Genomic DNA, 56,461 nt, shown 5'->3' with positions numbered 1-56,461 from the left:
GTATTCGAACGGAATGCCGTTCTCTTCCAGCGCCACGGCGAGATCCGCTTCTGCGCGATCCCAGGTCTCATCGCTACCGATACGTTTTTCCGGACGCGTTGAGAGTTTGACAACGATCTTCTCGAAGCCAAAGGTGCTGTACATATCGTAGACCATACGAATACAGGCGTTAACTTCATCACGAACCTGATCTTCAGTACAGAAGATATGCGCATCATCCTGAGTAAAGCCACGAACACGCATCAGACCGTGCAATGCACCTGATGGCTCGTTACGGTGGCAGCTACCGAACTCTGCCATACGCAGCGGCAGATCGCGGTAGGATTTCAGACCCTGGTTGAAGATCTGAACGTGGCCAGGGCAGTTCATTGGCTTAATGCAGTATTCACGGTTCTCAGAAGAGGTGGTGAACATCGCATCTTTGTAGTTGTCCCAGTGGCCGGTTTTTTCCCACAGCACACGGTCCATCATGAACGGGCCTTTCACTTCCTGATACTGGTACTCTTTCAGCTTGGAGCGTACGAACGTTTCCAGTTCACGGAAGATAGTCCAGCCGTCATTGTGCCAGAACACCATACCCGGCGCTTCTTCCTGCATGTGGTACAGGTCAAGCTGCTTACCGATTTTACGGTGGTCACGTTTAGCCGCCTCTTCCAGGCGCTGCAGGTAGGCGTTAAGGGCTTTTTTATCGGCCCACGCGGTACCATAGATACGCTGCAACATCTTGTTGTTGCTATCGCCACGCCAGTAGGCGCCCGCGATTTTCATCAGCTTAAAGTGATGACAGAAGCGCATGTTCGGCACGTGCGGTCCACGGCACATGTCGACGTATTCTTCGTGATGGTACAAGCCAGGCTTGTCATCATGAGAGATGTTTTCATCAAGAATAGAGACTTTATAGCTCTCGCCACGCTTCACGAAGGTTTCACGCGCTTCGTGCCAGCTGACTTTCTTCTTAATGACGTCATAGTTAGTTTCGGCGAGCTCGTGCATACGTTTTTCGAGCGCGTCGATATCTTCCTGAGTCAGGGTATGGTCAAGATCAACGTCATAGTAGAAACCGTTGTCGATAACCGGACCGATCGCCATTTTGGTGTTCGGCCACAGCTGTTTGATCGCATGACCTAACAGGTGCGCGCAGGAGTGACGAATGATCTCCAGACCTTCTTCGTCTTTCGCTGTGATGATAGACAGCTGCGCATCGCTTTCAATCAGGTCAGATGCATCAACCAGCTCACCATTAACACGGCCAGCGATGGTTGCTTTCGCGAGTCCAGGACCAATGTCCAGGGCAACATCCATTGGGCTTACAGCGTGGTCGTAATGGCGTTGGCTGCCATCAGGAAGAGTAATTACAGGCATTTTATATCCTTATTTGCAGTGATGCCCCACACATAAGAGCATATACAAAGAAAATAATCGTGATTTGACAATAGATTACGACACCATCTGACCAACAATCGTCAAATTGGCTCGCGATCATTCACCCGCCGAAAATCAGATAAATGCGGATTTACGGCAAGCCCTGCAATGGTAACACTAACAAAAGAGAGATTGCACCCTTTGCGGGCAGATTGCTGCGCTGGCACTTTCGCATGAATTTGCAGGGCGCATATCTCCGATGCTCGCATTCCAGAGATGCTGGGCTACTCTTGAACAAGTCTTTAAACCCAAAGGTGCATACCATGAACGTATCAAGTAGAACGGTTGTGATATTGAACATCCTTTCAGCCACCGGTTTATTGTTGATTCTTGCAGAACGATTCCACTGGTTCTAACCGAACCGGAAGCAGGCATAACCTGATTCACCACTGGAGAAGGGGCATTTCCCCGCCCTGTTTGGTAGACTGTTCGCATCAACTTACAAGGATCAGGTTATGCCAACAAAACGATTTGCCGTAAAACACTGGAAAATGGTACTGGTGCTGATTGCCATCTGCGGTGCGATGCTGCTTCTGCGTTGGGCGGCAATGATTTGGGGCTGAACGTGAATATAAATAACTGCGCAGGGAATAACATCGTTATCCGTAATACCCTTTTGCGGGTATTCACCGCCAGGACGAAATACGGACGATAGGTTTACGTCAAATAGGTTTACCGCGAAAAAACCGGTACCACAAAATCCGGTTTTTTTGGCGCGTTGAATTAGCGTTTAAACGTCAATAACAACTCGGCAAAATCCATCAGGACCATTCACCTGCAACCAGTTTATGGACGTCAAAAGCATCATTCATAGACTGACCGGTGGACTGAGAGGCTGGCGCGATGTTAGATCCGGCTTCAACGTCAGCGGCTTTCGCAATGCCGATTTGGCTGTGGGTGTCACTGGCTGTCGGGGTGGTTTCATCAGCAGCAAATACGCCAAAAGACAGTGCGGAAAGCACCATCGCTGCTGCGGCAGTTTTGATTTTTTTCATAATGTTTTTTCTCTTTCTACATTTAATGCTAATAATGCTAAATACCTTAAGGCCGAATTCTGCCCGTGCTAAGAGTGTAGATCCAGATCACACTTTTGCCTAGCCTGTTACGTTATCAATTCGTGTCAAATAAGCCGCAAATTAATGAAAATGCATTATGAAGAAATGATGGAGATATCAGCAGACCAGATATTTCAAAACAGTGTTTAATATAAAACAGCACAGTTTCAAAAAATAAAAAACGGGCCGATAGCGTAATCGGCCCGAGAATATTACATTTTATAACCCAGTGAAACCGTGGTTCTGCGGTCGGTATGATCCGGAGCAGAATCAGGAGGAGAAGAGTTCCAGGTGACGTTGTAGGCCACTTTCAGGCCAAAGTGTTCGTTGATGGCCACGTTCAGCGCTGTTTCTGAGTTCAGCGTCGTATCGTCGGCACCAAACACAGACACCCCCTGGGTAAATTTGGTGTTGTCAGTCATCTGCCAGGCATAGGTGCCGGAAGCGTAACCGAGCGGTTGAGTTTTGGTTTCGCCGTCGGTGTACTCGTCGTAGCGCACGCCTGGACCGAATTCAAAACGTAAACTGTGTACCGGACCGTTCAGGAACTGACGACCGTAACCGGCAGTGAACACATCACGCTGGCGATAGCCGTTGTAACGGTCAGTTAACCAGCTGGCCTGACCAAACAGGTAGTCAAAGTCGGTCATGTTGTAACGGCTACGTCCGCCAACCGCATATTTCTCGGAAGAGCGTTCGTCATTCGCGGAGGTGTTACTGGCATTTCCCCACAGAGACCAGGCGGTGGTATTACCGTACCAGGTCAGCGTACTGTCCGCCGTGAGAGAGGAGCTTTTCGTGTTACCGGATTGTGCAAGATAGCCAGCGTTCAGGTTACCTTCAAACGGTTTTTGCGCGGTGGCTGGATCGTCCATGACAGTAAAAACGGAATCATCTGCGGTCGCGTTCATTGCAGCAAACACGCCACCCGCCAGCATCAGTGCAGCGGGTACTGTCTTCAAAAGCTTCATTTTATTAAGGAGTCCGTACAACAAAAAAAGAGACCACACGGTCCCGGAAACTTTCTTGAGGATCAATGACAAGGCGTCCAGAGAAAGGTAACAAATTATAAAAAGCCGCAAATAACATAGCAATGATTTCTTATTTCATTTTTTGAATAAGAACGATCTCAAAAAGCGTTTTATTTTATATAAGCCGCCGCAGACTTTATGTCAGTATTCATATTTAAAATCATACTGTTATTTACATTGCCTTCCTGACAAATGGTGCCAGACTAAAAGGAACCCACGCTAAAAGGAGGTAATGATGGTTTCTATCTACACCCTGACGCTCTCCCCTTCCCTCGATTCCGCCACCCTGACGCCCCAGATTTACCCGGAAGGTAAATTGCGCTGCAGCGCCCCGGTGTTTGAGCCCGGCGGCGGCGGTATCAATGTGGCGCGAGCCATAACGCACCTCGGTGGAAAGGCGACAGCAATTTTCCCTGCAGGCGGCGCGACCGGTGAGCACCTGGTCTCTCTGCTGGCCGATGAACAGGTGGCCTCGCAGACCGTCGAGTCCAAAGACTGGACGCGGCAAAACCTGCATGTGCACGTGGAGTCCAGCGGCGAGCAATACCGTTTCGTCATGCCGGGTGCAAAACTCAGTGAAGATGAGTTTCGTCAGCTTGAAGAGAAGGTGCTGACCATTGAGAGCGGTGCTCTGCTGGTGATAAGCGGCAGCCTGCCGCCCGGTGTCAGCACGGAAAAACTGACGGCGCTGATTCGGGCCGCGCAGCAACGCGGTATCCGCTGCATTGTCGACAGCAGCGGCGAGGCGCTGCAGGCAGCCCTGACGCCGGGCAATCTTGAGCTGGTTAAACCCAATCAGAAAGAGTTAAGCGCGCTGGTGAACCGCGAACTGAACCAGCCGGACGATGTCCTCACCGCCGCGCAGGAATTGGTTCACAGCGGCAAAGCGCGACGGGTCGTGGTCTCCCTTGGCCCGCAGGGTGCCCTGGCCGTGGACGAAACGGGGTCCGTTCAGGTTGTCCCGCCGCCGATGAAAAGCCAGAGTACCGTGGGCGCAGGTGATAGCATGGTTGGAGCGATGACCCTGAAACTGGCTCAGGGTGCTTCGCTACTGGAGATGACACGCTACGGCGTCGCAGCGGGTAGCGCTGCCACCATCAACCAGGGCACACGTCTCTGTTCGCTTAGCGACACGCAAAAAATCGTCGATTACCTGTCCCGAAATTAATCCCCCTTTTCCCCTTCTCTGTGAAGGGGAAATACGCGCCATAGTCGCCAAACGCAGCCTATCGACTATGCTAAGAAAACTTCCAAGATAACAATGAGGTGAATTATGAGCAGTGGTGACATCACCCGCTACGTCGTTACCATCAACATTCATCAAGCGTCGCTGACCGAGCTTAATGAGCTCAACAACGCCTTTACCCGGGCCAATTTCCTGCTCACACTCACGGATGACGAGGGCAATATCCATGATTTAGGCACCCTGACGTTTGGCCTGATCAGCGCCCTGAGTAAAGAAGAGGTTCACGCTCTGGCGGCCAGTCTGGTCGAAAGCGTGACCGACAAAGCGGCAGAAATTGATCTTGATACCTGGGAAAGCTGGCAGAAAAAAGAACAATAAGTGCCCTGCATGAATTTAAACCGCTCAGGTGTGCGTTAGTTCGTATTTTTTTACCGCAATTATGCGCTAACTTTATGATCTGGCAGACAACATGGGAGAGACAACATGTGGCAGGCTATCAGTCATCTTTTAAGTGAGCAACTGGGTGAAGGTGAAATTGAACTGCGGAACGAACTGCCAGGCGGAGAAATCCACGCCGCATGGCACTTACGCTACGCCGGGCGCGATCTCTTTGTTAAATGCGATGAGCGAGAGCTGCTTCCGATTTTCACCGCCGAAGCCGACCAGCTGGAACTGTTGTCGCGCAGTAAAACGGTGACGGTCCCGCAGGTCTGGGCCGTGGGCAGCGACCGCGACTACAGTTTTCTGGTCATGGAATTTCTTCCTGCCCGCCCGTTGGACGCCCATAACGCCTTCATTCTCGGCCAACAGTTAGCGCGACTGCATCAATGGAGCGACCAGCCGCAGTTTGGTCTCGATTTTGACAATGACCTCTCCACCACCCCACAACCCAATGCCTGGCAACGACGCTGGTCGACATTCTTTGCTGAGCAACGCATTGGCTGGCAGCTGGAACTGGCTGCGGAGAAAGGTCTGGAGTTTGGCAATATCGATGCCATCGTCGAACACATTCAGCAGCGTCTGGCATCCCACCAGCCTCAGCCGTCTCTGCTGCACGGTGATTTGTGGTCAGATAACTGCGCGCTGGGTCCTGACGGCCCCTATATCTTCGACCCGGCCTGTTACTGGGGCGACAGGGAGTGTGACCTGGCGATGCTGCCACTGCACCCTGAGCAACCGCCGCAAATTTACGACGGGTACCAGTCCGTGCTGCCTCTGCCGCAGGGTTTTCTTGAGCGCCAGCCGGTGTATCAGCTGTACACACTGATGAACCGCGCCATTCTGTTTGGCGGAGAACATCTGGTCAATGCCCAGAGGGCACTTGAACGTGTGCTTGCCGCGTAATGGCGGGACGGGTGGCTATGTCGCCACCCTTATCGGTTACAGGAATCCCAACAGCGAAAAGAAGAAGTAACCCGCCACGATGATAATGACTGGCAGGATATACAGCGGGAAAATTTGCAGGAAAATGGTGTGACGCGGCACAACAATGCGGGACTCAATCTGCTCGCGGCTCATCCCTTCCGGGCCTTTCGCCTGTTCGAGAATCATCTGGTCTTCCACACCTTCGCGTAAAAAACGCGTCTGACGGCTCATGCGTGCGCCAGAGGCCTGCAACGCCATACCAATAAAGATCAGCGCGTAGATCACCCAAAACCCGAGATTCAACTGCTGATGAAAATTCGGCGTCGGCGAATTGAACCAAAAGATATTCAGAAACGGCGTGTTAAAACGCATCATTTCAATCATGACATGAGCAAAATCAAGCATTACCGCATTAATACCTGGCTGTTTTTCACTGTGATCGTACATAAATTTAAGCACAGAGATCAGCGTCGAAATGACGGCTGGAATAAAAATTACCCAGCCAGCAATACGTTTTAAGACAGCAATGCGTCCAGCTTGTTGATACGTCATCAGTTCCCCTTCATAAAGACGCGTTATTTCTGCCTAAGTCTACCTGCTGACCATCATTTTCGCCCGCTCTTTAAAGGCAATATGCTAAATTGCAGAGTGCACTTAGCATTTATCGTCTGTCGTACACCCTGGATAAGGAGACGTTGTGATGTCGACACCGCGCCAGATTCTTGCCGCAATTTTTGACATGGATGGATTACTGATCGATTCCGAACCGTTGTGGGATCGCGCCGAACTGGACGTTATCGCCAGCCTGGGCGTTGATATCAGCCGCCGTAGTGAACTTCCGGATACGCTTGGTCTGCGCATCGATATGGTGGTGGACCTGTGGTATGCCCAGCAGCCGTGGGTGGGACCCGATCGCGACGAAGTGACCGCGCGCATTATCAGCCGCGCCATCTCACTGGTGGAAGAGAGCAAGCCCCTGCTGCCCGGCGTGCGTGAAGCCGTCGCGCTGTGTAAAGCGCAGGGGTTGAAAGTTGGCCTGGCGTCAGCTTCACCGCTGCATATGCTGGAAAAAGTGCTGACCATGTTTGAGCTGCGCGACAGCTTCGACGCGCTGGCCTCAGCGGAAACGTTGCCATACAGCAAGCCGCACCCGCAGGTCTATCTCGACTGTGCCGCTAAGCTCGGTCTTGATCCCCTCTGCTGTGTCGCGCTGGAAGATTCCGTTAACGGAATGGTGGCCTCGAAGGCCGCGCGCATGCGCTCGATTGTTGTTCCCGCGGAGGAAGGCCGACACGATCCCCGTTTTGCCCTTGCCGACGTGAAGCTGAACTCACTGGTTGAGCTGACGGCGCAGCACCTGCGCGGCGAGTAACCCGCCCTTTTCAGGCAGCGTCAGGCTGCCTGCTTTAAAAACAAAACATCGTTTCATTTTGTTTGCTTTTCTTATCCCCCGCTTCTATCCTTAGCGTCAGAATGACAATAACCTTACTTCTGAGGCGCGTATGATACTGGATAACTTCACTCTGTCAGGAAAAGTGGCCATCGTCACCGGATGCGATACCGGTCTGGGACAAGCCATGGCCATTGCGCTGGCGCAGGCGGGATGCGACATCGTGGGTGTTAACCGCAAAGCGCCGGAGGAAACGGCTGCCTGCATTACCGCACTCGGAAGGCGGTTCAGGGCGATTCGGGCCGACCTCAGTCAGCAGGAGAGTCTTCAGAACGTTGTTGACAGCGCGGTTGCTGAGATGGGGCGAGTCGATATTCTGGTGAACAATGCCGGGACCATACGCCGTGAAGATGCTCTCGCGTTCAGCGAAAAGGACTGGGATGACGTCATCAACCTGAATCTGAAATCGCTTTTTTTCCTCTCCCAGGCCGTGGCTAAACAGTTTATTGCGCAGGGCCAGGGCGGGAAAATCATTAATATCGCCTCGATGCTCTCATTCCAGGGCGGCATCCGCGTGCCCTCTTACACCGCGTCCAAAAGCGGCGTGTTGGGGATCACGCGTCTGCTGGCGAATGAATGGGCGACGCACGGCATCAATGTTAACGCCATCGCGCCAGGCTACATGGCGACCAACAACACTCAGCAACTGCGGGATGATCAGCAGCGCAGCCAGGAGATCCTCGACCGGATACCTGCCGGGCGCTGGGGAGTTCCGGAAGACCTGCAGGGACCGGTGGTCTTTTTAGCCTCCGCCGCCTCGGATTACGTGAACGGTCATACGTTAGCCGTCGACGGGGGCTGGCTGGCGCGCTAGGCGCGTTTGTGACATACAGTTACACCGTCACCTCTTTCGTCTACTGTATAAAAACCCTATACTGTATGAATTGACAGTTTTGTGGGTTTTATCATGACGGCGGAAGGCCATCTGCTTTTTTCCATTGCGTGCGCAGTTTTTGCCAAAAACGCTGAACTTACCCCTGTGCTCGCACAGGGGGACTGGTGGCATATTGTCCCGTCCGCCGTGTTGACCTGTCTGCTGCCCGATATCGACCATCCAAAGTCATTCCTGGGACAGCGGCTAAAGTGGATATCAAAACCCATCGCCCGCGCGTTTGGTCACCGTGGGTTTACCCACAGCCTGCTGGCCGTATTCGGCCTGCTCACCCTGTTCTATTTAAAAGTCCCTGAGAGCTGGATAGTGCCCGCCGATGCTATCCAGGGAATGGTGCTGGGTTATTTAAGCCATATCCTTGCCGATATGCTGACGCCTGCGGGCGTGCCGCTGCTCTGGCCATGCCGCTGGCGTTTCCGTTTGCCCATTCTTGCGCCGCAGAAAGGTAATCAGCTTGAGCGTGTGTTGTGTATGGCGCTCTTTGCCTACGCCGTCTGGATGCCGCAAACCTTGCCCGAAAACAGTGCAGTGCGCTGGTCATCCCAGATGATCAATTCGCTGCAATTTCAGTTCAATCGTTTCATTAATCACCAGATTGAACATTAAGCACACAAATTATTTCCATTTGTCATAACCCATTCCATTTGGATATAAGCGCCACATCACACTTCTGATAACCTTGCGCCAACAGGATCGGTAAAAACCGACCGTATAATAAATCAGGAGAACGGGGATGAATTTTCCACTCATCGCGAACATTGTAGTGTTCGTTGTATTGCTATTGCTTCTCGCGCAAGCGCGCCACAAACAGTGGAGCCTCGCGAAGAAAGTGCTGGTTGGTCTGGCCATGGGTGTCGTGTTTGGTCTGGCGTTGCAGGCTATTTACGGCTCCGATAATCCAGTCCTGAAAGATTCTATTCAGTGGTTCAACATCGTCGGTAACGGCTATGTCCAGCTGCTGCAGATGATCGTTATGCCGCTGGTGTTTGCCTCTATTCTGAGCGCCGTTGCCCGTCTGCATAACGCCACCCAGTTGGGTAAAATCAGCTTCCTGACCATCGGTACGCTGCTATTTACCACGCTGATTGCAGCTCTGGTCGGTGTGCTGGTCACCAACCTGTTCGGGCTGACCGCTGAAGGTCTGGTCCAGGGTACGGCTGAAACGGCGCGTCTTACGGCGATTCAGACCAACTACGTGGGTAAAGTCGCTGACCTGACGGTGCCACAGATGGTGCTTTCTTTCGTGCCGAAGAACCCGTTTGCTGACCTGACCGGTGCCAGCCCAACCTCCATTATCAGCGTGGTGATCTTTGCGGCCTTCCTCGGTGTGGCGGCGCTGAAGCTGCTGAAAGACGACGCGCCGAAAGGCGAGCGCGTGCTGGTGGCTATCGATACCCTGCAAAGCTGGGTAATGAAGCTGGTCCGTCTGGTGATGCAGTTGACCCCTTACGGTGTTCTGGCGCTGATGACCAAAGTGGTTGCCGGCTCTAACCTGCAGGACATCATTAAGCTGGGTAGCTTCGTCGTCGCCTCTTATCTGGGTCTGGGCATTATGTTCGTGGTGCACGGTATCCTGCTGGGCGTCAATGGCGTTAGCCCGCTGAAATACTTCCGTAAAGTGTGGCCGGTACTGACCTTTGCGTTCACCAGCCGTTCCAGCGCCGCGTCTATTCCGCTGAACGTTGAAGCGCAGACCCGTCGTCTGGGCGTACCGGAATCTATTGCCAGCTTCTCTGCCTCCTTTGGTGCCACCATTGGTCAGAACGGTTGCGCAGGTCTCTACCCTGCAATGCTGGCGGTAATGGTTGCTCCGACCGTGGGTATCAACCCACTGGATCCCGTTTGGATTGCCACGCTGGTCGGGATTGTTACCATCAGCTCCGCAGGCGTTGCGGGTGTTGGCGGTGGCGCAACCTTCGCCGCGCTGATTGTCCTGCCGGCCCTGGGTCTGCCGGTGACGCTGGTTGCCCTGCTGATCTCCGTTGAGCCGCTGATCGACATGGGTCGTACTGCGCTGAACGTGAGCGGTTCCATGACCGCCGGTACGTTGACCAGCCAGTGGCTGAAGCAGACCGATAAAACCATTCTGGAAAGTGAAGACGACGCTGAACTGGCGCACCGTTAATCACGGATGRATAAAAAAACCGCCTGATGGCGGTTTTTTTTTGGCTGTTATTCTTCAATCTCTTCATCCTGGCGGACCTGGTTCGCCCATCGCTGGGCCGACTCCGGCCCCGAAAACGCGGGCGAACGGCGGAAGTGTTCTCCCATCAGAACAAACGCTACGTATTTACCGCGCAGTTGCCAGACATCACGAAAACCATCCACCTTCAGGGCGTGTTCGGGCGGCGCGGGTTCGACGCGGGGCACGTAGCTAATGACAGGGCGGTTTTGTTGACGAAAAGGTTTCATAAGCGACGGGTTCACTAAAGCACATTCTGGAAGCAGGAAAATTCTATGATAGCCGATCCTCCCCCCACGCGTCGCGCCCTGCATCGCTCTGATAGCGCATTCCTTAACCAGGTCATCTGAAAACTCTTAGTTCGCCCGCCCTTTCGCCACATTGTTCTATAGTTAACAAGGTTTTTAGCAATGGATAAAGGAGAAGCGTGCAATGTCGAACAAAGATAAAACACATCAATCACCCATTCATGGCACTGAAGAATCTCAACCAGGCATGGACTCTCTGGCCCCAGCGGACGGCTCTCACCGCCCGTCCCCCGGCCCTTCCGCACCTGGCGAACAGCCTACCGCGCCGGGAAGTATGAAATCTCCGGATACCGGAAACGAGAAGCTGAAATCCCTTGAGTCCCACCGTAAAGGCGGCGAAGGTTTTGCACTTACCACCAACCAGGGCGTGCGCATTGCTGACGATCAGAACTCGCTGCGTGCGGGAACGCGCGGACCGACCCTGCTGGAAGACTTTATTCTGCGGGAAAAAATCACCCATTTTGACCATGAACGTATACCTGAGCGCATCGTTCACGCGCGTGGCTCCGCGGCACACGGCTACTTCCAGCCCTACAAAAGCCTCAAAGAGATAACCAAAGCGGATTTCCTTTCCGATTCGGACAAAATCACACCGGTCTTTGTCCGCTTTTCAACCGTACAGGGCGGCGCGGGTTCGGCAGATACCGTGCGTGATATCCGCGGCTTCGCCACCAAATTTTATACCGAAGAGGGTATTTTCGATCTCGTCGGCAATAACACCCCGGTGTTCTTCATTCAGGATGCGCATAAATTTCCTGACTTTGTCCATGCGGTAAAACCGGAGCCCCACTGGGCCATACCGCAGGGACAAAGTGCGCATGACACCTTCTGGGATTATGTCTCACTGCAACCAGAAACGTTACACAACGTGATGTGGGCGATGTCAGACCGGGGCATTCCGCGCAGCTACCGCACGATGGAAGGGTTTGGTATTCATACCTTCAGGATGATCAACGCGGACGGGAAAGCCACATTCGTACGCTTCCACTGGAAGCCTGTGGCGGGCAAAGCCTCGCTGGTGTGGGATGAAGCCCAGAAGCTGACCGGGCGCGATCCGGACTTCCACCGTCGCGAACTGTGGGAGTCGATTGAAGCCGGTGACTTCCCGGAATATGAACTGGGGTTACAGCTGATCCCGGAAGAGGATGAGTTTAACTTCGATTTCGACCTTCTCGACCCGACAAAGCTGATCCCAGAGGAGCTGGTGCCGGTTCAGCTGGTGGGTAAAATGGTGCTCAACCGTAACCCGGACAATTTCTTTGCCGAAAATGAGCAGGTCGCGTTCCACCCGGGGCATATCGTTCCGGGGCTGGATTTCACGAACGATCCCCTCCTGCAGGGGCGATTGTTCTCCTATACCGATACGCAGATCAGTCGCCTTGGCGGGCCAAACTTCCACGAAATTCCGATTAACCGTCCAACCTGCCCGTACCACAATTTCCAGCGCGACGGGATGCATCGCCAGGATATCGATACCAATCCGGCTAACTATGAGCCGAACTCCATCAACGATAACTGGCCGCGCGAAACGCCGCCGGGACCGAAACGCGGTGGTTTTGAGTCGTACCAGGAGCGCATCGATGGCAATAAAATCCGCGAGCGCAGCCCGTCATTCGGCGAGTATTATGCCCAACCTCGCCTGTTCTGGAACAGCCAGACGCCGATCGAGCAACAGCACATTATCGGCGGCTTTAGCTTTGAACTGAGCAAAGTGGTGCGGACTTACATCCGCGAGCGCGTGGTCGATCAGCTCGCCCATATCGATATTCAGCTTGCCCAGAGCGTGGCGGATAACCTTGGCATTACGCTGACGGACGAGCAACGCAATGCGGCCCCACCGAAAGACGTTAACGGACTGAAGAAAGATCCGTCCCTGAGTCTGTATGCGGTGCCGGGTGGCTCGATAAAAGGCCGGGTAGTGGCCATTCTGCTGAATGACAACACCCGTGCCAGCGACGTGCTGGGGATTATGCAGGCGCTGAAAACCAAAGGCGTTCACGCCAAACTGCTCTATTCCCGCATGGGGGAAGTGACCGCCGACGACGGTTCAGTGCTGCCGGTTGCGGCCACCTTTGCCGGAGCACCATCGCTCACCGTTGATGCGGTGATTGTGCCGTGCGGCGACATCGACAGTCTGCTGAACAATGGCGATGCGATTTATTATCTGCTGGAAGCCTATAAACACCTGAAGCCGATCGCCCTTTCCGGCGATGCGCGACAGTTTAAAGCGCACCTGAAGGTGGCTGAGCAAGGCGAAGATGGCATTGTCGAAGGCGATAATGTCGATGATGCGTTTATGACCAAGCTGTTCGATCTGCTCGCAGCGCACCGTGTGTGGTCACGCAGCAGTAAGATTGATCGTATACCGGCATAAGAAAAGCCGGGTCTGGCTTTGCCCGACCCGGTGCTGATTGACATCGTTTACTCAGCCCGGCAGGCACCGCGCCTCCGGGCTATTTTCATACATCCTCAAAGGTGCCCAGACGGTACCCACGCTCGGCAATGGCGTATTTCAGCGATGCCGACGTCAGCACATCCAGTTCCGCCAGTCGCGGCCAGCAGTAGGCACTTTTACGCACAATGTTATCGACAAACGCCGGGTGTGCCATCACTTCCAGCGACCGTTCCCCGCGCGCGGCGGACTCATCCAGCGCCTGCAGAAACAGCGCTTCGCTAATCTCGTCGCCGTAGAACGCGCTACTGAACCCGTCCGTTGTGGGCACAGAAGACAATGACAGCCCGTGCAGCGCCTGCACCTCACGATCCACGCGCATTGCCACGCCTTTGCGCTGTGCAAATTCCGCCACTGACGGGAAAAGTGCCGGGATCATATGCACGTGATGATGGCTGTCAATATGCGTGGGTTCACGGCCAAAGAGATCGACGAAACGGTTGAACTGACAGTCCAGCTCGCGGGTAATCTCCTCGAGCGGCAGCGTGCCCTGCTCTGCCTGTTCCCAAATCCATTTGCCCAGCTGTCCGTCCCGCGTCAGTCCCGGCATCGGTGAAAGCGGCATCCCGAGCGTCAATACAAAGTGCATGCCGACGCCCAGCGCTGGCACCTCGCGGCTGAGCTGAGCTGCGTGTTCAACCGCCTCACCATTAACCAGTGCCGTTGTTGAGGTCACCACACCCCGGCGGCAGGCTTCAATAATGCCGTAGTTTTGACCTTTTGAGAGTCCAAAATCATCAGCATTGACGATCAGCAGGTTTTCCATCACACATCCTCTCAGTGCTGTTTGAATTTCAGCTTCTCAATCGTGGCGGCAAAATTAGGCAACCATTTTTCATGCGCCAGAATCATTTCGCTGGCCAGTTGCTCGGCATCACGATCGGAATGGACCAGCGGGCTGAGATTGAGCGCCAGAAGAACGTCATTGAGTTCACCGCTCAGCGCCGCATTGCTGGCTGCCACTTCAAACCCTTTGATGGTGTGGATCAACCCCATCACTTTGTCGTCAAAGTGGGTAATCCGTGGATGCGGCCTGGCGCCATCACGTCCCAGAATGCAGGTCATCTCAACGGCCCAGTCAGCCGGGATATTGTCGATATGGCCGTGATGCGGCACATTGACGTAGTGCTCGGCCTGCTTGTCGTTGTAAATGGCGTTGATCACTTCACACGCCGCATCGGAATAATACGCTCCGCCGCGCAGCTCAAGCTCTTTAGGTTTCACGTTCAGGTTCGGATCTTTATACAAATCAAACAGCTGCTTTTCAACTTTCTGCACCACCTGAGCGCGTGCGCCACCCTTATAGTACTCACCCATCTCGATGGCCAGCATCTCTTTCTGTTTGAAGTAGTAAAGCAGGTATGAGCAAGGCAGCAGATTAAGCGAGCGGATCAGCCCTTCGCTGAACGGCAGGTCAAAGATGTTTTTCACTGACGCAGCGGTCAGGCGCCCGGAGGCTACGCCGTCAAGCAGTTCGCTAAAGCGAGACTGACCATTCACGATGACATCTTTGATAAACACCATGTGGTTCAGGCCAAAGAGATCGATAGAAAGATCGTCGGTATCGGTCAACTCCAGCACATCGCTGATGAACATCTTCATGCCAATCGGAATATTACAGACGCCGATAAAGCGTTTGAAACCGGTGTGGCGATAGACCGCCTCGGTCACCATCCCGGCCGGGTTGGTGAAGTTAATCACCCACGCGTTGGGGCAGATCGCTTCCACATCGTTGATGATGTCAAAAATGACCGGAATGGTACGCAGCCCTTTGAACAGGCCGCCCGCGCCGTTGGTCTCCTGTCCCAGATAGCCGTGGCTCAGTGGAATACGTTCATCCATTTCACGCGCTTTGAGCTGACCGACGCGCAGCTGAGTCGTCACGAAGTCGGCATCCTGCAGCGCCAGGCGACGGTCGAGGGTTTTATGCACGGTCAATGGCACACCGGCTTTCGCGACCATCCGCTTGCAGAGCTCAAAAATGATATTCAGTTTCTCCTGACCTTCCTCAACGTCCACCAGCCATAATTCGCTGACCGGTAATTCATGATAACGTTTCAGGAAACCTTCGAGTAATTCCGGGGTATAACTGCTGCCGCCGCCAATGGTTACGACTTTTAATTTCTTCTGCATAATATCTCCCTTAGCATATCAGGTTAATCGCCTGCAAGGTGTAGCGTACTCTTCCCGCTCTGTGGGCAAGCAATCAAGGCAATATTTGTGGCGGGTAAATCCGCCGAAATTTAATTAATTACCGTCAGGTTCTTCCGGTAACTGTTCGGTGTGAACGAGGTCAATTTCTTAAAGGTCTTAATAAACAAGCTGGGACTACTGTAGCCTGACTCATAAGCAATATCGGTAACCGAGTAGTTGGTTATTTCCAGCTGTTTTTTAGCAAAATTAATGCGGATTTCATTAATAATTTGCACTGGCGTTTTACGATAATAACGCTGAGTTGCTCGGGTCAGATATTCCTGTGATTTACCGGACAAAGCGACCATATTTTCCAGCGCATTTTCGCTGAACTGCCCTTTATCGTGCATCAGTTCAACCGTACTGCGCAGCCACTGCGGAATATCATCGCTCACCTGCTGCTCTTCACGATGATGGCGCAGACGGTTCATCACATAAAACGTCACCGTTTCAATAAACTCATCAAATTCATTCTCGCGAAAGTTAAGCGAGGCGATAACCGTTTCAATCCAGGTCATGAATTCGTTTTTGATGCGATAGACCTGCGAGGCCACAAAGCAGAACGGCACCAGCGGCAGATAGTGTTTCTCAAAGAAGCGTCTGCTGACACCTACGTTAAGAATGCGGGTTGCACCAAATTCATAAAAGCTCTGGTGATGGGACCCCATCGGCAGGAAGACGAAATCTCCCCGCTCAAGCAGGACGCGCTTGCCGTTGATTTCCTGGTAGTAGCGACCGGTCAGAACAATCGTGAACTCATAGTAGTCATGCTGATGCAGACCGCTCGCGCTCTCCGTCTTGTTGTAAATAATCACGTGAAAATTTTTGCCATTAAACAGTTGCTGTTCAAGTGCGGTTTTTATTTCCATCGCGCTGACCTCCTGCTGCAAATTCTGCCTTACTGCATCTTCTCGTGAAGCTCAATTAACTCGGCCACCAGTTCACGTGCCAGCATCGACGTCATCAGATGATCCTGCGCATGCACCAGCACCAGACTGACCTTCATCTTGCCTTCACCCTGGTCGCTTTCGATAAGCTTTGTCTGCACCAGGTGCGCTTCGTTCAGCGCCGTACGGGACTGTTCCATCATGGTTTTTGCGGCTGCGAAATCACCCTGCTTGGCCTGCTTGAGCGCGGCATACGCCAGGCTACGCGCCTGCCCGGAATTGATGATAAGCCCCATCACCACCTCTTCCAGATCGTTCTCTGCGGTTTCTTCTGCGACAATACTGTCCAAATCTAACATTTTTAAGCTCCTTTTGGCTGGCGCGGGTTGCCCCGCGCCGTGCAATTTTAGAATTTCAGTGCGAGGGCGATATCCTCTTCGCTCTCTTCTTCATCGATAACGGTTGCAGCTTTGTTTGCTATCGCCACGAATGGCATATAGAGCAGTGTTGCAATCCCGAGGTTGAATATCGCCAGCAGGAAGGCAGCCACGCTACCGTTGGTGTTGAAGAACGCCCCCAGACCCGCCGGCATGGTCCACGGCGCAATGTTGGTGACGGGCGGGATAATGCCCAGGTAATAGGCCGTCAGGGTTATGGCCGCCAGCAGTGGCTGAACCAGAATGAACGGAATGAACATCACCGGGTTCATGATGATTGGCAGACCAAACAGAATCGGCTCGTTAATCTGGAAGATGCCTGACGGCAGTGCCAGCTTCGCAACCTGACGATGGTCAGCGCGACGAGAAACAATAAAGACCGCGATGATCAGACCCAGCGTCGCCCCGGTACCCCCCAGGAAGATATAAGAGTCGAGCATCGGCTTCGCCCACACATGGAAGGTTTTACCGGCTGCCAGCGCCGCGTCAACAGAGCCGTACTGCTGGTAAAGTGCAACGTTTTCCAGTGCCCATGGGGTCATGATACCGCTGTCCAGCGCCGCCAGTGCCAGTGAACCATGCACGCCAAAGAACCACAGCAGGGAGGTGAAAATCACATACGCCCAACCGACCACGCTACCCATTGACGCCAGCGGCGTTGAGATAGAGTCCATAATGATCTGGTGGAAGTTAGTGCCCCAATGAGAGAGCGCCCAGGCGATAATCCCCATGATGGAGAGAATAATGAAGCCTGGAATCAACGCGGAAAATGAACGAGAAACGGACGCCGGCACGCTATCCGGTAAACGGATAACCCAGTTGCGACGAATAATAAAGGTGAACATCTCCGCAACCACCAGACCGATAACGATACCGGAGATGATATTAGCGCCCCCCAGCCAGTTGGCCCCTACGGCATAGGCCTCACCGACGCTGTATGGCGTCACGGTCATAAAGGCGGCAATGGATAATAAACCTGCGGCCAGCGGATCCACTTTCCGCTCTTCCGCCAGTGCCATGCCAATAAAGAAAGGTGCCATCAGCGACATAATACCTAACGTACCGTTATATACGTTGCCGCCGATGGCTTTTAAACCATTAAGGGTTTCAATTGTGGAAGCGTCTAATCGAATTCCTAATGAATAAAAAAAGGAACCTTCACCAAAGCTCAGAAAAACGTTGTTAATTAAAACGAACATTGCCCCAGCCAGCGTCAACGGCATTAATCTAATAAAACCGTTTTTGATGGCATTAACGTGAGGCTGCTTTCCTATTTTAACAGCAAAAGGAAGGAGTACCTTTTCAAGTGAAGCGATGACTTTACTCATAGGAAAATACCCTTAAATGCCGCAACGCGGGTTACGGCGTATTGTGTGTGAAATAACTCTTTGACGGGAAAAATAAAAATTAATTAGCAGCTTTTTTAATTGCTGCAACAGCAGCTTTCAATACACCTAAACCATCAATCTTGCCGTACAATCCCGAATCGATCACTTCGACCGGTTTATTGGGTAACAGACGTTGAATTTCGGGCAACATATAGGCAATTTGCGGCCCCAGTAAAACGACATCGGCTGTCTGGCCTTTTTCGCCCGCCAGCGTCTCCGGAAACGCTTCGATCACCACCGGGACTTCATACTTCTCAGCCTGAGCACGCATCTTTGACACCAGAAGCGAGGTTGACATGCCTGCTGAGCAGAACAGATAGATATGTTTCTTTTCCATAGTAACTTCCCTCTCGTATGACTACCTGCCATCGCGCTATCACTCGACTCGCTATCCTGGCAGACAGGTAGTTTGCTTACTGTTGTTTGTCGTTGGAGTGAGTATACGCAATGGTACAGACAGGAGATAATTCTGCACAGGGGCAAATTGTCTCTCATTGACCTGCCGTGTTGACTACCTTCACATTTCAGGCAAATAATTCGCGAGAAGAAATAAGATTTACGTATGTATAAAAAAACCGGCCCAACGGCCGGTTTGTTAACATACTCAGGCAAGAAGGGTTACTGCGCCTTAGGTGCCTGCGGATCGGTATCGTATTCAGTACAGGTCTGGTAACCGGAGTTGATCACATGACCAGTCTCATCCAACGCAACGAAGTAGGTCTCTGCCTTACCATCACGTTGACCCAGGATATAGGTCTGGCAGGTACCGCGTGCATGAATCATTGTCACTTCCGAAGAAGGCTTGCCGGCAATCGCAGCCACCTGCGAACGGGTCATGCCTTTTTTGACATCTTTCACTACGGGCTGTGTAAACTGATCTTTGGTGCGGTCGTAGGCCGTACACCCTGCCAGCATAGTCAGTACCGCCGCTGCGCTAAGAATTCCTGCTACGTTCTTGTTCATATTCCGTCCTCTTGTTTATCAGCGTGTTATCTAAGCATGGAATAAAAAGTACTATTGTTCAACTTTGTGAATTCCGCCAGACGAATTTCGGAAAATTCTAATAAAACAACGATAACCTGCTAAATCGCCGCAATTTAGCGCACTCGAAACTGTGATCCTTGTCGTTTCTCGTTCAAAGGGTTAGTTTTAACAGTTAACACAATCTGTTTATGTTCTGCATATGGAGGGCGTGATGGCTCTGCAACAAGAGATTATTCAGGCGCTGGGCGCGAAGCCCGCGGTAGACGCACAAGAAGAGATCCGCCGCAGCGTGGATTTTTTAAAGTCTTATTTAAAAACTCACTCGTTCCTGAAATCCCTGGTGCTGGGCATCAGCGGCGGTCAGGACTCTACCCTGGCCGGTAAACTCTGCCAGATGGCAATTTCAGAGCTCCGCGAAGAGACGGGTGATGACGCGCTGCAGTTTATTGCCGTGCGTCTTCCCTATGGCGTGCAGGCTGATGAACAGGATTGCCAGGATGCCATCGCCTTCATCCAGCCCGATCGCGTGCTCACCGTCAATATCAAAGGATCGGTGCTGGCCAGCGAGCAGGCGCTTCGCGAAGCAGGCATTGAGTTGAGTGATTTTGTCCGCGGCAATGAAAAAGCCCGTGAACGTATGAAAGCGCAATACAGCATTGCCGGGATGACCAAAGGCGTTGTGGTCGGTACCGATCATGCGGCAGAAGCCATCACGGGTTTCTTCACCAAGTATGGCGACGGCGGTACCGATATTAACCCGCTCTTCCGTCTGAACAAACGTCAGGGTAAGCAGCTGCTTGCCGCGCTGGGTTGCCCGGAGCACCTTTACAAGAAAGCGCCAACGGCAGATCTAGAAGACGATCGCCCCTCCCTGCCGGATGAAGCGGCCCTGGGTGTCACCTATGACAATATTGATGATTATCTGGAAGGCAAAAAACTGGATGAAGGTACCGCGAAGATCATTGAAAGCTGGTATCTGAAAACCGAGCACAAGCGTCGCCCACCGATCACCGTGTTCGATGATTTCTGGAAAAAGTAACACTCTGGCACCCTCTCTCTGGGGAGGGGGTGTTCGCCCGCACCGTCCGTTGCGCCATCCGGCTCTTTTTTAACCAAACCGGCTCTGCTACACTGTATGCCTGAACAGTATATGGAGTAGTATGTGAGCAGGCGTCAATCCGCCCCGCGTCTTGAGTTTGAAGCGGCGGCTATCTACGAATATCCCGAACATCTTCGCCCCTGGCTTGAGGAACTGCCTAAACAGCCGGGCGTGTATATTTTTCACGGTGAGAGTGACACCCTTCCGCTCTACATTGGCAAAAGCGTAAATATTCGCAGCCGGGTTATGTCTCATCTGCGCACGCCAGACGAGGCGGCAATGCTGCGCCAGTCGCGACGCATCACCTGGTTTCGTACCGCCGGAGAGATGGGCGCGCTCTTACTGGAAGCCCGGCTGATCAAAGAGCAACAGCCGCTGTTCAATAAGCGCCTGCGCCGCAACCGGCAGCTCTGCTCCCTGCAGATAAACGCCGGTAAGCCGCAGGTTGTCTACGCACGGGAAGTCGATTTTTCTCACGCCCCCAATCTCTACGGGCTGTTCGCTAACAAACGGGCGGCTCTGCAGGCTCTGCAAACGCTGGCCGATGAGTTACAGCTGTGCTACAGCCTGCTAGGCCTCGAAGCAACCACCCGCGGGCGTGCCTGTTTCCGCTCAGCGTTAAAGCGCTGCGCAGGGGCCTGCTGTGGGAAAGAAAGCATTGAGGAACACCACGCCCGGCTCCTCGCAGGGCTGGCGGCGCTTAGCGTTAACTGCTGGCCGTGGGAGGGTGCCGTTGCGCTAAAAGAAGTCGGTGACGCGATGACCCAGTATCACATCATCAACAACTGGCTCTGGCTGGGCGCTGTTGACGATGTAAACGATGCGGCAACCTTGCTGCGCACACCCGCCGGTTTCGACCACGATGGCTACAAAATTCTCTGCAAGCCCGTGTTAACCGGCAAGTATGAGGTCATAGAGCTTAGTGCCCCGGCAGCCAGTTAATTTCGCTGAATAATAAGGTGCCCTGAGCCTCCAGCAGGCGGAGAGTATGGACGCCCTCCTCCCAGCTGGCGCCCTGATCGGCCGTCAGCAACTTATCGCCAAGCTGCCACGCCCCGCTTAACACGAACGCGACGCCCCCGCGGGAGCCGAACGTGGTAAAGGTGCGGTCAGCGACACGCACTTTCGCCTGACAACGGTCACGCCGGGTCATGATGTTGAAATCCATCGACATCCGTCCTTCGGAAAGCAGCGCTTTCACCGGCTGATCGCCGGAAAAATGGTATGGCTGATGATGTTTCAGGGTATGGCAGAACGCCTGACCGGCATCCAGCGTTACCTCACCCCCTTCAAGCAAGGTAATCACCCGATCGACACCGGGAAAAGAGGAGAATTCGCCATTGCTGGCGATGGTCGCGATACTGGCACGCCAGTAAAAATCGCGCGTTGCGGGCGGAAAACAACAAATTTCCCGCGTCTCGCCTGCGCCATTGCGCCAGAGGCTGACCGGCATCTTACGGATATCAAAGAACTCCATCACCACTCCTGAAAGGCACAACCTGTGCCAGGGCAAGGATATCGCTATCGTTGCTGTCTTGTTTGTTATCGTTGGGTTTTCACAGACACAGTATCGGCAGCAGAGCGGGCAGGCCTTAGCGGAACGTTAATAAAAATTATAACGCCATGACTCTGCAAACATTCTCTGAAGCGACTACAGGAGAATACCGCTCTGGCGGCGGCAGACAAGAGGGCAGGAAAGAAAAACCGCCGGTCCTGTCCACAGCGTTAGCGCTTTTGTGGACAGGATCCCGGCGGTCTTAAGATGTTGAACCGATTATTCGGTTGGTGCTGGCATTTTACCTTCCATTGCTGGACGTTCTGTCAGACGCTTCTCAAAATTGGCATTAAATTGTTTTTTCTGTTCCGGCGTCAGAATGTTGTAGATCTTGTTCTGGGTTTCCATATGCGCCAGCATGCGGGCTTTATGCTGCTCAGCCATTTTGTCGATCTGCGCTTCGGCTTTTGCTTTATCGAAGCTGTCGCTGGCGATGATGTCATGCATCGCGCGGCGTTCGTCCAGTGACGGACGTTTCATCTGGTCGCGCTGGCTTTTCATGATGTCGCGGACCTGCTGTTTCTGTGCATCCGTCAGGTTCAGATCTTTAAACATCATCATCTCGTGGTGCATACCCGGCTTGCCTTTATGATGCATCATCATTTTGCCTTCGACAGGCGCGGCAGTGGTGGTGGTCGCGGTATCTGCAGCGAACGCCATGCTGGTAGCGCCCAGAGCCAGGGTAGAAGCAACAAACAGTGCAGTAAACTTACGCATAATTTATTTCCTTACTTTCAGTTATTCTTCGGCGCTATGCCGTGTTGACGAGATTAACTTTACGGGGTTTATCGTCAATTAATCAGAGCAACAGTAAAACAATGAAAGTGTAAAAAACAAATTATCGCCAAATGTGGAGGAATTAAGGATAAAGGATGGAGAGTTGCAACGAAAATATTCAAAATGATGATTTTCAAAGCAATTTAGAAAAGTATAGCGAAGTGAAAACCAATAATAAAGCAATTCACCAGGAATATTCTGCAATAGTTGTCATTGCGCTTTAATCGCTAAGAAAAATAATTTGACGTTCCCCTCTCAGGCAATGAGAGGGGAAATGTTCAGGACACTTTTTCCAGCATCAGCCCGGCGCGCAGGCCAAACGCTACCGATGGATTAGGGAACAGAACATATTCAGTGGTTTTCTGCACCTCGTAACGCTCGTCGCCATCTTCCGCCAGCAGAACGCCTTTGCGAAAAGGGGTGAAGTTCAGCGTGTGGGCGGCCATATGCAGCCGGAAGGCCTCGCTGCGGCGAGTGATCTGCTGTACGACCCGATAGCGCACGACAGTCTGTTGCGTTGGCTCGGGTGCCAATCCCCCGAGCAGCGCGCGAAGCGCAAGATGCGTTGGCGCGAAGCGCGCGAGATCGTTCTGGCCAAACGGTAGCGCTTTTCCCAGCTCCAGCGTGCAGGCCAGCGCGCCGAAATGCTCACAGGTGAAATGGGTAAATGTCCCCCCCGGCGACTGATGAAACACCAGAGCCTCCAGCCCGGCGTCGCCCAGCCAGCTCAGAAACGCCTCATCCCACGGCTGGTTACGCTGGGGCAGAACACCAAAGCGCACATGATAAGAGGCGCGAATTGCCGTATGCAGGTCGAGATGCCAGCGCACGGGACCGGCCGCGGCGAAAAATGTTGCAACCACGTGCTCAAGCCACTGCGCCCGCGACGTTTCATCGCCTGGCACAAACTGTGACCAGCGGCCGCCAAACATGCGGTTAAGGTCGCTCTCAAGATAACGTTTGTTTTGCGCCAGCGCAGGCGGGTTGCCAAGCACCACCAGCAGACGGCACTGCAGGGTGATATCTCCCCGATACAACGCGCGAAGCAGCAGGTCGACAATTTCAACCGGCGCGGTTTCATTACCATGGATGCCGGTTGAAAGCAGCAGCGATAACTCACTCTTCGCGGCCGGTGTCAGTTCAAGGACGCCGCGACCCAGCCACCGCCAGTGAAATGAGGGGCCCTCCCCCTCACGCTGTTCGGGCGTTTCATCGGCCAGTGTCAACGCCAGTAAATTTTCCATAGCCACTCCTTTAGCGCTGGAACGGATAAACCGATCCCAACTGCAGGATTGTTGTTAACGCGTCCAGTGCCTCACGCCCTTCACGCAGTAGCTGAGGGTCGACCAGATCGGCCTGCGTTAATCTGTCGCGATAGTAACGATCCACCCAGTCATTCAGGGAGTTAAACAGCGTCTCATTCATCATCACGGCTGGATTAACAGCCTGCATTTCGTTCTGCGTCAGCACTACGCGCAGGCGTAAACAGGCCGGACCGCCGCCGTTGGCCATGCTTTCGCGCAGGTCAAAGACGCGCAGTTCATCGATCGGGTTATCGGCTTTCACCAGTTCAGACAGATAACGCCACACTCCTTTATGGTCCTGCGACTCTTGCGGCAGCACCAGCATCATGCTGCCGTCCTCACGGCTCAACAGCTGGCTATTAAAGAGGTAAGTTTCAACCGCGTCCTGCACGCTGACCGCCTGGGTCGGCACCTGAATCGGCATAAACCCCGGCACCCGCTCATGCAGCGTAGCGAGCAGCTTCTCCTGATGGGCAAACGCCTGCTCATGGCAGAACAGCACCTGGCGGTTAGAGACGGCAATGACGTCGTTGTGGAAAACCCCCTGGTCAATCACCTGCGGGTTCTGCTGAGCAAAAATCACCTGTGAGGGATTCACCTGGTTCAGCCGCGCGACGGCCTGGCTTGCCGCCAGCGTCTGGCGGGCGGGATAACGGACAGGCACCGAATGGCCGCCCTCTTCTCGCCCGTAAATGAACAGCTGTACGCCGGGATCGCCATAATCCCCCCCAAGACGGTTATGGTTTGCCGCTCCTTCATCCCCGAACATGGCCACCTGTGGCAACGCCTGATGGACCTCAAAGTGAGCCTCATGACGGAAAATCGCACGCAGAACGCGCTCGGTCGTCTCCGCTTCAGTGGCACGGTGAAATTTGTTATTCAGGTTCGCCACCGTTAAATGCACTTTGCCATCCAGCGTATCGGCCGACGGTGCAACGGTAGCAGCGTTTGCCACCCACATCGACGAGGCAGAGCTCGCCGCTGAAAGCAGGTGCGGCGTCTGCGTACCCGCTTTTTCGATAACCTGCTCATCGCTGCCGCTAAAGCCGAGCTGACGTAACACCGCCACGTTCGGACGCTCCTGCGGCGGGATCACCGCCTGCGGGAAACCGGCATCCGACAGGGCTTTCATTTTCAGCAGCCCCTGCTTCGCCGCCAGTTTCGGGTTAGAGACCTGAAAACGGTGCTTCGTCGAGGCTTCATTACCAAACGAGAGGCCAGCATAGTGGTGCGTCAGCCCCACCAGCCCGTCAAAGTTGACTTCACGCGCTTTCATGACGATCCCCCTGAGTAAAATCCAGCCCCGGACTCAGCGTTTCCGGCAGCGTCAGCGCAGGCGTTTCCAGGCTCGCCATCGGCCACGCGCAGTAATCTGCGGCATACCACGCGCTGGCGCGGTGGTTACCCGAAGCGCCTACCCCGCCAAACGGTGCCGTACTCGCCGCACCGGTAAGCGGTTTATTCCAGTTCACAATCCCGGCGCGTGCTTCGAGCAGCAGCTGATCAAATTTCTCACGATGCGGGGAAATCAGACCGCTCGACAGGCCATAGCGGGTGTGATTGGCCATCTCAATGGCGCTGTCAAAATCGTCATAACGCCAGACGCAGAGCAGCGGGCCAAAGACCTCTTCATCCGGCACGTTGCGTGCGCCACTCATCTCAACAATGCCCGGCGTCAGCAGCGATGTTCCGGGCTTGATTTGCTTTGGTTCAAGCAGGGTTTTCGCCCCGCGCGCCACGTGATCCTGCCAGGCTTTCAGCACGTTCAGCGCGGCCTGCTCGGAAATCAGCCCCCCAATAAACGGCTGTGGGTCGGCATCCCACTGCGCAGGCACCAGACGCGCGCTGATTTCCACCAGCCGCGCGAGGAAGGCATCGCCCTGTGCACCCCGTTTCACCAGCAGACGACGCGCGCAGGTGCAGCGCTGTCCGGCGGTAATAAACGCTGACTGGAGGGTCAAATGCACCGCCGCGTCGATATCATCGGGATCTTCAACGATCAGCGGATTGTTACCGCCCATCTCCAGCGCGAGAATTTTTTCCGGCTGCCCCGCCAGCTGGCGATGCAGTTGATAGCCTGTTCCGGCGCTGCCGGTAAACAGCAGGCCGTCGATATCACTCAACGCACTCAGCGCCTGGCCGGTTTCACGTCCCCCCTGCACCAGGTTGAGCACCCCGTGCGGCAGACCAGCCTGTTCCCAGAGCTTCACCACCACCTCACCGGTCAGTGGCGTTAACTCACTCGGCTTGAAAATCACGCTATTGCCCGCCAGCAGCGCGGGCACGATATGCCCGTTCGGCAGATGCCCCGGGAAGTTATAGGGGCCAAATACCGCCAGCACGCCGTGCGGACGGTGGCGCAGCGTGGCCGCGCCGTCAGGCATATCGGTATGTTGCTCACCGGTCCGGGTATGGTACGCCTTCACCGAAATGGCGATTTTATTGATCATCGCCGTCACTTCCGTGGCCGCCTCCCAGCGCGGCTTGCTGGTTTCCTGAGCGATAACGCGCGTCAATTCGGCTTTATTGGCCTCCAGCAGTGATGCAAATTTCTCGACAATTCCCTGACGTACGGAGAACGGTTGTTTCGCCCATCCCGGGAAGGCGCGACGGGCGGCGTGACAGGCCTGTTCGACCTGTCCGGCGCTGGCGTCATTTCCCTTCCAGAGTACTTCTTGTCCGACCGGATTGGTCTTTATGCGCGGCTCGCCTTCGCCCGTGACCCAGTCACCGTTGATCCATAAAGTCATGCTGTTTTCTCCTCAGGGCAGAGACGCACCAGGCGAACCGTGTCGCCGGCGTTACATTTCAGGGCATCCAGTTGCGCGGCCGTCAGCACCAGACGTTCACTTTTCGGGTTGGTTCGCACCAGCATGGCGCGGAAATTGTTGTACTGCTCGTTAGCCACCAGACATGCCGGCCACTCACCCGGTGCAGGCTGGCCTTCGGAAACCTCAACCAGCCGGCTTTTACGGATCGCACGCACGCGGTCGATATCGCACTCCAGGGTGGGTCCGCCGTCAAAGATGTCCACATAGTTACGGTAGCGGAAACCCTCTTTTTCCAGCACCGCCCTGGCAGGCGCGGTTTGCGGGTGCACTTCGCCAATCACCGCCTGCGCCTGGGGGCTTAAGAAATGGGTATAGATGGGGTGTTTCGGCATCAGTTCGGCGATAAACGCTTTCTGCCCGGTGCCGCACAGATAGTCCGCCCGGCTGAACTCCATCGAGAAGAAGCGCTCGCCGAGGCTCTCCCAGAAAGGTGAATAGCCGGTGTCGTCGATTACGCCGCGCATCTCGGCGACGACCTTTTCGTTAAAACGATCGCGGAACGCGGCCATAAACATGAAACGCGACTTGGAGAGCAGATAACCGTTGCCCTCTTTTCGCCACGCAGGATCGAGGAACAGCGTGCAAAGCTCGCTGGCTCCCGTGTGGTCATTACAGAGAAAAAGCGTGGGCAGCGCGTTATAGACGTTCAGCTCTTTTGAGGCGTGAACCATTGTACCGACACGGTAGTTGTACCACGGGTCGTTAAGCCCGACGGCCACTTCGATTGCGCAAATGCCGGCCACGGTACCGGTGTCGGTATCTTCGAGAACGAACACATAACCCTGTTCGCTTTTTGGCAACGTCCCCTGCCAGGTTTGCAGGGCGCGCTCAATGCGCGCCGACAGCGTTTTTTCATCGGCAGGAAGCGAGGTCAGCCCGCCTCCCGTCTTACCGGCAAGCTGCATGAGCCCGGCGATATCGCCGCGCTCAACGGGACGGATGACCATCATGATGACACCCCGGACTTCACATGTTCACAGGCCAGTGCAAAACGGTCTAAACCGGTTCTCACCTCTTCCTCGCTGACAATCAGCGCAGGGGCAAAACGCACCACGTTGGCACCGGCAATCAGTACCATCACGCCCATTTTTGCCGCTTCCTGTGAAATAAGTTTAGCTTTTCCGGCAAACTCAGGTGTGAGTTCGCAGCCAATTAACAGACCCAGACCGCGGATCTCTTTAAACAGTCCCGTCTTGCTGTTGATGGCGTTCAGGCGCTCAACAAACCAGTCATGACGTTGTTTAACGCCCTTGAGCACTTCCGGCGTGTTAATGATGTCGAGAACCTGTCCGGCCACGGCGGTAGCCAGCGGGTTACCCCCGTATGTTGTACCATGCGTACCCACGGTCATTACGCTGGCGAATTTATCGGTGGTCAGCATGGCGCCAATCGGGAAGCCGCCGCCCAGCGCTTTCGCCGTAGAGAGCACGTCCGGCGTTACGCCGTAGTGCATATAGGCATACAGCTCACCGGTACGCCCCACACCCGTCTGGACTTCATCGAAAATCAGCACCGCGTGATGACGATCGCACAGCTCACGCAGCCCCTGCAGGAACGCTTTTTGCGCCGGAAGGACCCCGCCCTCACCCTGCATAGGTTCGACGATCACCGCACAGGTGGTGTCGTTGATAAGCTCGCTGGCGGACTGCAGATCGTTATACACGCCGTGACGAATATCCGGCGGCAGTGGCGCAAAATCCTGCGAGTATGACGGCTGACCGCCGGCGCTGACGGTAAAGAGCGTACGGCCGTGGAACGCGTTTTTAAACGCCACAATGCCGCTCTTATGAACGCCGAATTTATCGTGTGCATATTTACGCGCCAGCTTCAGGGCAGCTTCGTTTGCTTCCGCACCTGAGTTACAGAAAAAGACTTTTTCGGCAAACGTTGCGTCGATCAGTTTTTTCGCCAGTCGCAGAGCGGGCTCGTTGGTAAAACCGTTACCGGTATGCCAGAACTTCGCCGCCTGGTCGTTTAACGCCTGACGCAGTGCCGGGTGCGCGTGGCCCAACGCGTTTACCGCAATCCCGCCTGCAAAGTCGATATACTCTTTGCCCTGTTGATCCCACAGGCGTGAGCCTTCCCCCCGTACCGGAATAAAAGCCGCCGGAGCGTAAACCGGCATCATCCATTCATCGAAATTTTCACGCGTAATTGACAGAGACATAGCGACCTCATCCGGTAAATAAAAGGTTATTTAGATGTTAAATAATTGAGTGTTTGCACTGTGAATGTAGATTGCAGCCTTCGTGCCAGCCAGCGATAAAAATGCATAAACGGGTTAGGGTTACAGAATATCAATAAGTTACGATATGGAGTTATTCACTTTTATTGCATAAAAAGTGAATATTTTTACGACAAGCGGCGCTTTGCCGCACGAAAATAAGAAAGAGTATGCAGAAGCCAAATATAATTCTGGAATTGTGATCGCTCGCGAAATTTATCGGTTCTTTACGCCCTGTTGGGGGGCAATGAGCGTCAGAATGGTGCAAATATTGCACCGTTGGTATGATCTGTCGCAGTTATTGGTCGAACCCCGTAACAGTTGACGCAAATTCTGCTACCATCCATGCACTATTCACCTTGCATTGGCAGCGACTATGAAATTTGTCTCTTTTAATATCAACGGCCTGCGTGCCCGCCCTCACCAGCTTGAAGCAATTGTTGAGCAACATCAGCCAGATGTGATCGGCCTGCAGGAGACAAAAGTTCACGACGATATGTTCCCCCTCGAAGAGGTGGCGAAGCTCGGTTACAACGTCTTCTATCACGGACAGAAAGGTCACTATGGCGTGGCGCTGCTGACCAAAGAGACGCCAGTTTCCGTACGTCGTGGCTTCCCGGGCGATGATGGCGAAGCGCAACGTCGCATCATCATGGCGGAAATTCCTTCACCACTTGGCAATATCACGGTGATTAACGGGTATTTCCCGCAGGGTGAGAGCCGCGACCATGAGACAAAATTCCCGGCCAAAGCAAAGTTTTACCAGGATCTGCAGGATTACCTGACCACCGAACTGAAAAAAGAGAATCCGGTGCTGATCATGGGCGACATGAATATCAGCCCGACCGATCTCGATATCGGCATTGGAGAAGAGAACCGCAAACGCTGGTTGCGTACCGGTAAATGTTCTTTCCTGCCGGAAGAACGCGAGTGGATGGAACGCCTGCTCGGCTGGGGTCTGGTTGATACTTTCCGCACCGCCAACCCGGAAACGCAGGATCGCTTCTCGTGGTTTGACTACCGCTCAAAAGGCTTTGATGACAACCGCGGTCTGCGTATAGACCTGCTGCTGGCCAGCCCGCCGCTGGCGGAACGCTGCATCGAAACCGGCATCGACTACGATATCCGCAGCATGGAAAAACCGTCTGACCATGCGCCGGTCTGGGCGAAATTCAAACTGTAACCTCGTGTGAACACGCAAAAAATACTCCTGATGTGCGCCCTTCTGGGCGCATTTGTTCTGACCTTCGTCTTTCTTCCGCCGGGGACGCTCTCCCTGGAAACCATCAAAACGCACCAGCAGTCGCTCCTCTCGCACGTGGGACAGGCACCGTGGCAAAGCGCGTTTTTCTTTTTCGCCCTCTACGTGTTGGTCTCCGCCCTGTCGATACCCGGTGCGGCGATACTGACGCTGCTGGCGGGAGCGCTGTTTACGCTGTGGGAAGGCACCCTACTGGTCTCGTTTGCTTCTACCCTCGGCGCCACGCTGGCGATGCTTGCCAGCCGTTATCTGCTGCGCGACTGGGTACAGCGGCGATTCACATCGCAGATGAATACGGTGAATGCCGGTATGGCGCGAGACGGTGCAGGGTATCTTTTTGCCCTGCGTCTGATGCCCCTGTTCCCGTTTTTTCTGGTGAATCTGCTCATGGGGCTGACCCGTATTGCGGTCAGTCGCTACTGGTGGGTGAGCCAGGTCGCCATGCTGCCTGCAACCATTATCTTTCTGAACGCCGGACGCGCGCTGGGGAAAGTGAATTCGCTTCGCGATATTTTATCGCCGGGACTGATATTCGCCTTTACACTACTGGGGTTATTGCCGCTGGCGACGCGCTGGCTGTTTTCCCGTTTTACCCCTTCATCAAAAAAGTGAGGCATTATGCGCCGTGTGCGTTTTTGCACGTTTCTGAGCGGTCTGCTGCTGGCAGCCCCGCTGTTTGCAGCGGACAACTGGCAGGCTATCCAACAACAAGCCAAAGGCCAGACCGTCTGGTTTAACGCCTGGGGCGGCGATCGGGCGGTAAACCGCTACCTCGAGTGGGTAAGCGGTGAGATGAAAACGCATTACGACATAACCCTTAAAATCGTCCCACTGGCGGATGCCGCCGATGCGGTCAAACGTATTCAAACAGAAGCCGCCGCAGGCCGGAAAACGAACGGGTCAGTCGACCTCTTATGGGTCAACGGTGAGAACTTCCGTACCCTGAAAGCCGCTAACCTGCTGCAAACCGGATGGGCGCAGACCTTGCCCAACTGGCGCTATGTCGATACCCGTAAACCGGTTATGGAGGATTTTGCTGTCCCCACCGATGGCGCGGAATCCCCATGGGGTGGAGCGCAGCTCACCTTTATTGCCCGCAACGCAAGCCTGCCTGCGCCCCCAAACGATCCTCAGGCGTTACTGGCGTATGCGCAGCAGCATCCGGGCAAAGTCAGCTACCCACGCCCGCCCGATTTTACCGGTACGGCATTTCTGGAACAGTTGCTCCTGACCCTCACCGCTCACCCGGAGGCGCTGCAAAAAGCCCCTGATAACACCTTTGCCCAGGTGACGGCTCCGCTGTGGCACTACCTGGACAAATTACACCCGCTGCTGTGGCGAAAGGGAGAGGACTTTCCTCCCTCGCCCGCCAGAATGGATACCTTGCTTGCCAGCGGTAGCCTCAATCTCTCCCTGACCTTTAACCCGGCACATGCGCAGCAAAAAGTGGCCAGCGGTGAACTGCCTGCCGACAGCTACAGCGTTGGTTTTGACAACGGAATGATAGGCAACGTCCATTTTGTGGCCATTCCGTCGAATGCCAGCGCAAGCGCAGGCGCGAAGGTGGTCGCCAATTTCCTCCTTTCACCGCAGGCGCAAATCCGCAAGGCCGACCCGGCCATCTGGGGAGACCCGAGCGTACTGGATGCGAAAACACTGCCCGAAAAAGAAGCGAAGCAGCTCGCTGCCCATACGCCGGCAGGGCTGCCAAAAATGCTTCCCGAGCCGCACGCTGCCTGGGTTAACGCGCTGGAGCAGGAATGGCTGCGTCGTTACGGCACCCGCTGAGCTGGCTCGTCTGGCTGGCGATGGCGGTCATCTATCTGCCGTTGCTTCCCGCCGCCGCCATACTGTTTGCCCCGGCATTCTCGCTGAACAACTGGCAGTTGCTGCTTAACGACCCGCAGCTGCCACAGGCAACGGTCGCCACGCTGGTCTCAACGCTTATCGCGACGCTGGGGTCGATGTTTATCGCTCTGGTGATCGTGGCCCTCCTGTGGCCGGGCGAGCGCTGGCGACGGCTCAGCAGCCGGCTGCCGTGGCTGCTCGCCGTTCCTCATGTGGCCTTTGCCACCAGCGCTTTACTGCTTTTTGCCGAAGGGGGCCTGTTGTATCAGGTGTGTAGCGTCTGTACGCCACCACTTGACCGATACGGTGCAGGGCTGGGGCTGACGCTTGCGGTAAAAGAGAGCGCGTTTGTGCTGTGGGCCCTTTACGCCGTCCTGCCGGAAAAACGCCTTGCGCAGCAAAAGGTCGTGCTGCATACCTTCGGCTACGGGCGTTTTCAGGCGCTGAACTGGCTCATCCTTCCGACGATCGCGCCGGCTCTTGGCGCGGTGATGCTGGCGGTGCTGGCCTGGTCCCTGTCGGTTGTGGACGTGGCGATGGTGATCGGGCCCGGCAATCCCCCGACGCTTGCCGTACTGGCGTGGCAGTGGCTCAGTCAGGGCGATGCGCAGCAGCAGACAAAGGGAACGCTGCTGTGCCTGCTTCTCCTTCTGCTGCTGGCCGCGCTTTCTGCACTGGGTTACGGCGCATGGAGACTCTGGCGTCGCACGCTGCCGGATCTGAGCGGACGCCGTCGAATGTCGCTTATCGCGCCACCAGCGCGTCTGCTCAGCGGATTTCTGCCCGCCTGCGGGGTGCTTTGCGCGGTCGTGCTGCTCATGCTGGTGCAGCGGGACGACATCGGTGCGGTTGGCGCCAGCCTCTCCTTTGGCCTGCTCGCCAGCCTGATTTCGCTGGGGGTAATTGTTCTCTGGCTTGAGTGGGGACCGCAGCGAGGCACACAGTGGGTGTGGTTGCCGCTGGCGCTGCCGGCGCTGCCCCTCGTTACCGGACAATATGTTATCGCGTTGCGACTGGGTATCGACGGGCACTATGCCGCCGTGCTGTGGAGCCATCTGCTGTGGGTTTTACCGTGGATGTTGCTGGTCCTCCAGCCGGCCTGGCAGAGGATCGATCCCCGGCTGATCCTTACCGCCAGAACGCTCGGCTGGCGGCGGGGAAAAATCTTCTGCTGGCTGAAATGCCCCTTGCTGGTACGCCCGGCGCTGCTGGCTTTCGCGACCGGGTTTTCCGTCAGCATGGCGCAATACATGCCAACCCTCTGGCTGGGCGCAGGCCGTTTTGCGACGCTGACCACTGAAACCGTGGCGCTCAGCAGTGGAGGCAGCATTCCGCTTCTGGCTAACCGGGCGCTGGGGTTGCTGTTGGTCACGGGGAGCGTGTTTGCCCTCGCCGCCCTGCTATCCCGGCTCGCAAGCCGTTACCGACGAGGATTACGTTAATGCTGCAGGTCAGCAATCTCACCATTGAACCGCTTTTCCGCGAGGTCAATTTTTGTGTGCCACGCGGCGAAATAGTCACGCTGATGGGCCCTTCCGGCAGCGGAAAATCAACCCTTTTTGCCTGGATGGTGGGCGCACTGTCAGACGACTTCGAGGCTCAGGGCGAACTGTGGCTTGATGAACGTCGCTGCGACGGACTGCCCGTGGAGGCCCGCGGGTTGGGGATCCTCTTTCAGGATGCCCTGCTGTTTGACCATTTCAGCGTCGGACAAAATTTGCTGCTGGCATTACCTGAACGGATTGTCGGACGAGCACGGCGGGAAGCGGTCGAGCAGGCGCTCGGTTCTGCCGGGCTTGCCGGGCATTACGCCAGCGATCCGGCGACCCTTTCCGGCGGCGAACGTGCCCGGGTCAGTCTGCTGCGTGCCCTGCTTGCAGAGCCGCAGGCGTTACTGCTGGATGAACCGTTCAGCCGTCTCGATAATGCGTTACGCGCTTCGTTTCGGGCATGGGTATTTGACACTACCCGCACACGCAATATTCCGGTGGTTCTGGTCACGCATGACGACGAAGACGTGCCCCCGGGCGGCGAAGTGATTGAGATTTCTCGCTGGCAATAATGTGCTAACGCAATGTTTTACCTTTCAGGAGAGACGACAATGCCCCCCTCTTTTACTGACGTCAGGTTATTCGATGAAACGTGTTTCTCAACTGACCGCGCTGGCCATGCTGTGCGGCCTCGCTTCATTTTCCTCTCTGGCTGCTGATATGCCGCACGCCATGACGCTGTCTCAACTTCAGGCACAACACGGCGCGGTGATCGACACCCGCGCCAGCGCGTTTTACAACGGCTGGCCGCAAACGCTGAGCGCGCCCTCCGGGCATGAGCCCGCCGCACTTAACCTTTCCGCCTCCTGGCTTGGCGCGATGAGCGATGACCAGATTGCCGTCTGGGCCAGACAGCACCAGCTTACGCCGGCCATGACGATCGCGCTCTACGGTCGCGACGCCGATAATCAGGCGGTCAAAGCGCGGCTGGAAAAAGCTGGCTACCACCAGATTTCCGTGCTCAACGATGCCCTGCAGGTACCTGAGCGTCTGCAGCGTTTGCCGCACTTTGAACAACTCGTCTACCCGGAGTGGATCCACCAGCTTCAGCAGGGTAAACCCGTCACTGCCGCGCCGACGGGCGACTGGAAAGTCATTGAAGCCGCATGGGGCGCGCCGAAGTTTTATCTGCTGAACCATATTCCCGGTGCCGGCTACATTGATACCAACGAAGTGGAAAGCGAACCGCTGTGGAATAAAGTTTCTGACGACACGCTAAAAGCGATGCTGGCGAAGCACGGGATCCGTCACGATACGACCGTCATTCTGTATGGCCGTGACGTATATGCCGCCGCCCGCGTGGCGCAGATCATGCTGTATACGGGCGTGAAGGACGTCCGCATTCTTGATGGCGGCTGGAAAGCCTGGTCTGACGCGGGTCTGCCGGTTGAACGGGGAATGCCCAAAGACGTGAAGCCCGCCCCCGATTTTGGTGCACCGATCCCTGGCCAGCCGCAGTTGATGGTGGATATGGCGCAAGCACGCGGGATGCTGCATCGCCAGGACGCGTCGCTGGTCAGCATTCGTTCCTGGCCGGAGTTCATCGGCGAAACCAGCGGCTACAGCTACATCAAGCCAAAAGGTGAAATTGCCGGTGCCCGCTGGGGTCATGCCGGTAGCGACGCCACCCATATGGAAGATTTCCATAATCCGGATGGCACCATGCGCAGCGCTGACGACATCGCCGCCATGTGGAAAACCTGGAACATCCTGCCGGAACAGCACGTCGCGTTTTACTGCGGCACCGGCTGGCGTGCGTCCGAGACGTTTATGTACGCACGGGCGATGGGCTGGAAAAATGTCGCCGTCTATGACGGCGGCTGGTACGAGTGGAGCAGTCATCCACAGAATCCCGTCTCCAGCGGAAAACGCGGGCCAGAAAGTTCACGCTAACGGGTAAGTGACTTCAGCGTCACATACCCGCTCCAGATGCGCGTTGTGGTGGTCAGCCAGCACAACGCGCCAAATATCCACGCCAGCACGCTGAAGTGCGCCGGAAAGAGGCAGCACAGCACAAACAGCGCGATCGTCTCCGTCCCCTCCGTTAACCCACCAATATAGTAAAACGACTTATGCGCGTAGCCGGGGTTGTCGATGTTGTGTTTCGCTGCCAGCGCGGCAAATGCCAGAAAACTGCTCCCGGTACCGATAAAGGCAAACAACAGCCAGCCAGCGGCAAGCGCATTCTCTGCGGGGGCCGCCAGCGCGAATCCGAAGGGAACCAGCGCGTAAAACAGAAAATCGAGGGCGATATCAAGAAAGCCTCCCGCATCCGTCAGCCCGCGCCGGCGCGCCAGCGCACCGTCCAGACCATCCAGCAGGCGATTCAGCACGATGGCGACGAGCGCCGCCGAATACCAGCCGAGGGCCAGAAACGGTAAGGCCAGCACGCCTATGGCAAACCCGGTCAGGGTTAATCCGTCAGGCGTGATCCCCGGCTTATCCAGTACTGACACCTGTCGGTTGAGCATGGGTTTAATCCGCGGGTGCAGATGACGATCAAGCATGGGGATCCTCTTTAAACGTGGCACATAACCCCTGCGCCGGGATGTCCAGCGCGGCATTAAAGCGTGCAGAGAGATTCTGAAACGCAATCAGCGCCGTCATTTCGGCGATCGCGTCCTCGCTGAAATGGCGTGTGATCTCACTTTTGATTTCGTCATCCACACGGGGCGGCGTCGCGGTGACAGCCTCGGCATAGGCCAGCGCCGCACGCTCCTCTTCGCTAAAAAGAGCGGAATCACGCCACGCGTTGACGGCCTGAACCTTATCCAATGCGCCCGAGCGCTCCGCCAGGCGCAAACTGTTGGCATCGATACAAAAAGCGCAGTGACAAAGCTGCGATACCCGGGTCATTAACAGCGAACGAAGCACCGGCGACAGGCGCGCGTGACGACGTTCGAGAAAACCGACGAACAATGCCACCAGCCAGAAAAGACGTGGCATCCTTCCCCACCAGCGCGTGGGGTTAAGCACGGCACCAAAGTGTTTTTTCTGCATGGCGGCAATCGGTTTTATGCTGACCGGAAGGGTGGCGATGGGATCTACCCAGGTGGACGTCTCTTTCACCTGATTCTCCTGATGGCTGGACTCTTAGAAAGGGCACGATAATATGGTGTTTTTCGCTAACAAGTATTGACGACCATGCTAAAAACAGTCGATGTCGTTGCGGCAATCATCGAAAAAGACAACAAAATTTTACTGGCCCTGCGCCCGGCTCATGCCGACCAGCCGGGCATGTGGGAATTCGCAGGCGGAAAAGTAGAAGCCGGTGAGACGCAGCCCGAGGCGCTTGTCCGCGAGTTGCACGAAGAGCTCGGCATCCACGCGCAGCCAGGTGAGTATGTGGCAAGCCATCAGCGTGAGGTGTCACAGCGGTTAATCAACCTTCACGCCTGGCACGTTCCGGCGTTCAGCGGCGCGCTGACGGCGCATTACCACAGTGCGCTGGTGTGGTGTACGCCCGAAGACGCATTTGGTTTCAACTTAGCGCCTGCGGACATCCCGCTGCTGGAGGCGTTTATTGTTTTACGCGGCGCCAGACCAGCGGATTCGTGCTAATGGTGCGTTCATCACGCTGGCACTGCAACAGAATGCCGTCCGCTTTTACCACCGCCCCTTCCGAATAGTTCTGATCCTGATAGATGCAGCACTGGTTACACGGCTGCGCTCGCTGGCCGCTGGAGCTGAACACCTCCGGCGGCACATTCACGTCCACATCCGGGCGAATGCGGTCTGCCTGCGCGCCTGCGGTAAACATCAAACATAACGCGGCTATCACGTAACGGTTCATAGACTTATCTTCCTGTTGTGCCCTGATAAAGACTATAACGGTAAACCGGCGCAGAACCTTTAATTTATCTCGCCATCGCTTTTGGTTATGACGCAGCCCCGCTGATTAATTTCCCTTTCGGCATGCATTTCTGCTTGCTTCACAAAGCGGTACGGATGGTATAGTCAAAAAAACAACACAATTCGTATAAGCAATATACATAAAATAATATAAGGGGTTCTTATATCTATGGATCAGACACGCTCTCTGGAAGCTTTCCTCTCTTATGTTCAACAGCGCGACCCGCATCAAAGTGAGTTTGCGCAGGCCGTACGTGAAGTCATGACCACGTTGTGGCCGTTCCTTGAAGAAAACCCGCGTTATCGCCAGATGTCACTGCTTGAGCGCCTCGTGGAGCCGGAGCGCGTGATCCAGTTTCGCGTGACCTGGGTAGATGACCGTAATCAGGTCCAGGTTAACCGCGCGTGGCGCGTGCAGTTTAATTCCGCCATCGGCCCGTTTAAGGGCGGGATGCGTTTCCACCCTTCCGTGAATCTGTCGATTTTAAAATTCCTCGGCTTTGAGCAGACGTTTAAAAACGCCCTTACGACCCTGCCAATGGGCGGCGGGAAAGGCGGCAGTGATTTCGATCCGAAAGGCAAAAGCGAAGGCGAAGTGATGCGTTTCTGTCAGGCGCTGATGACCGAACTCTATCGTCATCTTGGTCCCGATACTGACGTTCCGGCGGGCGATATCGGCGTCGGTGCGCGTGAAGTGGGCTTTATGGCCGGCATGATGAAAAAGCTTTCGAATAACAGCGCCTGTGTCTTTACGGGCAAAGGGCTCTCCTTTGGCGGCAGCCTGATCCGTCCGGAAGCCACCGGCTACGGGCTGGTCTATTTTACCGAGGCGATGCTGAAGCGCCACGGCTTAGGGTTTGAAGGTATGCGCGTGGCGGTGTCCGGCTCCGGTAACGTGGCTCAGTACGCTATTGAGAAGGCGATGCAGTTTGGTGCCCGCGTGGTTACCGCGTCAGATTCACGCGGTACCGTGGTGGATGAAGCCGGTTTTACGGCCGAGAAGCTGGCACGCCTGTGCGACATTAAAGCCAGCCGCGACGGCCGTCTGGCGGATTATGCCCGTGAATTTGGTCTGACCTGGCTCGAAGGTAAACAGCCGTGGGGCGTGCCGGTCGATATCGCCCTGCCATGTGCGACCCAGAACGAACTGGATACCGAGGCCGCACGCACCCTGATTACCAACGGCGTGAAGGCCGTGGCCGAAGGGGCGAATATGCCAACCACCATCGAAGCGACCGATCTGTTCCTTGAGGCCGGCGTGCTGTTTGCGCCGGGCAAAGCCGCGAACGCCGGCGGCGTGGCGACCTCTGGCCTGGAGATGGCGCAAAACGCCGCGCGCCTCGGCTGGAAGGCAGAGAAAGTGGATGCGCGTCTGCACCACATTATGCTGGATATTCACCACGCCTGCGTCGAGTACGGCGGTGAGGCATCGCAAACCAACTACGTGCGTGGCGCAAATATCGCCGGGTTCGTGAAGGTCGCGGATGCGATGATGGGGCAAGGGGTTATCTAAGCACGCTGTCGCCCTTTCCCGTTGGGAGAGGGCGACAACCGAAAGCACATCAGGCTGCGCTTTTTTTCTTTTTGAACGGTTTCTTCGGCGCACCACCCGGTGCAACCATCCCCCGGAACTGCTTCACCGGCGTATTACGCGCCTGGTTAATCAGCTCGTATAAGGTCCCCACCAGCGGCTGCATAAAGTCCTGATAGCGACACTGCTTTTCACTGATTTGCGTCAGCACAGATTCCCAGTGTGCCGTCATGTCCGGCCTTGCGGCCAGCTCAGGCAGCGAGTGGATCAATGCGCGCCCCGGTTCAGTCGAGTGGATATAGCGCCCTTTTTTCTCCAAAAAACCGCGCTTAAACAGCAGCTCGATAATGCCCGCACGGGTCGCTTCTGTGCCCAGTCCGTCGGTGGCACGCAAGATCTTCTTCAGATCCTTATCCTGAACAAAACGGGCGATCCCGGTCATTGCCGAGAGCAGTGTCGCATCGGTGAAGTGGCGCGGCGGTTGGGTCTGGCGTTCAACCACTTCGCCTTTCTCACACAGCAGCTCGTCATCTTTGGCGACCACCGGCAGCGGCGTGCCGTCATTCTCTTCGTCACGTTCTTTGTTGCCAAGCAGCGTGCGCCAGCCAGCCTCCGCCAGGAAACGCGCCTTGGCGATAAATTTCCCTTTGGCAATTTCCAGCTCAATCACGCATTTGCGGAACACGGCGTCCGGGCAGAACTGCATCAGATACTGACGAGCCACCAGGTTATACACCTTCGCTTCGTTTTCCGTGAGGTTAACGTTGCTGGCGCGCGCCGTCGGGATAATCGCATGGTGGGCATCCACCTTTTTATCATCCCAGCAGCGGTTATGAATGTCCGGATTCACAACCGGTTGTGGCAGCAGATCCGGCGCGTGAACGGCAATGGCGTTCATCACCGAGTGACGGCCGGCAAAGTGCTCTTCCGGCAGATACCGGCTGTCAGAACGCGGATAGGTAATGAGTTTGTGGGTTTCGTAGAGCTTCTGGCAGATATCAAGGACGTTCTGCGCGCTCAGACCGAAGCGTTTCGCCGCTTCAATCTGCAGCGCGGAAAGCGAGAACGGCAGCGGCGCGGGTTCTGATTCCCGTTTATCGTTATAGCTGGTGACAATAGCAGGCTGACCGGTAATCCGGTTGACCACGTGCTCCGCCAGCGGACGGTGCAGCAACCGCCCCTCTTCATCCTGATACGATTCGCAGGCATCACTTGGCTGCCAGACGGCGGTAAAGCGCTCGTCTTTTGGCGTGACGATATGCGCTTTAACCTCAAAGAAATCTTTGGCGACGAAATTCTCAATCTCTTCGTCACGACGCACCACCAGCCCCAGCACCGGCGTTTGCACACGCCCGACGGAGAGGACGCCCTGATAACCGGCATTACGCCCCAGAATGGTGTAGGCGCGGGTCATGTTGATCCCGTAAAGCCAGTCCGCTCGAGCGCGGGCCAGCGCGGAAACGCACAGCGGAATAAACTCGCTGTTCGCGCGCAGACGTGAAATGGCCCGCTCCACGGCCTGCGGATTGAGGTCGTTAATCAGGCAGCGCTGGACCTGCTGGCGTTTTTCCGGCGCCAGCTCCAGATAGTCCAGCACCTCATCCACCAGCAGTTGCCCTTCCCTGTCCGGGTCACCCGCGTGGATGACTTCCGTCGCGTCATGCAAAAAACGTTTAATCACGTTGAGCTGTTTGGTGACGGAAGGCCGTGGCTGCAGGCGCCATTTTTCAGGGACGATGGGCAGGTCATTGAGGTTCCAGCGGGCATAGCGGCTGTCGTAGACATCCGGCTGCGCCTGCTCAAGCAGGTGACCGATACACCAGGTGACCACCTGCCCGTTACCGCATTCGATAAAGCCGTCGCCCTTGCGATGCGGCTTCGGCAGCACATCGGCAATGGCACGGGCCAGGCTCGGCTTTTCGGCAATAAACAACCGCATTGAATTAACGGATCTCAATCATCGGTCGGCCACCGCGCGCGGTCACCAGTTCACCGATCGCCGTCAGGGTAATACCAAACTCTGCGGCCGTCGCCTGGACGTCGGCTTCAGCGTCTGGCGTGACCGCCAGCAGCAAACCACCGGACGTTTGTGGATCGCACAGCAGATTGCGCCACGCTTCAGGCATTTCGCCCATCAGATGACCATAGCTGGCAAAGTTACGCTGGGTACCGCCCGGAACGGCGCCCGCTGCAATGTACTCCTCCACACCCGGCAGCTTCGGCACGTCCTGATACCAGACCTGCGCCTGTACGCCCGCGCCCTGACACACTTCGGAGAGGTGTCCGAGAAGGCCAAAACCGGTCACGTCGGTCATGGCTTTCACGCCATCGATATTCGCAAAGGCCGCACCCGCGAGGTTCATCTGGCACATGACCTCGGTTGCCAGCCCCTGGTGTTCCGGCTTCAGCAGCGATTTTTTCTCCGCAGTAGTGAGGACACCAATGCCCAGCGGTTTGGTGAGGAACAGCTTGCAGCCCGCCTGCGCGGTGCTGTTGCGTTTCACGCGCTCGGTGGGCACCACGCCCGTGACCGCGAGACCGAAGATCGGCTCCGGCGCATCGATAGAATGCCCCCCGGCCAGCGCGATCCCCGCCTGCTGGCAGGCAAAACGTCCCCCTTCAATCACCTCACGGGCAATTTCAGGAGCAAGGGTGTTAATCGGCCAGCCCAGAATGGCAATCGCCATAATCGGTTTGCCCCCCATGGCGAAAATATCGCTGATGGCGTTGGTGGCCGCAATACGCCCGAAATCGAACGGGTTGTCGACAATCGGCATAAAGAAGTCGGTGGTACTGATAATGCTGGTGCCGTTACCCAGGTCATAAACTGCCGCATCGTCACGCGTTTCGTTACCGACAAGCAGGTTCGGGTCGACAAACTTCGCCTGTTCACTGTGGAGAATGGTCTCCAGCACTTTTGGGGAAATTTTACAACCGCAACCGGCTCCGTGGCTGTATTGCGTTAAACGAATGGTTTGCTCGCTCATGGACGTCTCCTGTCATCTCAATCGCGCTATGGTAGCGCTCATTCCATAAAGAGGTAAGTATGACTGTCTGAATTCTGCAGCAGATGCTCAGAATCCAGACAGTTTAGCGCGCGTTATCAGAAACGGCTGACGAAAGGCGTGGTGTCCGGCACATTAATGGTGGCGGAGGCTTTAAGCTGAGGCGTGCCGAGATAGAGGAAGCCGACTATTTTATCATGTTCGCCACAGGCGAATCCGTCGCGAACCGGCTGGCTGTTGGTCAGGGGCCCTGTGCGCCAGATACCGTTAAACCCTTGCGCCACGGCGGCCATTTGCATTGCCATGACGGCACAGCCGGCAGACATTTCCTGCTCCCAGACCGGTACTTTGTGGTCGGCCTGACATTTCGCCACGACAGCGATGATCATCGGCGCACGGAATGGTGCACTGCGGGCTTTCTCAATACCCTTCTCATCCTGACCTGCGGCAACCGCCCCCTGCGCCAGTATCTGACTGAAACGATCGCGGCCTTCACCTTCAATCACAAAGAAGTGCCATGGCTGCAGCGTACCATGATCCGGTGCACGCAGGCCGGCACACAGAATATTCTCCAGTTGCTCCCCTGCCGGCGCCGGCTCGGTGAGACGTGAAGCGCTACGGCGGTTAACAAGCAGTTCAAGTGCGTCCATTGGTTAACTCCTTTCTTGAAATTTACTCACAAAATTAACACGGCGGCAGATTTTGTTACAGCGTAGCAGGCGATTCCTGCTGACAAGTGACGGTTGGGTCATTACGATAACCGCACATTGCCGTCCCGTGGCGACGGAAACAGTCATTTTCTGGTTAGGGAGAATACATGCGAACCCTTTGGCGAATCATTGCCGGTTTCTTTAAATGGACGTGGCGACTGCTCAACTTCGTCCGCAACCTGGTGATGAATATCTTCTTCATCCTCCTGGTTCTGGTTTGCGCAGGCGTCTGGATGCATATCAGCAACGCAAATCAGGCGCAGCATTCGACTCGCGGGGCGCTGTTACTTGATATCACGGGCGTCATCGTCGATAAGCCGTCCACCAGCAATCGTCTGGGCGTTATTGGCCGTCAGCTGTTTGGCGCGACATCAGACCGTCTTCAGGAAAACTCCCTGTTCGATATCGTCGATACCATTCGTCAGGCAAAAGACGACCGCAACATTACCGGCATCGTGCTGGATCTGAAAGATTTTGCCGGCGGCGACCAGCCTTCGATGCAATACATTGGTAAAGCGCTGCGCGAATTCCGTGACAGCGGCAAGCCGGTGATTGCGGTCGGGGACAGCTACAGCCAGGGGCAGTATTATCTGGCCAGCTTCGCCAACAAAATCTGGCTCTCCCCGCAGGGTACGGTCGATCTGCATGGCTTTGCTACTAACGGTCTGTATTACAAATCGCTGCTCGACAAACTGAAAGTCACCACCCACGTCTTCCGCGTCGGAACCTATAAATCCGCCGTGGAGCCGTTTATTCGTGATGATATGTCCCCTGCGGCCCGTGAAGCGGACAGCCGCTGGATTGGTGAGCTATGGCAGAACTATCTGAGCACCGTGGCCGCTAACCGCCAGATAACCGCTGAACAGGTGTTCCCTGGTGCGCAGGGCGTGCTGGAAGGCCTGCGCAAGGTTGATGGTGATACCGCAAAATATGCGCTGGATAACAAACTGGTCGATGCGCTGGGCACCAGCGCGGATATCGAAAAATCACTGAGCAAACAGTTTGGCTGGAGCAAAGAGGATAAAAACTTCAGCGCTATCAGCATGTACGATTATGCGACCAAAAAGCCGGATGACAGCGGTGACAGCGTCGCGGTGGTCTTTGCTAATGGTGCCATCATGGACGGCGAGGAAACGCCGGGTAACGTGGGTGGTGATACCACCGCATCGCAAATCCGTGATGCTCGCCTTGATCCGAAAGTGAAGGCGATTGTACTGCGCGTAAACAGCCCTGGCGGCAGCGTCAGCGCTTCTGAAGTGATCCGCGCTGAACTTGCCGCGGCACGTGCAGCCGGCAAGCCGGTAGTGGTATCGATGGGTGGAATGGCGGCATCGGGCGGTTACTGGATTTCAACCCCGGCTAACTACATCGTCGCCAACCCGAGCACGCTGACCGGCTCGATTGGCATCTTTGGGGTGATTAACACCGTGGAAAACAGCCTGGATTATCTGGGCGTCCATACCGATGGCGTTGCCACTTCACCGCTGGCGGATGTGTCGGTCACCAAATCGCTGCCGCCTGAAGTCTCTGAGATGATGCAGCTCAGTATCGAGAACGGCTACAAGCGCTTTATTACGCTGGTGGCAGAGTCCCGTAAAAAGACACCGCAACAGATCGACGACATTGCGCAGGGCCACGTCTGGACCGGCCAGGATGCGAAGAATAATGGTCTGGTAGACAGCCTGGGCGACTTTGATGACGCGGTGAAGAAAGCCGCCGAGCTGGCGAAGCTCAAGCAGTGGCATGTTGAGTATTACCAGGACGAGCCGTCGTTCTTTGACCTGGTGATGAACAGCATGTCCGGCTCCGTGCGCGCCATGCTGCCTGAGGCGCTGCAGGCGTATCTGCCTGCGCCAGTCGCGACGGCGGCTAAAGCGATGAAAGCGGAAAGCGACAAACTCGCGGCCTTTAACGATCCACAAAGCCGTTACGCGTTTTGTCTGACCTGTGCAAACGTCCGTTAAACACCGTCCCCTCTTCCCGTGAAGAGGGGATTTTTTTCTTTTGAAGAACAAGAACTCACTACCATGCAGAAGAAATCGATTTATGTAGCCTACACTGGCGGTACCATCGGTATGCAGCGCTCTGAAAATGGCTATATCCCGGTCTCCGGCCACCTTCAGCGCCAGCTCGCGCTGATGCCTGAATTCCACCGTCCGGAAATGCCTGACTTCACCATCCACGAATACGAGCCGCTGATGGACTCCTCCGATATGACGCCGGAAGACTGGCAGCATATCGCGGACGACATTAAAGCCCATTACGACCAGTACGACGGCTTTGTGATCCTGCATGGTACCGACACAATGGCGTTTACCGCCTCGGCACTCTCCTTCATGCTGGAGAATCTGGGCAAACCCGTCATCGTCACCGGCTCGCAAATTCCGCTGGCGGAGCTGCGTTCTGACGGGCAGATCAACCTGCTCAACTCCCTGTATGTGGCAGCGAATTACCCGATTAACGAAGTGTCGCTGTTCTTCAACAACCGACTGTATCGCGGCAACCGGACCACGAAGGCGCACGCCGATGGCTTTGACGCTTTCGCCTCACCGAACCTGCAGCCGCTGCTGGAGGCGGGCATCCATATTCGTCGTCTGGGCACCCCGCCTGCGCCGAGCACGGCGGGCGAACTGATTGTTCATCCGATCACGCCGCAACCGATTGGCGTGGTAACGATTTACCCGGGTATCTCTGCAGATGTGGTGCGTAACTTCCTGCGCCAGCCGGTGAAAGCGCTGATCCTGCGCTCATACGGCGTGGGCAATGCCCCGCAGAACGGCGAGTTCCTGAAAGAACTGCAGGAAGCGAGCGAGCGCGGGATCGTGGTGGTTAACCTGACGCAATGCATGTCCGGTAAAGTCAACATGGGCGGTTACGCTACCGGTAACGCCCTCGCGCATGCAGGCGTTATCAGCGGATTCGATATGACCGTTGAAGCCACGCTGACTAAACTTCACTATTTACTGAGTCAGGATCTGGACATTCAGTCCATCCGCAGCGCGATGATGCAAAACCTGCGCGGCGAACTGACGCCGGACGAATAAGGAGGCACCATGACGCAACGCGCCCTGTTACTGGTCGATTTGCAAAATGATTTCTGTGCGGGCGGCGCACTGGCCGTCGCTGAAGGTGACAGCACCGTAGACGTGGCGAATACGCTGATTGAGTGGTGCAAAACGCGGGGTGAGGCAGTTGTCGCAAGCCAGGACTGGCACCCGGCTGATCACGGCAGTTTTGCCAGCCAGCACGGCGTTGAGCCCTTCACTCAGGGTGAACTTGACGGCCTGGCACAAACCTTCTGGCCGGATCACTGCGTGCAACAGACGGAAGGTGCGCAGCTGCATCCGCTGCTGAATCAGAAGGCCATCGACGCGGTGTTTCATAAAGGGGAAAACCCGTCTATTGACAGCTACAGCGCCTTCTTTGATAACGGGCATCGCCAGAAAACGGCGCTGGACGGGTGGTTACGCCATCACGAAATCACCGAACTGATTGTGCTGGGTCTGGCGACGGATTACTGCGTGAAGTTCACCGTGCTGGACGCCCTCCAGCTAGGCTATACCGTCAGCGTCATCACCGATGGCTGTCGCGGGGTGAACATTCAACCGCAGGACAGCGCACAGGCATTTATGGATATGGCCGCGGAAGGCGCCACCCTGTATACCCTGGAAGACTGGCTGGAAACGCACGCCTGACCTTCTCGCCGGGCAAGCCACAGTGCTGCCCGGCACGCCCCGTCTCATTCCCCATAAAGTGAACTCCCTCGCATCACCAGCGAAGCGGCAATGCTATTCTCTTCAGGCTGTTTTTTCGCCACGCCTTTTCCGTGGCGTGGTTATTTTTGTTAAGTCAAAGAGGAACTTGTATGAAACGTTTGCCTTTGCTGGCAGCATTACCCCTGCTTTGCGCGTCAGTTGCTTCCGCCACTCCCCTGATGTCTGTGGGATATTTTAATGGCGGTGGCGATGTCACCGCCGGTCCCGGTGGTGATATCAATACGCTCGACGTTCGTCAGATTACCCACCTGAACTACTCATTTGGTCTGGTCTATAACGATGAGAAAGACGAAACCCATGCTGCGCTGAAAGATCCGGCGAAACTTCATCAGATCTGGCTGTCGCCAAAAGTCGCCGCCGATCTGGCGCTAATCCCGACGCTGCGTAAGCAAAATCCAAACCTGAAAGTGCTGCTCTCCGTGGGCGGATGGGGTGCGCGTGGCTTCTCCGGCGCAGCCGCGACCCAAGAGAGCCGTGCGGTGTTTATCCGCTCGGCTCAGGAGATTGTCGAAAAATATGCACTCGACGGCATCGATCTTGACTGGGAATACCCGGTAAATGGTGCATGGGGACTGGTGGCCAGCACGCCAGCCGATCGAGATAACTTCACCGCACTGCTGAAAGAATTGCGCGCCGCCTTCGGGCATAAAAAGCTGATCACCATCGCGGTGGGGGCAAATGCAGAAAGTCCGAAAAGCTGGGTGGATGTGAAGGCCATTGCCCCGCTGCTCGACTACATCAACCTGATGACCTACGACATGGCGTATGGCACACAGTATTTCAACGCCAATCTGTATGACTCCAGCGACTGGCCAACGGTGGCCGCAGCAGATAAATACAGCGTGGATTTTGTGGTGAACAATTATCTGGCGGCCGGGCTGAAGCCGCAGCAGATGAACCTCGGGATTGGTTTTTACGGCCGCGTGCCGAAACGCGCCGTGGAGCCCGGTATTGACTGGACAAAACCCGATGCGCAAAACCATCCGGTGACCCAGCCCTACTTTGGGCCTCAGGAAACCGGCTTATTCGCGTCACTGGGTTACGACCTGACCAAAGATACGTATGTGAAGTACAACGATATTGTGAAAAAGCTCTTAAACGATCCGCAGAAGCGTTTTACCGAACACTGGGACGAACGGGCGCAAGTGCCGTGGCTTTCAGTGAATGCGGCGGACGGCAAGGCGCTGTTTGCCCTTTCCTATGAGAACCCGCGTTCCGTCGCCATCAAAGCGGATTACATCAAGGAGAAAGGTCTCGCCGGGGCGATGTTCTGGGAGTACGGCGCGGATGACAATAACCAGTTAGCGAAACAGCTGGCCGAGTCGCTGGGAATTAAACCCAAAGAGTAAGGTAAGCACGCCCTCTCTCCAGAGAGAGGGCGCTGGCAGGACAGCCGCCCCACCGTTACTGCATTTTTATCGTCGCGATCGGCTTTGGCGTGATACCAAAGTCCTCTTTCAGCTCGCGCTTGCTCTTCATCACCATCTGGCCTTGAGTGTCGATAGTCATGTGTTGCGCGTCGGTATTGTTACGCGCCTGCCAGAGCATCACCAGTTGCAGACTGTTCTCTTTTTGCTCCGGCGTGAGCGCGACACCATCCGGCCATTTTCCCAGTTCAACAGCAGTCACCAGGCGCTGATACACCTCCGGCGTCATACCGCTAATCATGTCATCAATATTCACGATCTCTCCCTTTCAAAGGAATAATTTGCTGAATCGTTTTTTCAACCTTTGATCTGGTCACCGTTTTCATCATCGGTGAAGCTCATCGACGCTGAATTCACACAGAAACGCTCACCCGTCGGCTGAGGACCATCCGGGAAGACGTGTCCAAGGTGGGCGTCACAGGTTCCGCAACGAATTTCAGTACGCACCATGCCGTGCGACGTGTCACTCAGGTAGCGGATCGCATCGTCGCTGACCGGCTCATAAAAGCTTGGCCAGCCACAGCCAGAATCGAACTTCGTTTGGGAATTGAACAACGGGGCATCACATACCAGACAGTGGTAGACACCGTCGCGCTTGTTGTGCAGTAAACGGCCGGTAAAAGGCGGTTCGGTTCCGTGATTTTGCGTCACGTAAAACTGCATTTTGGTGAGGTTTTTTTTCAAATCGTCAGGGTTACGTTGGTTCGACATATGCTTACATCTCGCTGTAGAAACAGACACCTTTTAACCCGGATTCTAACAAAACATTAACACCCTTGCGTGCACTTTTGTTCTAAACTTATGTGTCGCGAAAAGGCGGTCAGGCAATTGTGATCATGTTCACATTTTTATCCTGCGAGGACTTTAAAATGCCGCGCGCAGCCCCCATGTGGTTGCTAGCTCAAAGGGAAAGTGAGGCGAGTCAGTCGCACAAACGTTAGTCACAGGATTGATTTGTCGCAATGATTGACACGATTCCGCTTGACGCTGCGTAAGGTTTTTGTAATTTTACAGGCAACCTTTTATTCACTAACAAATAGCTGGTGGAATATATGACTATCAAAGTAGGTATCAACGGTTTTGGCCGTATCGGCCGTATTGTTTTCCGTGCTGCTCAGAAACGTTCTGACATCGAAATCGTTGGTATCAACGATCTCCTGGACGCTGAATACATGGCGTACATGCTGAAGTACGACTCAACTCACGGTCGTTTCGACGGCACCGTTGAAGTGAAAGACGGCCACTTGGTTGTTAATGGCAAAACCATCCGCGTTACTGCTGAGAAAGACCCAGCTAACCTGAAATGGAACGAAATCGGTGTTGATGTTGTAGCTGAAGCTACCGGTATCTTCCTGACCGACGAAACTGCGCGTAAACACATCACCGCGGGTGCGAAAAAAGTTGTTCTGACCGGTCCTTCAAAAGACAACACCCCAATGTTCGTTCGTGGTGCAAACTTCGAAACTTACGCTGGCCAGGACATCGTTTCTAACGCATCCTGCACCACCAACTGCCTGGCACCGCTGGCGAAAGTAATCAACGACAACTTCGGCATCGTCGAAGGTCTGATGACTACCGTTCACGCGACCACCGCGACTCAGAAAACTGTTGACGGCCCGTCTCACAAAGACTGGCGTGGCGGCCGTGGCGCGGCTCAGAACATCATCCCATCCTCTACCGGTGCAGCTAAAGCTGTAGGTAAAGTACTGCCAGAACTGAATGGCAAACTGACTGGTATGGCGTTCCGCGTTCCAACTCCTAACGTATCCGTTGTTGACCTGACCGTTCGTCTGGAAAAAGCTGCTTCTTATGAAGAAATTAAGAAAGCAATCAAAGCTGCTTCCGAAGGCGCAATGAAAGGCGTTCTGGGCTACACCGAAGACGACGTTGTATCTACCGATTTCAACGGCGAAGTGTGCACTTCCGTGTTCGATGCTAAAGCGGGTATCGCACTGAACGACAACTTCGTGAAACTGGTTTCCTGGTACGACAACGAAACCGGCTACTCTAACAAAGTACTGGACCTGATCGCTCACATCTCCAAATAAGTTGAGATGAGTTCTTGATCCAAAAAGGCGACTTCGGTCGCCTTTTTTATTGTTTTTAGACAGAGGATTGCTTAATGATTAATAAAATTTTTGCACTTCCGGTAGTCGAACAACTTACCCCTGTGCTCTCCCGCCGCCAGATTGATGGTGCGGATATCATCGTCGTTGACCACCCGCGCGTAAAAGCCTCCGTGGCGCTGAACGGCGCACACCTGCTCTCCTGGAAACCTGAAGGCGAAACGGAAGCACTGTGGCTGAGCGACGCGACCTCCTTTAAAAAAGGGGATGCGATTCGCGGCGGCGTGCCTATTTGCTGGCCATGGTTTGGTCCTTCCGCTGAGAAAGGCCTGCCTTCTCACGGTTTTGCCCGTAACCAGCAGTGGACGCTGAAAGCGCACAATGAAGACGATAACGGTGCGGTACTGACCTTTGAGCTGCAGGCGAATGAGGAAACCCGTGCCCTGTGGCCGCACGATTTCACCCTGTACGCACGCTTCAAGCTGGGCAAAACCTGCGAAATCGAACTGGAAGCACACGGCGAATTTGAAACCACCTCCGCCCTGCACACCTATTTCAACGTTGGTGACATCAGCGCCGTGAAGGTGAGCGGCCTTGGCGATACCTTTATCGACAAAGTGGATAACGCGAAAGAAGGAAAACTGAGCGACGGCATTCAGACGTTCCCGGACCGTACTGACCGCGTTTACCTGCATCCGGAAGCGTGCAACGTGATCCACGACAGCGCCCTGAACCGTGGTATCGAAGTGGTACACCACCATCACAGCAACGTGGTGGGCTGGAACCCAGGCCCGGCACTTTCTGTCAGTATGGCCGACGTGCCTGATGACGGTTACAAAACCTTCGTCTGTGTGGAAACGGCGTGCGTCACTGCGCCACAAAAAACCAGCGAAGAAAAACCGTCTCGCTTAGGGCAGACAATCAGTATTGTGAAGCGCTAATACGCTACCGCCCCTCTTCCTGTAAAGGAGAGGGGCATGCGTCAGGATTAAACGACATCCAGCGGGCGTTTATGGGTGGGTGGCGGGAAAGCATTATCCAGTTTGTGACGTTCTTCCGCGGTGAGGGTTATCTCCAGCGCTCCAGCGTTGGCGTTAACATTCTCAATCGAGGCCGCTTTCGGTATGGCAATAACACCCTGATGGCGGATAACCCACGCCAGCAGAATTTGGGCGGCAGTGGCGCGGTGGTTATGCGCGATGGCATTCACGACCGGATGGTTCATCAGCCCCGAACGCAGGCGCCCGGCCTGAGCCAGCGGGCAGTAAGCCATCACCGGCATCGCCTGTTGCTGACACCAGGGAAGCAGATCAAATTCAATTCCCCGTGACGCCAGATGATAAAGCACCTGATTAGTGGCACAGGCGGAACCGCCCTCTTCACGCCACAGCGCCTGCATATCTTCATAATCCAGGTTTGAGACGCCCCAGCGGCCAATTTTTCCCTGCTGCTGGAGTCTTTCCATCAGCGTAATGGTTTCATCCAGGCCATAGTTACCGCGCCAGTGCAGAAGGTAGAGATCAATATGGTCTGTCCCAAGACGTCGCAGACTGGCATCACACGCCGCCTGGCCTTTCTGACCGCCAGCGTTCCACGGGTAGACTTTTGATACCAGAAAAACGTTGTCGCGCTGGCCCTTAATGGCCTCCCCGACCACCTCTTCCGCTCCGCCTTCGGCATACATTTCAGCGGTATCAATTAACGTTAACCCCAGATCAATGCCCGCCCGCAGTGCATTCACTTCGGATTTACGCTGGCTGGCTTTTTCTCCCATATACCAGGTACCCTGTCCAATAGCCGGAAGTGGACGCCCTGCGGAAAAGGTCACGGTTTTTACGCTCATATCATCCCCTCTTTTTCGTTGCACCACACCAATGCAAACGGGGCGCAAGCGCCCCGTTTTGATGCAATGATTGCACTCTTTTAATGCACAATCAGAACTTGTAGGACACACCGACTGAGAATATGCCCGCCCAGGACTTATCAACCATCGGGCTGTCTTTCACTTCATCGCTCAGACGCTCATAGCGCCCGGTACCGTAGACGTTCCAGTCACCGAGGAAGTTATAGCTCGCCGTCAGCTCAAGGTACGGATCCCAGCCGTCGTCCGCACTGTAGCTCTTCAGACCGCTACGACGGGATTCGTTCTTAGAAACACCATAGTAGTAGTCGTTGTAGTTCTCACTGTTATATTGCACACCGATACCCGGGGTTAGCGTTAACGCACCGTTGGTGTAGCGATAGAGCCAGGCCAGATCCCAGATAAAACCGTTGCTGTTATCCAGCGTATCCCCCGCAAGCGCGGTACGCAGGAAGCCATATTCGGTGTTATGCACATAAGAGAGTCCCGCCATCATGGTGCTCTTACGCTTGTCGAGCTGGCGAAGCGCATGGCTGTCGCTGTCACCCGGCTTGAAGTGCGTCGGATCGTAGTAAGCCATGATGGAGAGCTTGTCGGCCGTATCATTCCAGAGATAGTAGCCACCGCCCAGACCGCGGAACCAGAAGTTATCGCCTTCATAGGTGACAACCGGAACTGGATAAACATCACGATCATACTGTTTGTATGGGCTGTTAATCACACCAACGCCCGCGCCAACAGTCCACTGACTTTCCGCCGCCTGTGCGGTGCTAACAGCGGTTGCGGCAAGTACGCCCAATGCCAGAAGTTTGAGTTTGGTCACAATCCATTCTTTCCTGTAGTCAAATAATCAGCGAGAGAAGTTTAACCGCCATTGTCGTACATCCCAAAATTTTTTGCCTGCTAATCAGTCTGATTAACCCGTTATTTTCAACTTTTCAGGTGACAGCCTGCTTTCATTTATATGACTACTGAATGAAAAACGTGCTTTTACCCTAAAACAGCAGGGGAAATTTTTGGATGAGTTATTGATATGTCATTGAAATTAGATTTTATCGGCATGCAAGTTTTGCAAATGCCATCTACGCTTTAAATTAAGAAGAGTTTTTTCTGAACACCCTGCGGTTCTTAGCGTCTGACCTGGCACACAGGTTGCTGCTCTGGCAGTGAGGTGCGAGAGATTCTCTTCCGGGAGCCTCCACTACTCATACGAACGGCTCTTATCCTGTGCTAAAAAACGAAAGGACGGCATGCCATGAATATATTCGATCACTATCGCCAGCGTTATGAAGCTGCCAAGGACGAAGAGTTCACACTGCAGGAGTTTCTTACCATTTGTCGGCAAGATCGCAGTGCCTATGCCAATGCGGCAGAACGGCTATTAATGGCTATTGGTGAGCCAAACATGGTTGATACTGCCCTGGAACCTCGGCTTTCCCGTCTCTTTTCGAATCGGGTGGTCGCCCGATACCCGGCGTTTGAAGAGTTCTATGGTATGGAAGATGCCATCGAACAGATTGTCTCCTACCTGAAGCATGCCGCCCAGGGTCTGGAAGAGAAGAAACAGATCCTTTATTTACTCGGCCCTGTGGGTGGGGGTAAATCATCACTGGCTGAACGTCTGAAATCACTGATGCAGCGCGTCCCTATTTATGTGCTGAGCGCTAACGGTGAGCGCAGCCCGGTGAATGACCATCCGCTGTGCCTGTTTAATCCGCAGGAAGATGCGCAAATTCTGGATAAAGAGTTTGGTATTCCGCGGCGCTATCTTGGCACCATCATGTCGCCTTGGGCGGCAAAACGCCTGCACGAGTTTGGTGGGGATATCACCAAATTCCGCGTCGTCAAGGTGTGGCCATCCATTCTGGAACAGATTGCTATCGCCAAAACTGAACCGGGGGATGAGAACAACCAGGATATCTCCGCCCTAGTGGGTAAAGTCGATATTCGGAAGCTGGAAAACTACGCGCAAAACGACCCGGATGCCTACGGTTACTCGGGTGCGCTGTGCCGCGCCAACCAGGGGATTATGGAGTTCGTCGAGATGTTTAAAGCACCGATTAAAGTGCTGCATCCGCTGCTGACGGCCACCCAGGAAGGCAACTACAACGGTACGGAAGGTATTTCCGCCCTGCCGTTTAACGGCATTATCCTCGCGCACTCAAACGAATCTGAGTGGGTCTCCTTCCGTAATAACAAAAACAATGAGGCGTTCCTTGACCGTGTCTACATCGTCAAAGTGCCTTATTGCCTGCGGATCTCCGAAGAGATCAAAATTTACGAGAAACTGCTTAACCACAGTGAGCTGGTACACGCACCTTGCGCACCAGGCACCCTGGAAACGCTGTCGCGCTTCTCCATTCTCTCGCGCCTGAAAGAGCCGGAAAACTCCAGCATCTACTCGAAAATGCGTGTGTATGACGGGGAAAGCCTGAAAGATACCGACCCGAAAGCGAAGTCTTATCAGGAGTACCGCGACTACGCCGGTGTGGACGAAGGGATGAACGGTCTGTCCACGCGTTTCGCCTTTAAGATCCTCTCCCGCGTGTTTAACTTCGACCATGCGGAAGTGGCGGCGAACCCGGTTCATCTGTTCTACGTGCTGGAGCAGCAAATTGAACGCGAGCAGTTCCCGCAGGAACAGGCTGAACGCTACCTTGAGTTTCTGAAAGGCTACCTGATCCCGAAATATGCGGAGTTCATCGGCAAAGAGATCCAGACCGCCTACCTGGAGTCTTATTCAGAGTACGGGCAGAACATTTTTGACCGTTATGTCACCTATGCTGACTTCTGGATCCAGGATCAGGAGTACCGCGACCCGGATACCGGCCAGCTGTTCGATCGGGAATCCCTGAACGCAGAGCTGGAAAAAATCGAGAAGCCGGCCGGGATCAGTAACCCGAAAGACTTCCGTAACGAGATTGTGAACTTCGTCCTGCGCGCCAGAGCGCATAACAACGGACGTAATCCGAACTGGACCAGCTACGAGAAACTGCGCACGGTAATCGAGAAGAAAATGTTCTCCAATACCGAAGAGCTGTTGCCGGTGATTTCGTTTAACACCAAAACGTCAACCGATGAGCAGAAAAAGCACGACGATTTTGTCGACCGTATGATGGAGAAAGGCTACACCCGCAAACAGGTTCGCCTGCTCTGCGAATGGTATCTGCGCGTACGTAAATCGTCTTAATACAAGTACAAGTGCCCGGTAGCGCATACGCCTGCCGGGCTACAAAAATGTCCGGCACGTCCGGACACTGCAAGTTGGCAAATGCAGTACGGGGGATATATGACCTGGTTTATTGACCGTCGTCTTAACGGCAAAAACAAGAGCACGGTAAATCGCCAGCGCTTCTTGCGCCGTTATAAAGCGCAAATTAAACAGTCGATCTCCGAGGCCATCAACAAACGCTCGGTGACCGACGTCGACAGCGGCGAATCTGTCTCCATCCCCACCGATGACATCAGCGAACCGATGTTTCATCAGGGACGTGGCGGCCTGCGCCATCGCGTACACCCAGGTAATGACCACTTCGTGCAGAACGACAGAATCGAGCGCCCGCAAGGCGGCGGGGGCGGTTCAGGAAGCGGTCAGGGACAGGCCAGCCAGGACGGTGAAGGACAGGATGAGTTTGTCTTCCAGATTTCAAAAGATGAGTATCTCGACCTGCTGTTTGAGGATCTGGCGCTGCCGAATCTGAAAAAGAACCAGCATCGTCAGCTTAACGAGTACAAAACCCATCGCGCGGGATATACCGCAAACGGCGTGCCCGCCAACATCAGCGTGGTCCGTTCGCTGCAGAACTCTCTGGCGCGACGCACGGCCATGACGGCAGGTAAACGGCGCGAACTCCGCGAGTTGGAAAGCAGCCTGAAGGTGGTGGAAAATACTGAACCAGCGCAACTGCTGGAAGAGGAACGCCTGCGCAAAGAGATAGCCGAACTCCGGGCTAAAATAGACCGGGTACCGTTTATCGACACCTTCGACCTGCGCTACAAGAATTACGAAAAACGCCCCGAACCGTCGAGCCAGGCGGTCATGTTCTGTCTGATGGATGTCTCCGGTTCGATGGACCAGGCCACCAAGGATATGGCGAAGCGTTTTTATATCCTGCTCTATCTGTTCCTGAGCAGAACCTATAAGAACGTGGAAGTGGTCTATATTCGCCACCACACTCAGGCGAAAGAGGTGGATGAACATGAGTTCTTCTACTCGCAGGAGACCGGTGGCACCATCGTGTCGAGCGCTCTGAAACTGATGGATGAAGTGGTGAAAGAGCGTTACGACCCGGCGCAGTGGAACATCTATGCCGCGCAGGCATCAGATGGCGATAACTGGGCAGATGACTCCCCGCTGTGTCACGATATTCTGGCGAAGAAAATTCTGCCGGTGGTGCGTTACTACAGCTATATCGAAATTACCCGCCGTGCTCACCAGACGCTGTGGCGTGAGTATGAACATCTGCAATCGATGTTCGATAACTTTGCCATGCAGCATATCCGCGATCAGGATGATATCTATCCGGTGTTCAGGGAACTGTTCCATAAACAA

General features: G+C 54.9%; 57 protein-coding genes (1 of these 57 running past the window's edge). 28 read left to right on the top strand and 29 right to left on the bottom strand.

Features of this window, described 5'->3' with window-relative positions; genetic code table 11:
• A protein-coding gene (gene thrS, locus JTA15_RS04740) for a threonine--tRNA ligase (protein WP_014169692.1) crosses the window boundary here: on the bottom strand, positions 1-1,362 show its 5' portion. It extends 567 nt beyond the left edge of the window; only the first 1,362 of its 1,929 coding nucleotides appear in the window; its start codon is at positions 1,360-1,362; the stop codon falls past the left edge of the window.
• A 143-nt stretch (positions 1,363-1,505) separates the two neighbouring features.
• Between thrS and yncL the strand changes: the two genes are divergently transcribed.
• Positions 1,506-1,778, top strand: a complete 273-nt coding sequence (gene yncL, locus JTA15_RS21895; RefSeq protein ID WP_071605471.1) for a stress response membrane protein YncL — start codon at positions 1,506-1,508, stop codon at positions 1,776-1,778.
• Positions 1,779-1,877: 99 nt separating this feature from the next.
• Positions 1,878-1,985 (top strand): small membrane protein YniD, encoded by a 108-nt coding sequence (yniD, locus tag JTA15_RS04730; RefSeq protein WP_008500658.1) that lies wholly within the window; start codon positions 1,878-1,880, stop codon positions 1,983-1,985.
• A gap of 198 nt (positions 1,986-2,183) precedes the next feature.
• Here the strand turns inward: yniD and JTA15_RS04725 are convergent, their stop codons facing one another.
• Entirely contained in the window at positions 2,184-2,417 is a 234-nt protein-coding gene (locus JTA15_RS04725; protein ID WP_020884407.1) for a hypothetical protein, read from the bottom strand.
• Positions 2,418-2,689: 272 nt separating this feature from the next.
• Positions 2,690-3,448: a YdiY family protein gene (locus JTA15_RS04720; RefSeq protein ID WP_025204400.1), complete on the bottom strand. Its 759-nt coding sequence runs from the start codon at positions 3,446-3,448 to the stop codon at positions 2,690-2,692.
• A 295-nt stretch (positions 3,449-3,743) separates the two neighbouring features.
• Between JTA15_RS04720 and pfkB the strand changes: the two genes are divergently transcribed.
• The 3 genes from pfkB to JTA15_RS04705 all read left to right on the top strand — a co-directional run bounded on the left by pfkB (position 3,744) and on the right by JTA15_RS04705 (position 6,038).
• Positions 3,744-4,676, top strand: a complete 933-nt coding sequence (gene pfkB, locus JTA15_RS04715) for a 6-phosphofructokinase II (RefSeq protein WP_219373229.1) — start codon at positions 3,744-3,746, stop codon at positions 4,674-4,676.
• Positions 4,677-4,781: 105 nt separating this feature from the next.
• Entirely contained in the window at positions 4,782-5,072 is a 291-nt protein-coding gene (gene ghoS, locus JTA15_RS04710) for a type V toxin-antitoxin system endoribonuclease antitoxin GhoS (RefSeq protein ID WP_014169688.1), read from the top strand.
• Between the two features lie 105 nt (positions 5,073-5,177).
• Entirely contained in the window at positions 5,178-6,038 is an 861-nt protein-coding gene (locus JTA15_RS04705) for a fructosamine kinase family protein (protein ID WP_014169687.1), read from the top strand.
• Between the two features lie 36 nt (positions 6,039-6,074).
• Here JTA15_RS04705 and JTA15_RS04700 read toward each other — a convergent pair whose 3' ends face one another.
• On the bottom strand, positions 6,075-6,611 hold the full coding sequence (locus tag JTA15_RS04700) for a YniB family protein (RefSeq protein ID WP_138613791.1): 537 nt from the start codon (positions 6,609-6,611) through the stop codon (positions 6,075-6,077).
• A 148-nt stretch (positions 6,612-6,759) separates the two neighbouring features.
• Here JTA15_RS04700 and hxpB point away from each other — a divergent pair, with 148 nt between their 5' ends.
• The 4 genes from hxpB to JTA15_RS04680 all read left to right on the top strand — a co-directional run bounded on the left by hxpB (position 6,760) and on the right by JTA15_RS04680 (position 10,526).
• Entirely contained in the window at positions 6,760-7,431 is a 672-nt protein-coding gene (gene hxpB / locus JTA15_RS04695) for a hexitol phosphatase HxpB (protein WP_040017250.1), read from the top strand.
• Positions 7,432-7,561: 130 nt separating this feature from the next.
• Positions 7,562-8,323 (top strand): 2-dehydro-3-deoxy-D-gluconate 5-dehydrogenase KduD, encoded by a 762-nt coding sequence (gene kduD, locus JTA15_RS04690; protein WP_219372915.1) that lies wholly within the window; start codon positions 7,562-7,564, stop codon positions 8,321-8,323.
• 93 nt (positions 8,324-8,416) lie between these two features.
• Entirely contained in the window at positions 8,417-9,007 is a 591-nt protein-coding gene (locus JTA15_RS04685; protein WP_020884412.1) for a metal-dependent hydrolase, read from the top strand.
• A 127-nt stretch (positions 9,008-9,134) separates the two neighbouring features.
• Complete coding sequence (locus JTA15_RS04680; RefSeq protein ID WP_014169681.1) at positions 9,135-10,526, top strand: L-cystine transporter; 1,392 nt, start codon at positions 9,135-9,137, stop codon at positions 10,524-10,526.
• Positions 10,527-10,573: 47 nt separating this feature from the next.
• On the opposite strand, the gene cedA is transcribed toward JTA15_RS04680, so the two are convergent.
• Entirely contained in the window at positions 10,574-10,828 is a 255-nt protein-coding gene (cedA, locus tag JTA15_RS04675; protein ID WP_071605472.1) for a cell division activator CedA, read from the bottom strand.
• Between the two features lie 187 nt (positions 10,829-11,015).
• On the opposite strand from cedA, the gene katE reads away from it, so the two are divergent.
• Entirely contained in the window at positions 11,016-13,265 is a 2,250-nt protein-coding gene (katE, locus tag JTA15_RS04670) for a catalase HPII (protein ID WP_183516436.1), read from the top strand.
• An 85-nt stretch (positions 13,266-13,350) separates the two neighbouring features.
• Here katE and chbG read toward each other — a convergent pair whose 3' ends face one another.
• The 7 genes from chbG to osmE all read right to left on the bottom strand — a co-directional run bounded on the left by chbG (position 13,351) and on the right by osmE (position 19,211).
• On the bottom strand, positions 13,351-14,109 hold the full coding sequence (gene chbG, locus JTA15_RS04665) for a chitin disaccharide deacetylase (protein ID WP_219372914.1): 759 nt from the start codon (positions 14,107-14,109) through the stop codon (positions 13,351-13,353).
• Positions 14,110-14,120: 11 nt separating this feature from the next.
• Positions 14,121-15,476 (bottom strand): 6-phospho-beta-glucosidase, encoded by a 1,356-nt coding sequence (locus JTA15_RS04660; protein ID WP_025204406.1) that lies wholly within the window; start codon positions 15,474-15,476, stop codon positions 14,121-14,123.
• 110 nt (positions 15,477-15,586) lie between these two features.
• Positions 15,587-16,426 carry a transcriptional regulator ChbR gene (chbR, locus tag JTA15_RS04655; RefSeq protein WP_014169676.1) on the bottom strand — a complete coding sequence of 280 codons (840 nt, stop codon included), beginning with the start codon at positions 16,424-16,426 and terminating at the stop codon, positions 15,587-15,589.
• Between the two features lie 8 nt (positions 16,427-16,434).
• Positions 16,435-16,782 carry a PTS N,N'-diacetylchitobiose transporter subunit IIA gene (gene chbA / locus JTA15_RS04650; protein ID WP_020884417.1) on the bottom strand — a complete coding sequence of 116 codons (348 nt, stop codon included), beginning with the start codon at positions 16,780-16,782 and terminating at the stop codon, positions 16,435-16,437.
• Between the two features lie 47 nt (positions 16,783-16,829).
• A complete protein-coding gene (gene chbC / locus JTA15_RS04645) occupies positions 16,830-18,188 on the bottom strand; it encodes a PTS N,N'-diacetylchitobiose transporter subunit IIC (protein ID WP_014169674.1) in 1,359 nt (452 codons plus the stop codon).
• Between the two features lie 79 nt (positions 18,189-18,267).
• Positions 18,268-18,585: a PTS N,N'-diacetylchitobiose transporter subunit IIB gene (gene chbB / locus JTA15_RS04640; protein WP_008500676.1), complete on the bottom strand. Its 318-nt coding sequence runs from the start codon at positions 18,583-18,585 to the stop codon at positions 18,268-18,270.
• A 281-nt stretch (positions 18,586-18,866) separates the two neighbouring features.
• Positions 18,867-19,211 (bottom strand): osmotically-inducible lipoprotein OsmE, encoded by a 345-nt coding sequence (gene osmE / locus JTA15_RS04635; protein ID WP_014169673.1) that lies wholly within the window; start codon positions 19,209-19,211, stop codon positions 18,867-18,869.
• A gap of 232 nt (positions 19,212-19,443) precedes the next feature.
• On the opposite strand from osmE, the gene nadE reads away from it, so the two are divergent.
• Positions 19,444-20,271: an ammonia-dependent NAD(+) synthetase gene (nadE, locus tag JTA15_RS04630; RefSeq protein WP_020884418.1), complete on the top strand. Its 828-nt coding sequence runs from the start codon at positions 19,444-19,446 to the stop codon at positions 20,269-20,271.
• Positions 20,272-20,394: 123 nt separating this feature from the next.
• Positions 20,395-21,273 carry an excinuclease Cho gene (cho, locus tag JTA15_RS04625; RefSeq protein ID WP_014169671.1) on the top strand — a complete coding sequence of 293 codons (879 nt, stop codon included), beginning with the start codon at positions 20,395-20,397 and terminating at the stop codon, positions 21,271-21,273.
• Here the strand turns inward: cho and ves are convergent.
• The 7 genes from ves to JTA15_RS04590 form a co-directional block, all read right to left on the bottom strand.
• Complete coding sequence (gene ves, locus JTA15_RS04620) at positions 21,251-21,808, bottom strand: environmental stress-induced protein Ves (RefSeq protein WP_020884419.1); 558 nt, start codon at positions 21,806-21,808, stop codon at positions 21,251-21,253. The genes cho and ves overlap by 23 nt on opposite strands.
• A 297-nt stretch (positions 21,809-22,105) precedes the next feature.
• Positions 22,106-22,603 (bottom strand): ATP-independent periplasmic protein-refolding chaperone Spy, encoded by a 498-nt coding sequence (gene spy, locus JTA15_RS04615; protein WP_020884420.1) that lies wholly within the window; start codon positions 22,601-22,603, stop codon positions 22,106-22,108.
• A gap of 338 nt (positions 22,604-22,941) precedes the next feature.
• On the bottom strand, positions 22,942-23,907 hold the full coding sequence (gene astE / locus JTA15_RS04610; RefSeq protein WP_047955473.1) for a succinylglutamate desuccinylase: 966 nt from the start codon (positions 23,905-23,907) through the stop codon (positions 22,942-22,944).
• Between the two features lie 10 nt (positions 23,908-23,917).
• Positions 23,918-25,243 carry an N-succinylarginine dihydrolase gene (gene astB / locus JTA15_RS04605; RefSeq protein ID WP_219372913.1) on the bottom strand — a complete coding sequence of 442 codons (1,326 nt, stop codon included), beginning with the start codon at positions 25,241-25,243 and terminating at the stop codon, positions 23,918-23,920.
• On the bottom strand, positions 25,230-26,717 hold the full coding sequence (gene astD, locus JTA15_RS04600; RefSeq protein ID WP_020884423.1) for a succinylglutamate-semialdehyde dehydrogenase: 1,488 nt from the start codon (positions 26,715-26,717) through the stop codon (positions 25,230-25,232). Before astD ends, astB begins: the two co-directional genes overlap by 14 nt.
• Positions 26,714-27,748, bottom strand: coding sequence for an arginine N-succinyltransferase (gene astA / locus JTA15_RS04595; protein WP_014169664.1), 1,035 nt, complete (start codon positions 27,746-27,748; stop codon positions 26,714-26,716). Before astA ends, astD begins: the two co-directional genes overlap by 4 nt.
• Positions 27,745-28,965: an aspartate aminotransferase family protein gene (locus JTA15_RS04590; RefSeq protein ID WP_014169663.1), complete on the bottom strand. Its 1,221-nt coding sequence runs from the start codon at positions 28,963-28,965 to the stop codon at positions 27,745-27,747. Before JTA15_RS04590 ends, astA begins: the two co-directional genes overlap by 4 nt.
• 433 nt (positions 28,966-29,398) lie before the next feature.
• Here JTA15_RS04590 and xthA point away from each other — a divergent pair, with 433 nt between their 5' ends.
• From xthA to JTA15_RS04560, 6 genes are all read left to right on the top strand, one after another.
• Positions 29,399-30,205, top strand: coding sequence for an exodeoxyribonuclease III (xthA, locus tag JTA15_RS04585; protein ID WP_020884424.1), 807 nt, complete (start codon positions 29,399-29,401; stop codon positions 30,203-30,205).
• A 6-nt stretch (positions 30,206-30,211) separates the two neighbouring features.
• Positions 30,212-30,895 (top strand): TVP38/TMEM64 family protein, encoded by a 684-nt coding sequence (locus JTA15_RS04580; RefSeq protein WP_219372912.1) that lies wholly within the window; start codon positions 30,212-30,214, stop codon positions 30,893-30,895.
• A 15-nt stretch (positions 30,896-30,910) separates the two neighbouring features.
• Positions 30,911-32,071: an ABC transporter substrate-binding protein gene (locus tag JTA15_RS04575; protein WP_370629331.1), complete on the top strand. Its 1,161-nt coding sequence runs from the start codon at positions 30,911-30,913 to the stop codon at positions 32,069-32,071.
• The gene (locus JTA15_RS04570; protein ID WP_219372910.1) at positions 32,044-33,573 is read left to right on the top strand and encodes a thiamine ABC transporter permease; all 1,530 of its coding nucleotides are present in this window, start codon (positions 32,044-32,046) and stop codon (positions 33,571-33,573) included. Before JTA15_RS04575 ends, JTA15_RS04570 begins: the two co-directional genes overlap by 28 nt.
• Positions 33,573-34,193 carry an ATP-binding cassette domain-containing protein gene (locus JTA15_RS04565; RefSeq protein WP_219372909.1) on the top strand — a complete coding sequence of 207 codons (621 nt, stop codon included), beginning with the start codon at positions 33,573-33,575 and terminating at the stop codon, positions 34,191-34,193. Before JTA15_RS04570 ends, JTA15_RS04565 begins: the two co-directional genes overlap by 1 nt.
• A gap of 73 nt (positions 34,194-34,266) precedes the next feature.
• Positions 34,267-35,574, top strand: coding sequence for a rhodanese-like domain-containing protein (locus tag JTA15_RS04560; protein ID WP_219372908.1), 1,308 nt, complete (start codon positions 34,267-34,269; stop codon positions 35,572-35,574).
• On the opposite strand, the gene JTA15_RS04555 is transcribed toward JTA15_RS04560, so the two are convergent.
• Positions 35,571-36,188 carry a CDP-alcohol phosphatidyltransferase family protein gene (locus JTA15_RS04555; RefSeq protein ID WP_219372907.1) on the bottom strand — a complete coding sequence of 206 codons (618 nt, stop codon included), beginning with the start codon at positions 36,186-36,188 and terminating at the stop codon, positions 35,571-35,573. The genes JTA15_RS04560 and JTA15_RS04555 overlap by 4 nt on opposite strands.
• On the bottom strand, positions 36,181-36,750 hold the full coding sequence (locus JTA15_RS04550; RefSeq protein ID WP_032677957.1) for a carboxymuconolactone decarboxylase family protein: 570 nt from the start codon (positions 36,748-36,750) through the stop codon (positions 36,181-36,183). The genes JTA15_RS04555 and JTA15_RS04550 overlap by 8 nt, the downstream gene beginning before the upstream one ends.
• A 75-nt stretch (positions 36,751-36,825) precedes the next feature.
• On the opposite strand from JTA15_RS04550, the gene JTA15_RS04545 reads away from it, so the two are divergent.
• Complete coding sequence (locus JTA15_RS04545; RefSeq protein WP_219372906.1) at positions 36,826-37,242, top strand: pyrimidine (deoxy)nucleoside triphosphate diphosphatase; 417 nt, start codon at positions 36,826-36,828, stop codon at positions 37,240-37,242.
• On the opposite strand, the gene JTA15_RS04540 is transcribed toward JTA15_RS04545, so the two are convergent.
• Positions 37,202-37,474: a YnjH family protein gene (locus JTA15_RS04540; RefSeq protein ID WP_014169653.1), complete on the bottom strand. Its 273-nt coding sequence runs from the start codon at positions 37,472-37,474 to the stop codon at positions 37,202-37,204. The genes JTA15_RS04545 and JTA15_RS04540 overlap by 41 nt on opposite strands.
• A gap of 228 nt (positions 37,475-37,702) precedes the next feature.
• Here JTA15_RS04540 and gdhA point away from each other — a divergent pair, with 228 nt between their 5' ends.
• Positions 37,703-39,046, top strand: a complete 1,344-nt coding sequence (gene gdhA / locus JTA15_RS04535) for an NADP-specific glutamate dehydrogenase (protein WP_047357298.1) — start codon at positions 37,703-37,705, stop codon at positions 39,044-39,046.
• A gap of 49 nt (positions 39,047-39,095) precedes the next feature.
• Here the strand turns inward: gdhA and JTA15_RS04530 are convergent, their stop codons facing one another.
• From JTA15_RS04530 to JTA15_RS04520, 3 genes are all read right to left on the bottom strand, one after another.
• Complete coding sequence (locus JTA15_RS04530; RefSeq protein ID WP_020884435.1) at positions 39,096-41,003, bottom strand: DNA topoisomerase III; 1,908 nt, start codon at positions 41,001-41,003, stop codon at positions 39,096-39,098.
• 4 nt (positions 41,004-41,007) lie between these two features.
• Complete coding sequence (gene selD, locus JTA15_RS04525) at positions 41,008-42,051, bottom strand: selenide, water dikinase SelD (protein WP_020884436.1); 1,044 nt, start codon at positions 42,049-42,051, stop codon at positions 41,008-41,010.
• Between the two features lie 116 nt (positions 42,052-42,167).
• A complete protein-coding gene (locus tag JTA15_RS04520) occupies positions 42,168-42,719 on the bottom strand; it encodes an NAD(P)H nitroreductase (protein WP_020884437.1) in 552 nt (183 codons plus the stop codon).
• 167 nt (positions 42,720-42,886) lie between these two features.
• Between JTA15_RS04520 and sppA the strand changes: the two genes are divergently transcribed.
• The 4 genes from sppA (at position 42,887) to JTA15_RS04500 (ending at position 47,904) form a co-directional block, all read left to right on the top strand.
• Positions 42,887-44,743: a signal peptide peptidase SppA gene (sppA, locus tag JTA15_RS04515; RefSeq protein ID WP_014169647.1), complete on the top strand. Its 1,857-nt coding sequence runs from the start codon at positions 42,887-42,889 to the stop codon at positions 44,741-44,743.
• A gap of 63 nt (positions 44,744-44,806) precedes the next feature.
• Complete coding sequence (ansA, locus tag JTA15_RS04510) at positions 44,807-45,823, top strand: asparaginase (protein ID WP_020884438.1); 1,017 nt, start codon at positions 44,807-44,809, stop codon at positions 45,821-45,823.
• Between the two features lie 9 nt (positions 45,824-45,832).
• Positions 45,833-46,474, top strand: coding sequence for a bifunctional nicotinamidase/pyrazinamidase (gene pncA, locus JTA15_RS04505; RefSeq protein WP_020884439.1), 642 nt, complete (start codon positions 45,833-45,835; stop codon positions 46,472-46,474).
• Between the two features lie 170 nt (positions 46,475-46,644).
• Positions 46,645-47,904: a glycoside hydrolase family 18 protein gene (locus JTA15_RS04500; RefSeq protein WP_219372905.1), complete on the top strand. Its 1,260-nt coding sequence runs from the start codon at positions 46,645-46,647 to the stop codon at positions 47,902-47,904.
• Positions 47,905-47,959: 55 nt separating this feature from the next.
• On the opposite strand, the gene JTA15_RS04495 is transcribed toward JTA15_RS04500, so the two are convergent.
• Both JTA15_RS04495 and msrB read right to left on the bottom strand, forming a co-directional pair.
• A complete protein-coding gene (locus JTA15_RS04495) occupies positions 47,960-48,223 on the bottom strand; it encodes a YeaC family protein (protein WP_153852331.1) in 264 nt (87 codons plus the stop codon).
• Between the two features lie 56 nt (positions 48,224-48,279).
• A complete protein-coding gene (gene msrB / locus JTA15_RS04490; protein WP_219372904.1) occupies positions 48,280-48,693 on the bottom strand; it encodes a peptide-methionine (R)-S-oxide reductase MsrB in 414 nt (137 codons plus the stop codon).
• Positions 48,694-49,034: 341 nt separating this feature from the next.
• On the opposite strand from msrB, the gene gapA reads away from it, so the two are divergent.
• Together gapA and JTA15_RS04480 are read left to right on the top strand one after the other, a co-directional pair.
• Positions 49,035-50,030, top strand: coding sequence for a glyceraldehyde-3-phosphate dehydrogenase (gene gapA, locus JTA15_RS04485; protein WP_020884442.1), 996 nt, complete (start codon positions 49,035-49,037; stop codon positions 50,028-50,030).
• Between the two features lie 74 nt (positions 50,031-50,104).
• Positions 50,105-50,989, top strand: coding sequence for a D-hexose-6-phosphate mutarotase (locus JTA15_RS04480; RefSeq protein ID WP_014169640.1), 885 nt, complete (start codon positions 50,105-50,107; stop codon positions 50,987-50,989).
• Positions 50,990-51,036: 47 nt separating this feature from the next.
• Here JTA15_RS04480 and JTA15_RS04475 read toward each other — a convergent pair whose 3' ends face one another.
• Both JTA15_RS04475 and JTA15_RS04470 read right to left on the bottom strand, forming a co-directional pair.
• Complete coding sequence (locus JTA15_RS04475; protein ID WP_219372903.1) at positions 51,037-51,891, bottom strand: aldo/keto reductase; 855 nt, start codon at positions 51,889-51,891, stop codon at positions 51,037-51,039.
• A gap of 91 nt (positions 51,892-51,982) precedes the next feature.
• The gene (locus tag JTA15_RS04470; RefSeq protein WP_014169638.1) at positions 51,983-52,732 is read right to left on the bottom strand and encodes a MipA/OmpV family protein; all 750 of its coding nucleotides are present in this window, start codon (positions 52,730-52,732) and stop codon (positions 51,983-51,985) included.
• A 432-nt stretch (positions 52,733-53,164) separates the two neighbouring features.
• Between JTA15_RS04470 and yeaG the strand changes: the two genes are divergently transcribed.
• Positions 53,165-55,099, top strand: coding sequence for a protein kinase YeaG (yeaG, locus tag JTA15_RS04465; RefSeq protein WP_014169637.1), 1,935 nt, complete (start codon positions 53,165-53,167; stop codon positions 55,097-55,099).
• A gap of 99 nt (positions 55,100-55,198) precedes the next feature.
• The coding region (locus JTA15_RS04460) for a YeaH/YhbH family protein (protein WP_219372902.1) at positions 55,199-56,461 on the top strand (1,263 nt) is incomplete at its 3' end.

It is taken from the genome of Enterobacter sp. BIDMC 29, from assembly GCF_019378755.1.
Lineage (GTDB): Bacteria > Pseudomonadota > Gammaproteobacteria > Enterobacterales > Enterobacteriaceae > Enterobacter > Enterobacter ludwigii.
This window is presented reverse-complemented; position numbering and strand designations above follow the sequence as displayed.

Bases quoted from the DNA above. Each gene is read 5' to 3' on its own strand.
- yncL (WP_071605471.1), top strand. From the start codon at position 1,506: ATGCGGATTTACGGCAAGCCCTGCAATGGTAACACTAACAAAAGAGAG.
- yniD (WP_008500658.1), top strand. From the start codon at position 1,878: ATGCCAACAAAACGATTTGCCGTAAAACACTGGAAAATGGTACTGGTG.
- JTA15_RS04725 (WP_020884407.1), bottom strand. From the start codon at position 2,417: ATGAAAAAAATCAAAACTGCCGCAGCAGCGATGGTGCTTTCCGCACTG.
- JTA15_RS04720 (WP_025204400.1), bottom strand. From the start codon at position 3,448: ATGAAGCTTTTGAAGACAGTACCCGCTGCACTGATGCTGGCGGGTGGC.
- pfkB (WP_219373229.1), top strand. From the start codon at position 3,744: ATGGTTTCTATCTACACCCTGACGCTCTCCCCTTCCCTCGATTCCGCC.
- ghoS (WP_014169688.1), top strand. From the start codon at position 4,782: ATGAGCAGTGGTGACATCACCCGCTACGTCGTTACCATCAACATTCAT.
- JTA15_RS04705 (WP_014169687.1), top strand. From the start codon at position 5,178: ATGTGGCAGGCTATCAGTCATCTTTTAAGTGAGCAACTGGGTGAAGGT.
- JTA15_RS04700 (WP_138613791.1), bottom strand. From the start codon at position 6,611: ATGACGTATCAACAAGCTGGACGCATTGCTGTCTTAAAACGTATTGCT.
- hxpB (WP_040017250.1), top strand. From the start codon at position 6,760: ATGTCGACACCGCGCCAGATTCTTGCCGCAATTTTTGACATGGATGGA.
- kduD (WP_219372915.1), top strand. From the start codon at position 7,562: ATGATACTGGATAACTTCACTCTGTCAGGAAAAGTGGCCATCGTCACC.
- JTA15_RS04685 (WP_020884412.1), top strand. From the start codon at position 8,417: ATGACGGCGGAAGGCCATCTGCTTTTTTCCATTGCGTGCGCAGTTTTT.
- JTA15_RS04680 (WP_014169681.1), top strand. From the start codon at position 9,135: ATGAATTTTCCACTCATCGCGAACATTGTAGTGTTCGTTGTATTGCTA.
- katE (WP_183516436.1), top strand. From the start codon at position 11,016: ATGTCGAACAAAGATAAAACACATCAATCACCCATTCATGGCACTGAA.
- chbG (WP_219372914.1), bottom strand. From the start codon at position 14,109: ATGGAAAACCTGCTGATCGTCAATGCTGATGATTTTGGACTCTCAAAA.
- JTA15_RS04660 (WP_025204406.1), bottom strand. From the start codon at position 15,476: ATGCAGAAGAAATTAAAAGTCGTAACCATTGGCGGCGGCAGCAGTTAT.
- chbA (WP_020884417.1), bottom strand. From the start codon at position 16,782: ATGTTAGATTTGGACAGTATTGTCGCAGAAGAAACCGCAGAGAACGAT.
- chbC (WP_014169674.1), bottom strand. From the start codon at position 18,188: ATGAGTAAAGTCATCGCTTCACTTGAAAAGGTACTCCTTCCTTTTGCT.
- chbB (WP_008500676.1), bottom strand. From the start codon at position 18,585: ATGGAAAAGAAACATATCTATCTGTTCTGCTCAGCAGGCATGTCAACC.
- osmE (WP_014169673.1), bottom strand. From the start codon at position 19,211: ATGAACAAGAACGTAGCAGGAATTCTTAGCGCAGCGGCGGTACTGACT.
- nadE (WP_020884418.1), top strand. From the start codon at position 19,444: ATGGCTCTGCAACAAGAGATTATTCAGGCGCTGGGCGCGAAGCCCGCG.
- ves (WP_020884419.1), bottom strand. From the start codon at position 21,808: ATGGAGTTCTTTGATATCCGTAAGATGCCGGTCAGCCTCTGGCGCAAT.
- spy (WP_020884420.1), bottom strand. From the start codon at position 22,603: ATGCGTAAGTTTACTGCACTGTTTGTTGCTTCTACCCTGGCTCTGGGC.
- astE (WP_047955473.1), bottom strand. From the start codon at position 23,907: ATGGAAAATTTACTGGCGTTGACACTGGCCGATGAAACGCCCGAACAG.
- astB (WP_219372913.1), bottom strand. From the start codon at position 25,243: ATGAAAGCGCGTGAAGTCAACTTTGACGGGCTGGTGGGGCTGACGCAC.
- astD (WP_020884423.1), bottom strand. From the start codon at position 26,717: ATGACTTTATGGATCAACGGTGACTGGGTCACGGGCGAAGGCGAGCCG.
- astA (WP_014169664.1), bottom strand. From the start codon at position 27,748: ATGATGGTCATCCGTCCCGTTGAGCGCGGCGATATCGCCGGGCTCATG.
- JTA15_RS04590 (WP_014169663.1), bottom strand. From the start codon at position 28,965: ATGTCTCTGTCAATTACGCGTGAAAATTTCGATGAATGGATGATGCCG.
- xthA (WP_020884424.1), top strand. From the start codon at position 29,399: ATGAAATTTGTCTCTTTTAATATCAACGGCCTGCGTGCCCGCCCTCAC.
- JTA15_RS04570 (WP_219372910.1), top strand. From the start codon at position 32,044: ATGGCTGCGTCGTTACGGCACCCGCTGAGCTGGCTCGTCTGGCTGGCG.
- JTA15_RS04565 (WP_219372909.1), top strand. From the start codon at position 33,573: ATGCTGCAGGTCAGCAATCTCACCATTGAACCGCTTTTCCGCGAGGTC.
- JTA15_RS04560 (WP_219372908.1), top strand. From the start codon at position 34,267: ATGAAACGTGTTTCTCAACTGACCGCGCTGGCCATGCTGTGCGGCCTC.
- JTA15_RS04555 (WP_219372907.1), bottom strand. From the start codon at position 36,188: ATGCTTGATCGTCATCTGCACCCGCGGATTAAACCCATGCTCAACCGA.
- JTA15_RS04545 (WP_219372906.1), top strand. From the start codon at position 36,826: ATGCTAAAAACAGTCGATGTCGTTGCGGCAATCATCGAAAAAGACAAC.
- JTA15_RS04540 (WP_014169653.1), bottom strand. From the start codon at position 37,474: ATGAACCGTTACGTGATAGCCGCGTTATGTTTGATGTTTACCGCAGGC.
- gdhA (WP_047357298.1), top strand. From the start codon at position 37,703: ATGGATCAGACACGCTCTCTGGAAGCTTTCCTCTCTTATGTTCAACAG.
- JTA15_RS04530 (WP_020884435.1), bottom strand. From the start codon at position 41,003: ATGCGGTTGTTTATTGCCGAAAAGCCGAGCCTGGCCCGTGCCATTGCC.
- selD (WP_020884436.1), bottom strand. From the start codon at position 42,051: ATGAGCGAGCAAACCATTCGTTTAACGCAATACAGCCACGGAGCCGGT.
- JTA15_RS04520 (WP_020884437.1), bottom strand. From the start codon at position 42,719: ATGGACGCACTTGAACTGCTTGTTAACCGCCGTAGCGCTTCACGTCTC.
- sppA (WP_014169647.1), top strand. From the start codon at position 42,887: ATGCGAACCCTTTGGCGAATCATTGCCGGTTTCTTTAAATGGACGTGG.
- ansA (WP_020884438.1), top strand. From the start codon at position 44,807: ATGCAGAAGAAATCGATTTATGTAGCCTACACTGGCGGTACCATCGGT.
- pncA (WP_020884439.1), top strand. From the start codon at position 45,833: ATGACGCAACGCGCCCTGTTACTGGTCGATTTGCAAAATGATTTCTGT.
- JTA15_RS04500 (WP_219372905.1), top strand. From the start codon at position 46,645: ATGAAACGTTTGCCTTTGCTGGCAGCATTACCCCTGCTTTGCGCGTCA.
- JTA15_RS04495 (WP_153852331.1), bottom strand. From the start codon at position 48,223: ATGATTAGCGGTATGACGCCGGAGGTGTATCAGCGCCTGGTGACTGCT.
- msrB (WP_219372904.1), bottom strand. From the start codon at position 48,693: ATGTCGAACCAACGTAACCCTGACGATTTGAAAAAAAACCTCACCAAA.
- gapA (WP_020884442.1), top strand. From the start codon at position 49,035: ATGACTATCAAAGTAGGTATCAACGGTTTTGGCCGTATCGGCCGTATT.
- JTA15_RS04480 (WP_014169640.1), top strand. From the start codon at position 50,105: ATGATTAATAAAATTTTTGCACTTCCGGTAGTCGAACAACTTACCCCT.
- JTA15_RS04475 (WP_219372903.1), bottom strand. From the start codon at position 51,891: ATGAGCGTAAAAACCGTGACCTTTTCCGCAGGGCGTCCACTTCCGGCT.
- yeaG (WP_014169637.1), top strand. From the start codon at position 53,165: ATGAATATATTCGATCACTATCGCCAGCGTTATGAAGCTGCCAAGGAC.